Source organism: Desulfurispirillum alkaliphilum, assembly GCF_055378285.1.
On record NZ_AP042405.1, the window covers coordinates 515,485 to 571,300 of the forward strand.

The following is a 55,816-nucleotide window of genomic DNA, read 5'->3' on the forward strand; positions in this document are numbered from 1 at the left end:
CGCGCGCTTCATTATCCTCAACCCCATTTACAACCTCTTTCAGGCAGCCAATCGCATCACCCATACCAAAGACTTCTCAACGCGCATTCCCTGCCGCTCCAGGCGCGGCCGCGAAGGGCAGCTCCCCCAGGACGAAATCACGGCCCTTGGGCAGTCGTTCAATCGCATGATCGATGAAATCAATATTTCCTACCGCAAACTGGAGCGTTCCCAGCTCAACATCATTGAAATCCTCGGCTATGTGGCGGAATTCCGCGACAAGGAAACCGGCAACCATATCCGCCGCGTCAGCGAATATGCCACCACCCTGGCCCGCCACGCCGGACTGAGCGACGAAGAGTGCACCCTGATCCGCCATGCATCCCCCATGCACGACATCGGCAAAGTGGGTATCTCCGACGAAATACTCAACAAGAAGGGCAAGCTCAACCACGAAGAGTTCGAGCTGGTCAAACAGCACACCACCCTTGGCGGCAACATCCTGCGCGCCCAGGAAGGCACCGAGGAAATTATTCTCGTAGCGCGCATTATCGCCCTGGAACACCACGAGTGGTGGAATGGTCACGGCTATCCCCACGGCAAGAAGGGCGAGGAAATCAGCTTCTATGGACGCATCGTCGCCATAGCCGACGTCTTTGACGCCCTCACCAGCCGCCGGCCGTACAAAGACGAATGGGACATCGCAGAAAGCGTCAACTACATCCGGGAAATGAAAGGCATCCAATTCGACCCCGACCTGGTGGATCTCCTGCTGGAAAACCTCAGCGACATGCTGGAAATCAAGCGCATCTACAGCGACACCGCACCCGAAACCGGAACCGGACGCTGAAGCTGGCCCCTGCATTTTCACACCCGCGCATTCCAGAATTCCAGACTACCCTCACTTCCCGCGATCCTGTATACTCCCCGGAAAAACCCCGAGGAGCAAGCGCCATGACTGACAAGATCAACCACATCGGCATTGCCGTCAAAAACCTGGATACTTCAATCCCCTTCTATCGTGACATCCTGAAAATGCAGCTGGAAACCGTGGAAGAAGTCGCCGATCAGAAAGTGCGCGTCGCCATGTTCATCTGTGGCGAAAGCCGTATCGAACTGCTGGAAGCCACTGCCGAAGACTCCCCCATCGCCAGGTTCCTCGAAAAAAATGGCGAAGGCATCCACCACATTGCCTATCAGGTAACAGGCCTTGATACAAAACTGAAGGAACTCAAAGAGAGCGGCGTACGCCTGGTTGACGAAACACCCCGCCCCGGCGCCCACGGAACCCGCATCGCCTTCCTGCACCCTAAATCCAGCGGCAGCGTGCTGACCGAGCTCTGCGAAGAAGGGCACTGAGCCTCGTCACCCTTGATTCCTGACTTCATTACGTGCAATCATTCCTGGCAGAATACCTGACAGGCTGGCATTTGCGTCATGCCGGATCGATGTGGTCCGCACCTGCAGGCCACCCATGGGGCCCTCTATGAAGAACAGCATTAAAACAGTACGAAAACGTGGCCGCAAAGATGCACTTGAGGAGAATAGATCCTTGATGCAGATCGCTCGTGAAGCTTCAAGGCATGCCATTGAAACAGGCCTGTCGGCTGGCATACCTGTCGTCTATGAACACGATGGCTATCTTGTCAGAGAGATGCCGGACAAGCAGGTGATTAAAGTGCGTAAACTCCAGCCCAAAAAACCATTCGACCTGCGGGAGTATCTGGGCAAGCAATGACATCACCAAGAATCAGACTCATCGCAGGCCCCAAATGTCAAAACATCATCGCCTGGAAAAAGCTCCGCTTTTGCGTCATTTGACTTCTTGCTTGTGCCGAAAAAGCCGAATTCTGAGAACACATATCTGGCATTACCATTCCTTTTCACGCTTCATGTTCCGGGAAAGGGAAGCCTCATATTCCGCAACCATGGATTCAAAATACGCGTAAAGCTCTGTGACCTCGGTATCCAAGCCAATACCTTCGAAACCTTCGTCATTCGCATCAAGTGCGACCAAACCCGTCAGAACCGATTTGCACCGCTCAAAATCACGGTTGCTTGCTGGAAGATATTGCGTAGCGGCGCGCTCCATTTCGGCCATGCCATAACCATGCTCACGCATAAGCACCGCCAAATCGAAAATATCCCTGGATCTGGCCCGATCGAAAAGCACCAGCGTTTTCATAACGAACAAACCATCCAGGCCCATGATGGCAAACCCGGCGCCTTGCGACCAGTCTACTCGACTCGTCGTTTCGAGAAACTCAATTTGCCTGTTGGGGTAGTCCACACCATATCGGGCGTGGAATGTGACTTTGGAGCCAGCGATGACGTAATCCTGAATAGCGTCGTCCAGATGTTCCCCAGTATTGATGCGGAACTGAACTTTGTGTTCGTGAGGAATAAGGCTGTTCACCGTCATGCCCTCGCTTTCCAGCTTTTCGAGCAGCCGAGCCAATTGGTTGCGAGGCAATTTTTCACCAAACACGTTAAAGTCAAGGTCTTCGCTGATTCTGTGACCTATCTGCAAAGCCAGAGCAGAACCGCCCACCAAGGTGAACTGTTTCAATAAGGCATCGCCACGCAGCCGCTCGAACACCGCGCGCGTGCTGGCGGGCAGAAACTCTGTTTTAAGCATGCGTCTCGCCAATCCCGCGTTTGATGTTGCGGAGCATACGCGTCAGAATCGCCACCGTAAGCGCGTTGTCGGAACGACTCGCAATTCTGTCCATGAAAACCCTATTCACACGCTCCAACCCGAAATGCACGCATAGCTTGGCGACATCCTGAAAATAGTGACGCTCCAGCGCCTTTTCGATCAGGACATCATCGGAGATATTGGAGTTTGACCAGTCATAGGGAATCGACAAATCAAGTTGTTCGGATTTCCTCATGGTGCGAACCTCTTGGGAGACCAATGATACAGCTTCATTACTCTGAAGATATACAGGAGTATGCGAGCACGATGCAATAGCGTAACACTTCACGGTGTACGGACAGGCACATACATGGCAGCGCGGGAGAGCAGCACTCCGCCAGTGCTCCTGCTGAAAAAATCCACGATGCCGCCGTGAAGAGTTACCCATCGCCACACATATTCGTATGGTTCCGTGAAAAGCCTAACTGAAGTTTCGCATCCCCGAAACGACAGGTTGTCAGCGCTGACCCTGATGTCACGCTGCAATGGCCAAAATGGTTCTACACAGACAGCGTCGCTTGACATTATCCTCACCATATACACGAGTTTCTTTTGCCACTTTTTACCCGCAAAAAGTGGCGCAAAAGCGGCCCCAGCGCTGTCCTTATCAGCCGTCCGCTTGCCTGGAACTGGGGACCGCAAACAACCGCCTTCCCTGGCTTTTGGTTTGCGGTTGCCGCCCTCGTGGCGGCAACCCTGCGGGTCCATAGCGTTCCAGTCTTCGCGTCCTGGCTGGGCCAGCACACGGGGGAGGGACAGAAGCAGGCCGCTCCCCCCTGAGCCCGTCCGGTGAGTGCGACGCCTGGCTGGCAAGACCCGAAGGGACACTCACAGGAAGTGAGTGGTCCGGCAGCACTGCAGGGAGGCAGGGGTCAGGCAACGCAAAGAGACCCAGGTGCAAGGCGCGGGCAAAGCGAGAAGGGAGGCGTACTCCCTGTACGTCGCAGTGACGAGCGATGCCCGGCAACGCAGCAGATGGGCCTCTTTGGGCAGCCTGCTGCCGGATATCCAGAACAGGCGAGCAAACGATCCGGAAAAACGGGCGTTCGGGGGGGGGGCGCGTTTTTGTGTCCTTTTTGCGCGGCCAAAAAGGACAATATCCGGAAACAAAAAGTAGAATACCAGATAAGTCAAGCATTCAAAATCAATACGGTTTCCGCGAGATAAACGCCAATATAATAATAGCTTAACTCAAGGCAACAAGGTGCGAAAGTTGAAGCCTAAGTGACTTGGCGCGTCACCTACCGCTGGGTTTTTTCCAGCAGCCAGGCCATATTTTCGCCCAGGATATGCATGGTCTCCATGCCCTCGGCATCGTGTTCCACTTCTCCGATCTCTCGTCCAATCCCCATATTCCAGTAACTGGACCCCGGCACCACCATCTGACTGATCAGGAAGAAGTGGTTCATGGAGTCAAAGGCGTGGATAGCTCCTCCACGGCGTACCGCCACGATGGCCGCGCCCGCCTTGCGACGGAACATGTGCCCGTTGGCACGGGCCACCATGCCGGCACGGTCAATCAAAGCCTTCATCTCGGCTGTCACATCGGCAAAATAGGTGGGCGACGCCAGGAAAATCCCCTGGGCAAGCTGCATCTGGGCAATGCAGTCGTTCACGATATCGTTTTTAATGGCGCAGCGTCCGTCCTTGCGCTGCCAGCACTGGTAGCAGGCCGTACAGCCACGAATCACCTCACCTGCCAGCTGAATCATTTCCGTGTGGATTCCCGCTGTCTGCAAAGGGTCAAAAGCCTGCCGGATCATCAGGGCCGTATTGCCATCCCGGCGGGCACTGCCGTTGATTGCCAGAACTCTCATGAAAGCCTCCTTGTAAGTGTACTGTCGCCGCCAAGCAACTGTTCATAGAGACACCTGTACTGCTGCGCGATATGTGCCGGAGAGAATTTCCCGCCAAACTCCTTGCCATTCAGGGCAAGCTGTCTGGCCAGGTCAGCGTCGGTTATCATTTTCTCAAGGGCCCCCGCAAGAGCGCTCGCATCACCCGGTGGCACCAGCAGACCATTGTACCCATCCTTGATAATATCGGGAATGCCACCCGCGTTACTGGCGACAATGGGCAAACAGAAGTCCATGGCGTCCAGGAGAATTGATCCCAGCCCCTCCTGCAGTGAAGGAAAAGCAAAGAGGTCAAACGCGGCCAGATAGTCTCCGACATTGGCGCGAAAACCCTCGAAGGTGATATTGGTGAGCCCCTCAGCCTGTCGGCGAAACCGTGCTTCGTCCTCTCCTTCCCCCAGGAGGAGAAAATGCGCCTGAGGAAGACTCCCCTGCAGCATACGCGCCGCCTCAATCAGAAAGCTTTGCCCCTTATGGCGCTGCACGAGAGCACCGATGTGTCCAACAACCACCTTGCCCATAAAACGCTGGCGGATCTCCGAGACAGCCACGGCATCGCTGGGCAGGTGAGCCAACATGCTCGGAATAATCACGGTACGGGCATCGGCCAGGTAATCGCGTATGCTTGTCTCTATGGCATGGGAAAGCGCAACGACTTTCCTGCTGTTGCGGTATACTGCTCGAGTCAGCCGGTTCTCTTTCAAAGGATTTGGCACCCTGCGCGTTATCATGTAAGGCGTGCGCCGCAGGCGAAATTCCCAGTATGCCCAGTGAGCCGCTTTGGCATCATGGGCATGCACCAGACTGACTCCGGGAAGCGCTGTTGTGTGCCCGAGAAGAAAATGGTTCACCAGGTGAAACCGCAGACCCGGCACATCCGCAAGGTGCTCACGCATGGGGGAATCTTCCCGGCAGACAAAGTGCTGCCGCAGACCTGCTCTGGCAAGCTCGGTAACCAGAAGCTCTGTCTGACGCTCTCCACCACGGAAGCCCCGAGCCAGGTTAACATGGCAGATATGCATGGTGTTCCCCCCGTAACGCTCTTTTTATTACCATTCACGGCCCGCTTGTCACAGAAGCCATTTTCACATACAATTCACAGGTTTCTGCACTTTTACCCTGGGATGGTGCTCTATGACCCGCCTGCGCATCTCACTGGAGCTGCTGTTCATCGGCCTTCTCGTATCCTGGTCTTTCCGCGCACTCCTCTACCTCGACTACCAGGAGTACTTTACCGATATCACCCCTGCGCAGGTATGGATGTCCTTTGCCCATGGGCTGGCATTCGATCTGGCGGCAATCGCGGTACTGCTTTTCTTCCCGCTGTGGCTGTTGAATGTACCATGGAAAAAAGCGGACTCAAAGCGCTGGATTGTAACCTGGCGCCTGACTGGCTATGCCCTGCTCCTGGCATACGCCCTGCTTCTGTTGGGCAATCACCTGTACTTTGCCCACACCAAAAGGCACATGGGAAGAGAGCTCTCCCTGCTTTCCAACGATTTCGGCCTCATCTTCGATATACTTTCCAGCAGCTACCTGTGGCAAAGCGCCCTGGCTTTCCTTCTCCTGGGCATTGCCTTGGGGATCGTCATCAAAACCACGCCCACGACCATTACCTCCAGCCACGCTGCCATACGTATAGCCGCCTTTGTGCTGATTCCCCTGATGGTCGCCATTACCGTGCGTGGTGGTGTTTCCCGAGGCAGACCTATGGGCGTCGTGAACGCCTTTGAACACGGCGACTATCGCTACGGAAACCTGGTTTTGAATGGGGCTTACAGCGCTCTGCGCTCCGGCAGGGAACACCATGTGCAAAGGCACAAACCCGACGAAATGCTCCTTCACAGAGCAAAAGAGGAGTGGGGGCTCTACTCCGTTGACGAACAGCACCCCTTTGCCCAGCGCATAGAAAACCCCCGCCATGAAAATATGAACGTCGTCCTCATCCTGCTGGAAAGCTGGAGCTTCAAGTACATTGACGGGCTTTCAGGAGCAGGCTATGGCGTTACGCCCAATCTTGACGCCATCATCACAGACTCCCTGGTGTATCCACAAGCCTATGCCGTTGCCCAGCGCAGCATAGAGGGCATCCAGGGCATCCTGGCCTCCATAGCACCCCTGCCCGGAATGTCCGTTCTTGGAAACGGACTGGAGCGACACCAGCTTGAGGGAATCGGCAACATCGCCAGCCGTGCTGGATATGAAACCCTTTTCGTTCAAAGCTCAACCCGGCAGTCCTTCCGCATGGAATCCATCGCCCGCATGCTGGGATTCCGGCACTACTACGGCATGGAAGACATGAGGATAACCCTTGACTACCCCAAGAAGGAGTTTCCTCGCTTTGGCTGGGATTATGAATCCCTGATGCTCTTCCGTGAAAAGATTGATCAGATAAGCGATAAACCCTTTCTTGCCGTCGTTTTCACCGGCAGCACCCATGTCCCTTATCCTGAGCTGCCGGAGCGATTTTACCGCTACCCCCACGGCGAGCGCACCGAACACGGCCTGCTGAACACCATATATTACTCCGACTGGGCTCTGGGCGAGTTCATGAAGTGGGGCAGACAACAGCCGTGGTTTGACAGCACCCTGTTCATCATCACCGCAGACCACCCCCTGGGAGCCTACACCATGGGCAAGAAGCGTCACGAAGCCCTTGACGACGCCCTACGCATCCCCATGGTGCTCTACGCACCCTCTCTTCTGCCAGCCGGGCAGAATGCCGTTGTTGCCTCCCAGCTTGACATTCTGCCTACGGCTGTTGATGTCATCGGCTACCGGGATACCTTCTCCGCCATGGGCACATCCCTGCTTCGCAAGCAGAACTCCTTCGCCCTGGGAACCGAAGGCAATATTCTCGTGGGCATCAACGAACATGGCTACCTGTACCATTCCATTGCAAATCGCCTTGATTCTGGCCTCTGGCAAGACAAACAACATGAAGAGCAGTTGCGAAACCTGGAGCAGCGCCTGCTCTTTATGGATTACACCGCCCACGCCGCGCTGAAGTCCAATAACTGGATAACCGCAAAAAGCCATGGGGGAGGAAACAGTGAAAATCGCTAAACGAAATGCAGAGGTGCTGCACGGCAGAAACTGGTCACTCTTCCAGCCAAGTCGCCAGCGGGCTGCCCTTTTACGGCAGCTTCGTCATGATCTGCAACATGGCACACTGATGCACCGTGACCAGGAAACAATTACCACTGGCCGGGCAAACCACGGGCTGCTTGTCCTGGAGCACCACAAGCATTCGTACATTCTGAAGCTGTTCTCCATAGGCAAATCATTGCGCTGGAATCGCAAACTGGAGCTGACTCTCAAAGAAACATTTGCACCAGGAGCAAAGCGCAGCTATCAGGGAGCAGTGTACCTCTGGAATTCAGGCATCCCCACAGCTCGCCCCCTTGGCTACATATCCGAAGGGCCCTGGCCCTGGCAGAGGGTCAGCGTCTTTGTCAGTGAAAAAATTGACGCTGACGGGAATATCCAGGACATTATCGCCACAGAAAAAAAATTAAGCCGCTTACGAAAAAAATGCTTGCGCTCATGGCAACAATAACCCGGCGCATGCACGATCAGGGGTATCGCCACACCGACATTGTACCTCACAATTTTCTGGTGAAGGATCCCCAAAGCGAGAGACCGGAAGTCTTCCTCATTGACACCGACAAGGTTCACCCCACCCGCTTCACTCGCCCCATCCGTATCCTGAAACACTTTTGGGATCTGCGCTGCCTGCGCAGGCTGAAAAACTCAAGGGAAGAACTGGAATGGATATTGCAAAAATACTTTGGCAGACAATACAGGCCAGCCTGGCTGACAGCGCTTGTTTTCTGGTGCCGCGGAGGATTCAATCTTTTTCGACACCATAAACTCGCGTTGAAACAACGCAAACAGGCACTTATTACTCCGTTGACATTGCTTGATGATATTGCGATGCTTGCCGACGATATTCCTGCGCTCATCCGACTTGCGGGGATATAGGAAAGGGGCAGGCATGACTCAAAGTGATCTCGACAGGGTGCATATTCTCGCGGCAACAGACAACAATTACGCCCAGCATCTGTCCGTGATGGCAGTATCTCTCCTGGAAAACACCAGCAATCCTGAGTTGATAACACTGCACATTCTTGACTGCGGAATTACTTCCGAAGAAAAAGCTAAAATGCTATCAAGCTTGAACCGATATTCAGCGAAAATCAATTTCATCCATGTCCCTGAGTCAATTCTTGATGGTTTACCTTTACGCCGACATGGCCTTGCGGCTTACGCAAGACTTTTTGCAGCAGATCTATGCGACCCGAGCATTGAAAAAATCCTCTACCTGGATTGCGACATTATCGTCAATGAAGACGTCAGAGCACTCTACGCCACTCAACTTAACGAGCATATCATCGCAGCAGTAAAAGACTTTTCATTCACCGCTCCAAAGCGCCTTGAACTACCCCTGACAAACTATTTCAGCTCAGGTGTTTTACTTATCAACTTAAGAAAATGGGCAGAAGAAGACATCGCAAAAAAAACGATCGCATTCCTCATAAATAATGCGCACTTAGGACTTATCCATAAATTACGCCGATTTTCCTGTATGTGATTATCGCCGCCGCGAGACACGTCAATCCGTAGTGAGTGACCTCAAGCTTCTCAAAGCGCACATGAATCTTCCTGAAACGGTTGAACCAGGAAATAGATGCTTCCACTATCCAGCGCCTCGCCTTCTTTGATGGGTCACGCTTCTTGTCCTCGATCTCTTCTTTTCGCTGCTTTACATGGGGTATGTATCCGCGCTGAAGAATGCTGCTGAGCGCCGGCTTTCCCTTGTAGCCACAATCTGCGCAAAGATGCTGCTCCTGCTCTGCAGGCTTCTCGAAGACTACGCCATCAAGAACGGCTTCAAGCTGGCTCACATCATGCCGGTTCGCTCCGGTTACGACGATGGACAACGGGACGCCACGACCGTCCACCAGGACATGACGCTTGCTCCCGTTTTTTTCCCCGATCCGTCGGGTTCTTCCCTACGGTTTCAAGAGCCATTGGAGCTTTGTACATTCCGCCATCTATGCTTTGCCACTCCCAAGCTATCCCCTCCATCTCGTCATACTCAGCCAGCCCCTGACGCCAAATAGCTTCGAATACACCGGCCTTACTCCATTCAATGAAGTACTTGTGCACTGCACTGGCGCAACCAAACTGCTCCTTGGGTATCGCTTTCCACTGACAACCGGTGCGCAGCACATAGACAATGCCGGAAAACGCCTTCCTGGGGTCAAGTCGCTTGCGCCCACCACCAGGCTTGCGCTTGTAGATCTTGTCAGGATCTCTTTGCTGGATTGGCAGTAAAGGCTCAACTCTTTGCCAGAAGGCATCTGAAACTTCCCATGATTGCACTTTAGACATAAATCACCGCCATGAATGATCTTTTGTGGATCATTCTACAGCGAAACATTGCTCGGGTCAATGATTATTTATGGACAAGTTCTTAGTCAAACACTCGGATCAGGATGGCCTGAATGTTCTTCTTCATGAGCGCTGGAAGCGCCTTCCACTCCGCTGGAATGTTCAAATGGGTGTTTACAAGTCAAGCTGGAGAAAATGGCACGAACTTGGATTTACTCAAGAAGAGTTACATGAGGCTTTAACGCAGCCTGCGATAATCCACTATATCAACAATTCTAAACCATGGTTTTACACGTCAAACCACCCACTTAAGCACCTGTACTGGCATTATCTGGCCATGACAGCGTGGGCCGAATACCGGTACCCTGACAAGAATATAAAAAATATTCTTCGCAAAATCACTCAGCCCCGAAAACTCCTCAAGGCGTATGGGTGCCGAAAAAAACTCCAAGGGAAAAAATGACAACAGCACCAATTATTCTCAGCGCAGATGACCGCTACGCCCAACACCTCGCGGTCACCATCATATCCATACTGACAAATTGCCAGCACCCCACAACACTGCGCTTCTTTATACTTGACGGCGGCATAGCGGATGATAATAAAGAGAAAATCCAGCATATGGTCGCGAACTACCAAAGCGAAGTCACTTTCATTACCTCTATAAAGCAGACGTACACAGAATTCCCGGTAAATTCAGAGCGAATGAGCATAGCCGCGTATTTTCGCATTTCCATACCTGAGCTCTTTGACGACAATATCACGCAGGCACTCTACCTTGACTGCGACCTTGTGGTGGAAGACGATATCCTCAATCTGCTTCATAGGAAAGTCGCGAAAGACAAAGCCGTAGGAGCGGTAGAGGATATTTCGCGAACCATTGCATATCAACGCCTGCAAATTCCACCTCACCATTACTTTAACTCAGGAGTACTTTTGCTGAATCTGAGTTACTGGCGTAACCACAATATCTCTGCAAAAATTCGGGAGTTTAAGCTTCAGAACGCACATAGAATGACAACTAATGACCAGTGCGCATTTAATGGCATTCTTTGGAGTGACTGGGAGCGCCTACCACTGCGGTGGAATCAGCAATCTGGAATATATCGCAAACGATTGCGAAGACAAGGCGCAACTGGCTACTCACCGCAGGAACACTGGGATGCCATAAAAAATCCAGCCATCATTCATTATGTTGGTCACAGAAAACCGTGGAACCCCGGCTGCCTCCATCCGCTCCAGCATCGTTACTGGAAGTACCTGGCAATGACGCCCTGGGCAGCTGATTCTTCCCCCAGAAGATTCAGCCTCCATAACATAAAGTCCTTTTTCAGGAAGCCGCATCGACATATAACAGCATACTTTTACAGAAAAATCTCAGCTATACCTGACGTGAAATAACGCTGTTCACTACCTGCCGAAACTGCTCCATCTGCTTCTCGCGAGTGTAGAGCCTGGCGACATCTGCACTCTGAGCAGAAACCCTTTCGCGCAGCTCTGGATTCTCCAGCAGATTCACGATCGCATCCACCCATGTTTCTGCCTCATAGCCAGCAATCACGTGGGGTAAACCATGCTCCACCATTATTTCTGACGCGCCCACCTGATCGCTGACAACGGCGGGAGTCCCGCATGCCAGCGCCTCCAGAACCACGCGCCCGAATTCCTCGAATTTCGCTGGCAGAACAAAGACATCCAGTGCATGGTAGAGCAGGTGAACATCTGCCATTGGCTTGGCAAACGACACTTGCTGAGCAATTCCAAGATCAGCAGCAAGCCTCCTGTAATCATGAAGAGATCGATCAGCGCCTACCACCAGAAAGTGAAGCTGATGACCTGTTACTTTCCCTGCCGCTGCAGCAACCTTCAGAAAGAAACCTACATTTCGTTTTGTAAAATCGCCAGATGTCACCAGGCCTACCAGGCTCGTGGACTCTGACACACCAAGCTTTTTACGTCCTTCCCGCCGCATTTCCAGTGAATCTGAGACGCTGAACATCTCAGGGGCATAGCCAGGGTAGATAGTGACTATTCTCTTGATGTCAACCCCATAGCGGTGAACGAGATCATCACGCATCATGTTTGAATTCGCGATGATGGTTGCAGCACCACTGGTTTCCAATACACGATCGTGGAATCGTGCAACATCATTGCGTTCATCAACAGGGCATCCCTGGATTTTTTCGTGTGCCAGGCGAATACAATTGTGCAGTGCTATAATGTCTTTTGACTGCGTATCACCATGACTGATCTGCATGTCAGGCTTGTTCTTTCGCACCCAGCGCTGCACCAGATAATCAAACCACTTTCTTCTGAAGTATCCTTTAATTGGCCAGCGAACAGTTTTCACCACTTCATCGAAGTATGATGCATAATTTTCATGAAACTTCTCTGTCATAAGAACAACACGAAAACCATTTTCGCGCAGTACCTGCGCCTGTTCGATAGTATTTCGAACAGTACCGTTATTCCGCTGGACTTGGCGCGTGGCAATTACAACTGTATAAGACATAACCCACTCTCACTAACTCTTTTTCTTCCATGGAACAGTCATCAGCGACATCATCAAAACTACCATATACCATCCATGGGACGGCAGGTTATATGACTCAAAAAAAAGCGCAAAGAGAAACATGATATACATTCCAAGCAGGGAACTCAGCCCCAGGATACTCAGATACCCGGACGCATAGTTTTTCACTGCCTGCCAAAGGGCAAGTATCCAAAGACAGAGATAGGCAAACAAACCCACCAGACCAAAGCGCAAAGTTATATCAAGATACGTGTTATGCGCATGGTTAAAGTGGTAAATACCAAGCTCCCGGTGCTTTGCAAAAAGTGCCTCAACGCTGTTGATTCCATGGCCAAATAACGGCGCTTCAGGAATCGCCAGCAAGCTGACTCCCCACATCTTCAGTCGATACCCGGAACTACTGTCGGGGATAGTTTTCAGCGAATCAATGTCAAGGCTTTGCAAAGGCTGCAGCATATGCAAGACATTATCATCTGCAAATCTCTCCACCGAACTGCTTTGGTTGCCGAAAAACAAGTACCCCGCTGCTATAACAGCTGCGAAAAAAAGCACGCCGGAGAACATCAGCACGCTTTTCCCTTCTCTTTTTGAAGTAAAACCCAAAAAAATCGCGACAGCAAAAGCCACCATGGCGCCAAGCGCCAACGCGCCGACTGCGGCGCGTGGTTGAATGGCCAGCATGGCCAAAAACCAATACACATTTACGATCAACACAAGGCTGCCAGCGGAAAGCTTTTGCACCGTGGAAAGCGCCCTGGTGACCATCAGACTGCTGACAAACCAGACTGAAGCGAGCATGAGAGTTGCCAGGGTTAAACCCATCCACTGCTGGTTGATGGACAGGTAGATTCGGTTGCCGGGATCAAGCAACTGAGTCAGTCCACCAATTTGCTGCAAATCGTAAAAGGTCAGGGCGGTCACCGAAAATGCCACCAGCAGATAGACGTGGTATAAACGCACTTGCTGCAGAAAAAATGGCAAAACGGCAAGCAGCAGAATGCGTGAGTGACGCCAGAATCGATCCCATTCCCGCGCAACTTCGACCCCCTCTCCCGAGGCGGAAATAATGGTCCTTATCAGGAAATATGCAAACAGCAGGAGCGCGATCTGAGCAAGCCGCGATGACTTCATGTAATCTACGGCATGCCTACCATGGGCCCAGAAGAGACAAAACAGCAGAATTGCTCCACCATCCTTGAGGGGCTTTGCTCCGCCCATACCCAGCAGAAAAAGAATGAGCGCCACAAGTGAAGCGTAGCGCAGAATCAGCAGGGAGCGGTTTTCATATTTTTCGGTGAAGAAAGGAGCAGGTTGCGAAAAGCTCAATGCCTGGTCCTTCCCTTCTGCTCATACATATAGGCATATTTTAAAAACGCACTCATGGCGCTGGAAAAGGTAATAATCATGCCTCGCCAGCCATCGCGCCAGGCTTGGCGCAAAACGAGCATTTTCAGCGCACGCCCCAGGGGAGAAAGCAGCAGTTTCCGTCCACTGAAGGTCTCCCCGCGTTCAAGAGCCGCCTGGGCACCAATGCGGGCATACTTGACCGTCTGCTCCATATGGTGGCTGAAATCCCGATAGGTGTAATGAAGGAAATCGCCACCCTTGAGCCTGACGCTTGTGCCAGCCACGGTCAGCTTGTCATGCGGATCGCGTCCCTGCCACTCGGCCTTTTCCCGCCGCACCAGGCGCAACCTCCACTCAGGGTACCAGGCGTGCCAGATCCATTCACCGAGATACTCGGTTCGGCGATTGAGCTGGTAGCCATCTTCCGCTGGTTCACCATTTCGGAAAAGATTCGCTATCGCTTGTGTCAGCTCTGGAGTCAGGCATTCATCAGCGTCCAGGGAGAGCACCCAAGGCTTTGTGCATTGTTGTAGGGCAAAATTCTTCTGTCTGACGTGCCCTGGCCACTGATTGTGCATAAAATTCGCACCGTATGACCGGGCTATCTCTTCGGTTTTATCGCGTGACCCAGAGTCAACGACCACGATTTCTGCGGCAATGTCTTTGACGCTTTCCAGGCAGCGGCCAATGTTCGCCTCTTCATTCAGGGTTATCACAGCAACAGAGAGGGGGAGTTTCATGGAGGGGCCTCTGTGGTGTTATCGCGAAGATTTCAGGAGATTATCAAAGTAGGTGATGGTGGATGCCAACCCGTCGCGCAGCTTGATCTGCGGCTCCCATCCAAGTTCTTTGCGCGCCAGTGCAATATCGGGCTGACGCTGCTTGGGGTCGTCGGCAGGCAATGGTTTGAAGACTATCTCCGACCGCGATCCGGTCAGGTCAATAACCTGCTGCGCCAGTTCCAGCATGGTAAACTCACCGGGATTCCCCAGGTTTACCGGGCCGGTAAAGTCGTCAGGCGTCTTCTCCATCAGGCGTACAAACCCTTCAACCAGGTCATCCACATAGCAGAAGCTCCGGGTCTGCGTGCCATCTCCATAAACTGTGATGGGGTGATTCTGCAGTGCCTGCACGATAAAATTACTCACAACGCGACCATCGTTGGGGTGCATGCGGGGGCCGTAGGTATTGAAAATACGAGCCACCTTGATTTTCAGGCTATGCTGACGGTAGTAGTCAAAGAAGAGGGTTTCCGCGCAACGCTTGCCTTCGTCATAGCAGGCGCGTGGACCGATGGGGTTGACACTGCCTCGATAGGATTCGGGCTGGGGATGCACTTCGGGATCACCATATACTTCGCTGGTGCTGGCCTGGAATATCTTGATCTTGAGGCGTTTCGCCAGGCCCAGCATGTTGATGGCACCCATCACCGAGGTCTTGGTGGTCTGCACCGGATCGAACTGATAGTGCACCGGGCTGGCAGGGCATGCCAGGTTGTATATTTCATCCACCTCCACATAGAGGGGAAAGGTGATATCGTGGCGCAGGAGCTCAAAGTACGGTTCATTCAGCAGATGAGCGATATTGTGCTTGCTGCCGGTAAAAAAATTGTCCACGCACAGGACTTCATGACCATCCTGTAACAATCTCTCACAAAGGTGCGAGCCCACAAAACCAGAGCCACCGGTTACCAGAACACGTTTTTTTATCATCACTCCTCCTCCAATACTTCTTGATACAGTTTCAATGTCTGCAGCACTGTCTGCTCAGGAGAGAAGTGCTCCTCTATCCGCTGCTTTGCCTTGGCACCCATGTTTATACGTTTTGCATGATTTTCTATCAAGGAGTTAATCGCCTCGGTCAGTGCCGCAACGCTCCGGGGAGGTACGACAATGCCACTGATACCATCCTCGATCAACTCAGGAGAACCACCGGAATCGGCGACGACTGGTGGAACTCCCTGGCACATCGCCTCAATGACCGTCTTTGGCAGGCCCTCTTTTTTATACGCGCACAGCGCGTACACATCACAGGCACCAACCAGCGCGGCAGCGTCAGGGCGCGAACCGGCAAAGTGAATGCGGGTATGGGCCGCACTCTGAAGGGCCATACCCTGAAGGGGAGAACCTTCCATATTGCCAATAAGAAGCAAGTGGACATGGGCAGGCCAGTGGGAAGCGCTCTCTACCAACAACTCAAGCCCTTTATGCTTGCGGTAGTTCGCCACGCTGGCAACAACAAGTGCATTATCCGGTATGCCAAATTCCTCTTGAAGCGCCTGCCTGGAGGCAGGCGCATACCAGTCTGTCTTATGGCCTTTGTAGATAGTCACAAACCTGCTGGTTCGCGGATACCCCAAAAGGCGATGCTGAACAAACCACTGGCGTATAGCGTCAGCCACACAGACCACACGACTGACACGCGGGTGAAGGTATGTCATCCATGAAGATGGGTCAAAAAAACTCACTCCGCCCACAACTCCGCGATAGGCAACTATCCGCACAGGCAAGCCATGGGATGCGGCAATACCATTGGAGATAGCTTTGCTGTTCAGGAGGTGGAGAATGTCCGGCTGGAAATCGTGCAGGCGCTGTCGGATAAGTGCACGTATTTCCTTGTCAAATCGGCTGCGCGACTCACCGGAAAACACCGGGATTCCTGCCTCCTTGAACCGGGAAACTCCCCGTGCCTTTTCCGGGCAGATAATTTCCAGTTCAACTCCTTTCTGCGCCAGCCCCAGAAAGAGCTGTGTTTCCGGAGCATCACTAAATCCCGTAACAATAAGTACCTTCATATGTCTCTCAATTCACCCGCCAGGGGAAAACTTTTAACAGGCTGCTGAAAAACCCCCATCTGTGGCGTTGCCCGCTACTTTCTTGCACTCTCCCCGCAAACACCAATCTGGTAGTACTCAAAACCCATTTCGCTGAGACGACCTGCGTTATACTGATTGCGACCATCGAAAATAATGGGGTTCTTCAGGCGCATTTTCATTTCGTCAAAATCGGGGCTGCGGAATTCTTTCCATTCCGTTACCAGCACCAAGGCATCGGCATCCTTCACAGCGCTGTACTTGCTGTCGCAATAGGTAACAGGAACCCCTTTCAGATAAACTTCCTGTGCTTCATGAGCAGCTTTCGGGTCGTAAGCCTGAACCGTTGCCCCTCTTTTGACAAGAGCATTAATGAGCACAATACTGGGGGCCTCGCGCATATCATCGGTTTCAGGTTTAAAGCTGAGCCCCCAGATGCCGAACGTCATGCCGCTGAGATTATCGCCAAACCGTTGGACAATTTTGCGTTCCAGGGTAGTCTTCTGATGCTGGTTCACTGCCTCTACGGCCTGAATAATCCGGGGCTGCACTCCGGATTCCAGGGCAATCTTCTCCAGCGCTTTTACGTCTTTCGGAAAGCAGCTCCCCCCATAGCCACAACCGGGGTAGATAAAGCTGTAGCCAATACGTCGATCACTGCCTATGCCAATGCGCACCTTATTCACATCGGCCCCGACATTTTCACAGATGGCGGCAATTTCATTAATAAAGCTGATTTTAGTAGCGAGCATGGCGTTCGCGGCGTATTTTGTCATCTCGGCACTGCGCACATCCATACCGATGAATCGATCATGGTTGAGCGTAAAAGGGGCGTAGAGCTCTTTCATCTTTTCCATGGCAACGGGATGGTCGCTGCCGATTACCACGCGATCCGGCTTCATGAAGTCATCGATAGCCGCACCCTCTTTCAGGAACTCCGGATTTGATACCACGTGAAAGTCAATATCCGCTTTACGGGTCTGCAGTTCCGCTGCTATAGCAGCACGGACTTTATCGGCGGTTCCCACTGGCACTGTCGATTTATCCACAATAATGAGAGGCTGCTGCATAAGCTGACCAATAGACTTGGCAACAGCAAGAACATACTGCAGGTCGGCGCTGCCATCCTCACCCTGGGGAGTGCCCACTGCGATAAAAACGATTTCGCATTTTTCCAGGGCTTCTTTGAGGTCTGTGGTAAAGTGCAGGGTTCCTTTTCCCATATTCTCTTTCACCATGGTGTCAAGGCCCGGCTCATAGATGGGAATAATACCCTGATGCAAACCATTGATTTTCTTTTCGTCTATGTCTACGCAGGTAACATTGTTACCCATTTCGGCAAAGCAGGCGCCGCTTACCAGACCAACGTAACCGGTTCCTATCATAACAAGTCGCATATATCCTCCGGAAAAAGTGAGTAGTACCTTCAGGCCAAGACACGGTCTTTACCTGCAGGAGCAATTGCCCGTATTCATTACAGCTGAAGAGCCCTTTGCACAGCGGCCCACACTTCGTCCACACTGATGCCCCGCAGGCAGTCCATGTGGCCCAGCGCACAGGTGCGTTCAAAGCAGGGAGCGCAGTCGAGTTCCCTGCGCAGGATACTCTTTTTATCGGTCAGTGGTGGGGTTTTATCGGGGCTGGATGAGCCGTAAATGGCAACAACGGGAGTGTCCAGGGCGGCTGCCACGTGCATGAGCCCTGAATCGTTCGTAACGGCCGCCTCGGCCATGGCAATAACGTCTATTGCTTCTTCAAGGCTGGTCTGTCCGCAGAGGTTGAAGGTGAAATCCGCTGCCTGGCAGATATGATCACCTGCTTCGCGATCCTTGGCGGAACCGATGACCCACACCTGCTTCCCTTCGCCCGCCAGCCGCGCTGCCAGTTGAGCAAAGTACTCCAGGGGCCACTGCTTGGCAGGGCCATATTCGGCACCGGGGAAAAAGGCAACAGCGGGTCGTGCAGGGTCGAGGCAAAACCTCTTGCGAAGTTCAGCGCCTTTTTCCCGGTTGCTCACAAGCCGGGGGAAGGGAATATGCTGCGGGGGAAGGGAGGCGTCAGGCTTCTCTCCCAGGGCCAGGTAGCGCTGAACCGTCATGGAAAGCTTGCCTTCATCAAGAGTCCTGATGTCCGTCAGCAAGCCATAACGCATTTCGCCGCGAAACCCCGTACGCTTGGGAATGCGGGCGACACAAGGCACCAGGGCAGACTTCCAGGTAGTAGGCAACACAATGGCCCAGTCATATTTTCCACGCAGCTGCCGGCCAAGTTTCCAGCGTATGCCCAAGTCAAGCCTTCCGTGTACCGTGGGGAGACTCAGGGCCTGCCGCACCTGGGGCATACGGGCAAGCAACCCCGCAGACCATGCAGGCGCAACCACGTCAATGCTGCACTCAGGATAACGATTTTTCAGGGAAAGAAAGAGACTCTGGGCCATGACCATGTCGCCCACCCAGGAGGGGCCAATAATCAATATGTTCATGAAGTAACGCCAACTTTTTCAAGATACTTTCTGCCTGCATTTGCCCCACGAAGAATCTGCAGCAAAAGAGGTTTTACGCAAACACTTAAGGTTACCTTACCGTCCTTCGCTGGTCAACCGGGAAAAGGCTGCATGCCGACGCAGGCGACATGCCCTGCAGCAAGGGCACGATTACAACCTCCCAACCTCGGCTGCAGGGGGCAGTATCCCCTTGAACCCCATGCGAAAACGGTGTATGTTCTTGTCCACGTTACTTTATTTTGCTTTGCGCGGCGAACGCAACTCGGGGGTGTGTATGAGTAAAAATATCAACCTGCAGGACGCTTTTTTATTTGTGGCGAGGAAAGACCGGGTTCCGGTGACGGTCTACCTGACCAATGGTGTGCGCATGATGGGCACGGTGGATTCCTACGACAGCTATATTATCATCATGAAGTGCGATGAGGGCATCCGCATGGTCTACAAACATGCCATCAGCACAATCCAGCCCAATGTCCCAATGTCCATCCAGAAAGAGCCGCAATAGGTATGTGTGCAGCACCTGGCTCCCTGTGGTCGGGCTCCGGGGGCGAGATGCGCCTGACGGTTCTTGCCAGCGGTTCCAAGGGGAACGCGGCCCTGGTAGAGACGCCGAAGACGCGCTTTCTGATTGACGCGGGGCTCAACTGCAAATCCCTGGTTCAGCGGCTGAACTCCATCGGCGTTGACGAACACTCCATTGACGCCATTTTGCTTTCCCACGAACATTCCGACCACGTCTGCGGCGCGGGGGTCTTTTCCCGCCGTTTCCGCGTTCCGGTGTACGCCACCCAACTCACGGGTGAGTGCACCGTAAACTCCGTGGGCGATTTTCACCAGTTTGTCCCCCTGCACAACAGCACGTCCTTTTCCCTTGGTGACGCGGGTGTGGAGGTTTTCAGTGTTTCCCACGATGCCGCCGATCCGGTGGGTTTTCGCATCAGTTCCCTGCAGAACCGTCACCTGTGCTATGTGACCGATACGGGCATTTACACCAGCCTGATCAAACAGTACGCCATCGGGTGCCACACACTGGTGATGGAGTCCAACCATGACGAGATCATGCTGATGGAGGGCAAGTACCCCTGGCCCCTGAAACAGCGGGTGCGCTCCCGCACCGGCCACGCATCCAACCGCGAAGCCTCGGCGTTTCTGCAGGAGGTATGGTGGGATGGCATGCAGAACGTTATCCTCTCCCACCTGAGTGCCGAAAACAATATCCCGGCCCTGGCCTACCAGGAGAGCAAACGGGCACTGGAAAGCATGGAAGCGAGCAATACCCAGCTGTACGGTACACGGCAGCATATGGTCGGCTCCACGATTGCGGTGTAGCAGGCATCACAAGTGACCTCAACAGGAAAGGTTACGCTATAGTCACCTTTCACAGCTACCCTGCGTTTTTCAGCAGGAGCGCCAGTATTCCGAGAGCGAGCCCGGATGGCGAGCGGCAGAGACGGAGGTCCTCGGACGAAAGTGAGCGTCTCTGGGAGGAATGCTGGCGCGAGTACCAACACACCGTAAAGAGTTACACGCTATATTGGCAAGGCAGTTGGAGGATGAAATTATGACCACCAATATTGAAGTACTGAAAAAACAGATAGTCGAACGGCTCCAACCCCTCGAACCAGAAAGCATTATTCTTTTTGGCAGCCATGCCTGGGGAAAACCTGATGATGAGAGTGATATTGACCTGTATGTGGTGACCAAGGACGAATTCATTCCACAGGATTTTGAACAAAAAATGGCAGTCAAGCTTCGCATTTCCTCTGCTTTACGCGACCTGAAACGCATATATGACTTCGATCTGCTTGTCCATACGAAAGCCATGAATCAAAAATTCGTGCAACGTAATTCCAGTTTTGCCCGCAAGATCTGCAGCGAAGGAGTGAGGTTGTATGGACAGTAATGCCCTGCATTGGCTTCGCGCAGCAAAAGATGACCTTGACGCAATTGACGAGCTGCTGCGTAACCCCAACTTGACAAATATCGCGGCTTTTCACGCGCAGCAGGCGATAGAGAAAACGTTTAAAGCACTCCTTGAGTATGAACAAAAAGATGTACCAAAATCGCACAATCTGGAGAAACTCTACGGTTATGTGCAGCATTTAATTTGCGTTGATGATTTCAGTACCCTGGAAATGATTAACGAAATCTACATCGATAGCCGTTATCCCGGCGACCTCGGAATATTACCCGCAGGCAAACCCTCTCTGCAAATTACTCAAAAGTTCAGGCGCATGGCCCAGGATATTTTCCACCAGGCAGGTTCAATACTTCAAGATACCACTTCAGAGCAAACCCCATGACACACTTCGCCGACGAAATTTCCGCACAAAAAAACCTTGCATACATCGCCAGCCACCTGGACCTTGACGTGGATCATGCCTGGTGCCAGCGCCTGTGGCACCAGGCAACGGAGTCCTATGATGCCGATCTGTTCCTCAACCATCTGGAGCGGGTGGTGGCAAGCAACCGTGAAGAGTTTGCCCGGCAATGGGATGACGACTCCCTGGAGCGCCTGGCAGCGCTTCTCTCTTCCAGCGCTTTCATCGCCAAGCTGATGCAGCGGGATGCGAATCTGCTGCGCCTGTGCCACCGGCGTCCCGAGGCGTATCCGCCGGCCTACCGCTATCAACAGCCGGATTTTCTGCGCCTGGAGGCGCAGATGATGGAGATGGAGGAAAAGGATTTCATCCGCGCCCTGCGCTCCTACCGTAACGGCAAGATGATTGAGTTCGCCCTGCGCGATCTGCTGGGGCTTGATTCCCTGGAAGTGCTGCTGGGAGACCTGTCCATGCTGGCCGAGATCACCCTGGAATTGTCCTATCGCTATGCCTGGCAGCGCCTGGTGCAGCGCTTTGGCGAGCCCATGTACGAGGATTACGACACCGGCCAGCACAAGCGGGCTCACTTCGCCATTATCGGCCTTGGCAAGCTGGGCGGCGGCGACCTGAACTTCTGCTCCGATGTGGATATCATGTACCTGTACGACTCGGCCTATCGGGGCATGACCACCGGTGGCAGCCGCAGCGCCATCGAGACCCACCAGTTCTTTGTGGAGCTCAGTAAGCTGATTACCCGCTCTATGTCCGAAAACACCGAGGATGGCTTTGTCTTCCGCGTTGATCTGCGCCTGCGCCCCGATGGCGATACCGGCGAAATCTGCCTGGCCCTGCAGGGTTACGAAAACTACTACAGCACCATGGGCCAGACCTGGGAGCGCAGCATGCTGATCAAGGCGCGCCCGGTGGGCGGCCACGATGAGCTGGTGCGCCAGTTTCAGGCCATGGTACGGCCATTCATCTACCGCAAATACATGGACGAGAACACCGTGCTCTCCATCCGCGAGCTCAAGGACAAGATCGACGTCAAGGTGCGCAAGAACATTCACAGCAACGTAAAGCTTGGCCGTGGTGGTATTCGCGAAATCGAATTCTTTATCTCCATCATCCAGCTGCTCTACGGCGGCAAGGACACCTCCCTGCGCCAGTTTTCCACCGTACGCGCCCTGGATGTGCTGCGCGATCAGAAGTATATCGACCGCTGCGAATCCGAGGAGCTGTGGCAGTGCTACCAGTTCCTGCGCCGGGTGGAGCACCGGGTGCAGATGTTTGACCAGCGCCAGAGCCATACGATCCCCGATGACGAATCCTTCCAGCTGCGCATGGCCCGTCAAATGGGCTTTGACAACACAGAGGCGTTCTGGAGCGAACTGCGCGCCACCATGGATCTGGTGCATGAGTACTTCAGCACCCTCTTTGTGGAGGAACACCAGGAAAGCGCGGTGCCAACGGAAATATTCTCCGGCAACTACAGCCGCGAAGAGCTGGTGCCCATGCTCTCCCAATACTCCTTCGCCAACCCCCGCAAGGCGGCGGTGAATATCTACACCATCCTGGAACAGGCGTTGCACCACGAAGAGGAACACCGCAAGCTGCGCTCCGTGGCAGAGGCTCTGCTGAATCACATTGACCAGAGCCCCGACCCCGACATGGCCCTCAACAACTTCGAACGCTTCTACACCGCTGCTGCCCGCAAAGGTCGCGTAATGAAGCTCTTCTACTCCAACCCGGAAGCCATCGGCACTTTTATTACTGTCTTTGCCAGCAGCGCCTACCTCTCCAACCTCATCAACAGCTACCCCGAAACCACCGATATCCTGCTCTCACCACCCTGGACCGAGGAGGACATCCCCGACGCCACCACCTATCAGCAGCTTCTCATGGAGCAGGTTCAGCCTTTCAGGAAGGATACGGAAGCCTTCCTGGATCACCTGCGCTACTTCAAGGCCATGGAGTTTCTGCACATCGGCTTTCGCGAACTGCGAGGCAAGCTGGACGTCTCTTCCTCCACCGCCGTGCTCAGCAATCTGGCCGATGCCATGGTGCGCGTGGTGTACGACTATGTCTGCGCCGAACTTACCGAGCGATACGGGCAGCCCATGTGCGAAGACCGCCACTGCGGTTTCACCATCGTCGGCCTGGGGAAATTCGGCGGACGGGAGCTGAACTACTCCAGCGACCTGGACCTGATCTTCCTCTATGACGGCGCCGGGGAGACAACTGGCGGCAGTGGCGGAACCCTGCGCAACAACGAGTACTTCGTGCGCCTGGTGCAGCGCCTCATCAACCGCCTCAGCGTTGCCACCAGCCGGGGCATCTGCTACAAGGTCGACGCCCGCCTGCGACCCAACGGCGATGCTGGAACCCTGGTCACCCCCCTGCAGGGTTTTGTGGAGTACCACGAAAACCAGCACGCCATGACCTGGGAAAAGCAGATGCTCCTCAAGGCCCGCTACGTCTGTGGCGATGAAAGCCTCTACCAGCGCTTCCGCAGCTATGTGAACGAAGCCGTATTCGGCCAGCCCTTTACGCCCGAGCAGTTCACCGAAATCCACGACATGCGCCTGCGCATCGAAAAGGAAAAAGGCGGCAGCACCGGAAAGCACCACGACTACAAGGCCGGAACGGGGGGATTGCTGGACATTGAGTTTCTCAGCCAGGCCATGCAGATATACCATGCGAAGTCTTTCCCTGAACTGCTGGATGCCAACCGCACCTTCGACCTGCTGGACCAGCTGCAGGCCATGGGAGCCTGGGAAAACACGGATGGCGAAACACTGCGCCAGGGGTATTTGTTCTACCGGCACCTGGAAAATATGGTAAAAATATACCAGGACAATGCCAGCAGCCGCATAAATCTGAACGCCCAGGAGCTGAATCCCTTGGCATTTCGCATGGGATATGGCAAAACAGCCGGTGCCGCACTGCTGGAGTGCTACACCAGAACCAGCCGTGACGTGCGGGAGCTTTTTGCAAAGTACTTTGGCAAGCTACGGGAGGGATAAAACCATATCTCACACAAAGTTCACCAAGGCACCAAGGGAAACCTGGAGTTGCAATGACAGAAGATGCTGCTGCCTCTATTGTTGTTGATGCTTGCTACAAAATACATACAGAGCTTGGTCCAGGTTTGCTGGAATCTGCCTATGAGGCTGTCCTGGCCTATGAGTTGGAAAACCGGGGGCTGAAAGTTCACCGTCAGTTTCCAGTCCCGGTGACCTATGGCAAGTTACATCTGGAGGAAGGGTATCGGGCTGACCTTCTCATCGAGAATGTATTAATCGTAGAGTTAAAGTCAGTTGAAAAGATTCAACCCGTGCATAAAAAGCAACTTCTGACGTACCTCAGACTTTCTGGAAAGAAACTGGGGCTCTTGATAAACTTCAGTGAACTGCTCATAAAAAATGGTATATCCAGAGTCATTAATTGACAAACACCCCCTGCTTCGCAGACCACCTCTTCTTGGTGTCTTTGTGGCCTTGGTGTGAAAACCTCTTATAAACTAACGTTAGGACTTCAATCTTCATGGACAAATTCATCATTCACGGCGGTGTACCGCTACAGGGTCATGTGAATATCAGCGGAGCCAAAAACGCCGCCCTTCCCATCATTGCCGCTTCCGTACTCACGGAACAGCCCATGAAAATCAACAACGTGCCCCGTTTGCGGGATATCTACACCATCAGCAAAATCCTGCAGCACATGGGCGCCACCTGCGAGCTTGATGAAGCGACCAACTGCTTCCACGTTCACCGCAACGGCATGAATCGCCTGGAAGCCCCCTACGAGCTGGTGAAGACCATGCGCGCCAGCATTCTCTTCCTCGGCCCCATGGTGGCCCGCTACCACGAAGCCAGGGTGAGCCTGCCCGGTGGCTGCGCCATTGGCGCCCGTCCGGTCAACCTGCACCTGGACGCTCTGCGCAAGATGGGGGTGGAGCTGGATATTGTGGATGGCTACATCATCGCCCGCTGCGAAGAACTGCGGGGAGCGGCCATTTATTTTGACACGGTAACGGTTACGGGCACCGAAAATATCATGATGGCCGCCACCCTGGCCAAGGGCAAAACCGTGCTGAAAAACGCCGCCAAGGAGCCGGAAGTGGTGGATCTGGCCCGCTGCCTGACCTCCATGGGAGCCCATATTGAAGGCGCCGGAACCGACACCATCACCATCCACGGCGTTGACGAGCTGCGCGGCACCGAGTACAGCGTCATGCCCGACCGCATTGAGGCGGGAACCTTCATGGCGGCGGCGGCCATCACGGCCGGGCACGTCACCCTGCCCATCGAAGTGGCCCAGTATCTGGAAAGCGTTATCATCAAGCTGCGCGACTGCGACATCCGCATTGAGTGTGACGATGAACTCATACATATTTACGGCAACGGCATCACCTGCCGCGACATGGCCACCAGTCCCTACCCCGGCTTCCCCACCGACATGCAGGCCCAGTACATGGCCCTGATGTGCCGTGGTACGGGGGTCAGCGTTATCGAGGAAACCATCTTTGAAAACCGCTTCATGCACGTGGCAGAACTGCGCCGCATGGGCTGCGATATCGAAGTGCAGGGCTCACGGGCCATTGTCAAGGGCAAACCAAGTCTCAAGGGTGCTCCGGTCATGGCAACAGATCTGCGGGCCAGCGCGTCCCTGGTGATTGCCGCCCTGGCCGCCAGCGGAGCCAGTGAAATCAGCCGCATTTACCACCTGGATCGCGGTTACGACCACATTGAAGAAAAACTCTCCCGCCTGGGAGCCAAAATAGAAAGGGTACGGGAATGAAGAAAAACCTGGTGATCGCGCTGCCCAAGGGGCGCATTCAGGAAGAGTCCATGAAAATATTCGAGAAGATCGGCTTTGGCTGCCGCGACATGTTCAGCGGTTCGCGCAAGCTGATCTTCCCCCTGCAGGAGCAACCCGTCACCTTCATGATCGTGCGCGCCCAGGACGTTCCCACCTATGTACACCACGGCGCTGCCGATGTGGGTATCTGCGGCAAGGACACTATCGAGGAATCCACCTGCGACCTCTACGAACCCCTGGACCTGGGATTTGGTGGCTGCGATGTAGTGGTGGCGGAGCCCAAGGGCTACTCTGCCGAGAACCCCGGCTATAACGGCACCATCGTGGGCACCAAGATGGTGAACGTGGCCGAGCGATTCTTCGCCTCCAAAGGCGTCGATGTGGAAATCATCAAACTCTACGGCTCCATCGAGCTGGCACCGCTGGTGGGGCTGGCCCACCGGGTGGTGGATATTGTGGAAACCGGCGAAACCCTGCGCCAGAACGGCCTGGAAGTCAAAGAGATCATCTTCCGCTCCACCTGCCGGGTCATCACCAACCGCAACAGCATGAAAAACCGCCACGCCCAGATTGAAAAGCTGTTGGCGGACATGGCCGGGCAGCTCTGACAGGCTTCTGAAAAACGTCACCTGAACAGCAAAAGGCCACTCTTCTCCAGAGTGGCCTTTGTTCGTAGAGGGCTTTGTGTGAAACCTTTGCGCTTATGGAAAGCGCCACGCAGAGTTCAGGTCAATCTACTTCTTCGGGCTGCTCACAAAAAAGAGCAGCATCTTAAAGCGCTCTTTGGCCTTCAGGCCGTGGGGGATGTCGGCGGGCATGACCACCACTTCGCCAGTCTTCACCACCACCGTGGTTTCGCCAATGGTGATCTCGGCGCTGCCATCCAGGATCTGCACCATGGCATCGCCGGGGGCGCTGTGGGTACTGATGCCTTCACCGGCATCGAAGGCAAACAGGGTCAGGCCCACATGGGGCGTCTGGGTCAGGGTGCGGCTGACCACCTTGCCTTCGCCGTATTCGACCAGTCCAGCCAGTTGATGCACTTCGGTGTGGGTGATATTCTTGATCAAGCTCATGGGAACCTCCAGAAATCGGATATTTCCGCAGACTATAACCCCTTTACCACCAAGCGCCTTTGACAAAAGTCAAGAAAGCAGAATTTTTATGAAACACCAGCAATCCGGGGAGTCCATCGCCCTGACCATTGAAAAATATGCTCCGCCGGGAATTGGCCTGGGGTACGCCCGGGATAAGGCCGTTTTCGTGCCCGCCACCTCCCCCGGCGACCAGGTACAGGCGCGTGTCACCCAGGAAAAAAAACGCCACATGCGTGCTGAGGTGACAGCGATACTCGAACCCTCGCCCCAGCGCGTCGAAACCTTCTGCCCCCACTACCTGCAGTGCGGCGGATGCGATCTGATGCATATCACTTACCCCGACCAGGTCAGCCTTAAACAGCGCATGGCCCAGGAGACCCTGGCCGGACAGTCCATGATCCGGGAAATCCCGCTGGTTCCCTCGCCCGAACCTGTGGCCTATCGCCACCGCGCCCAGCTCAAGGTGTGCCAGGGCCAGGTCGGTTTTTTTGCCCGTGGCACCAATCAGATCGTGTCCATCGCCAACTGCCCGGTGCTGGCACCACCCCTGCAGCAGGTGGTACAGGACATGGCCGCGCGACCTCCCAGGGACGGCGATTACCTGCTGCTGGCTTCCGCCCGTCAGGCCAGCGCCGCCGTCAGCTTCCGCGATCACCGCGCCTGCGAACCTGTTGAAGGCTTCCCCCCAATGGTTCAGGAAGACTATGGCTTTGGTCCCATGCTCCTTGACAGCGCCGGATTTGCCCAGGCAAACCCCTTTGTCACTGTCCTTATGGCCAGCCACGTTGCCAGCGCCTGCGCCGGACAGCATGTCTTTGAAGGCTACTGCGGCAGCGGAACCTTCTCGCGGGCCATCGCCTCAGGTGCTGCCTCCCTGGAGGCCTGGGAGATATCTGCTCCAGCGGTGAAACTGGCACGGCGCAACTGCCGCGACCTTGCCAACACCCGCTTCCAGGCAGGCGACGCAGAAAAATCCGCCATCGGCAGCGATCGTCAAATCGTTGTGGTCGATCCGCCCCGCACCGGCCTCGGCCGGGGCATGACCAGCAGAATTCTCGCAAGCCACGCCAAAAAGCTGATCTACATCAGCTGCAATCCTGCCACCATGGCCCGCGACCTGCGCTTCCTTCAGGAAAACTCTGCCTTTACCCTTACCCACCTGGAGGGTTTTGACATGTACCCGCACACCACCCACCTGGAAATGCTGGCTATGCTGGAGCGTTGAAGCTCTGCCAGATTACGAAAAAAGCCCCGACTCCAGGGAGTCGGGGCTTTCGTATGTGTGAAAATTTCGTGTGCTCAGAAGTTGCGGGGACGAGCCTCGTTCACACGCAGTTTGCGTCCGCCGAACTCAAAGCCGTCAAGGGCTTCGATAGCCGCCAGGCTCTCGTTGTCTTCCATTTCAACAAAGGCAAAACCGCGCAGTTTGCCGGTTTCACGGTCAGCGATCAGCTTGATGGAGTACACGTCACCATACTCTGCAAAGAGGTTGCCCAGTTCGTCTTCAGTGGTGCTGAATGGCAGGTTGCCAACATAGATAGACTTCATAATCTCTCAATCCTTCAAAAAAAATGTCGTGCTTTCTTGGGACAAGCTTGACCAGAACCCGGCAATCCTGTGCGAATAAGAAGCAACGTTAAAACCACCATATAGCAAATATTTTTTTACTTGTCAGCAAAAAACGCTCTTCGCAACAAAATCCACGCGACACTCAAGCAATGGCACAAGCAGCTCTTATGGCATTGAAACGCCGTTCAATTCCCGGAATCGGCAAAGCGCTCCCCGATTATCGCCACCAGCTTTTCCCCCTCACCGGTCAGCTCTTCCAGGCTGGCGAAACCAAATTTCTGCACATTGCGCAGGCTGCGATGCAACAAGATTCGCTCTTCGTGGAAAATCAACGCGCGACCAAACCCCTCAAAGTTGATATCAAGGGCCACCACCATCATGGCACCCGTCCGCTTCTCGGCTGCCAGGGCCACCGCCTCGAAGAACATACGCACAAACCACAAATGCCGCTGATCCGGTGCCGTGTTGGTGTCGATCTGCTTCTTGTCTTCTTTGGTTTTTATGAGGGGATGCACAATCTGCGCATCGGTTTTGTTCTTCCAGCTGCCATAGCTGTCATAACTGCGTAGCTTTTCAACCAAACTGGTGAAGAAAGGGACAGAACTTGTCATGTTCACTCCAGTACTCGCGAAAATTTGCCCATACAGAAGGCTGGCACTGAAGTCTGCAGGGAACATGCCAACAGGATGACGATGTCAGAGTTCCCTGCCCATGGCCCGCATGTCGTAGCCTGTTGGTGCCTGGTGCACCCGCAGATTGAACTCAGGCAGAACCGCCAGAATATGGTCAAAGATATCCGACTGGATACTCTCGTACTCAACCCAGCGCGTGGTATTGGTAAAGCAGTAGAGCTCAATGGGAATACCGCTTGATCCTGGCTGCAGCTGGCGAACCATCAGGGTCATCCCCTTGTGAATCTGCGGATGGTTGGTCAGGTACTCCTGCAGATAGGCGCGCAGGGTACCCAGGTTGGTCAGACGACGCCCATTCACCAGGGATGAGAGGTCGGCCTGCAGCTCCCGATTATATTCATTGATCTCATTGATTTTCTTATCAAGATAGGGCCCCAGCAGTTTCGCCTTGTGCAGACGCTCCAGCTCGCTTTCATCCAGGAAGTGCACCGTGCTGGCATCAATGAAAAAGCTGCGTTTGATGCGCCTGCCACCGGAATCGGTCATACCCCGCCAGTTGACAAAGGAGTCGGAAATCAGCGCCGAAGTGGGAATAGCGGTAATGGTATTATCCCAATTGCGAACCTTGACCGTCGTCAATCCTATATCAATAACATCGCCATCGGCCCCGTACTTGGGCATCTCCAGCCAGTCGCCCACCGAGAGCATGTTATTGGCAGAAAGCTGAATACCCGCCACCAGACCCATGATGGGATCCTTGAACACCAACATGGTAATGGCGGTCATGGCACCCAAACCGCTGAAGAGGATAACCGGCGACTTGCCGATAAGGGCAGCAATAATCAGGATGCCAATCAGAATTGAGCCTACCAGCTTGATCCCCTGGGAGATGCCCCGCAGCGGCAGCGCACGGGACAGCGCCGTATCGCGTGTCAGATCCAGCAGAGTATCCAGCAGTGAGAACAGCGAAAGCAATGCGAAGAAGAGAACCCACAGGTGCGCAAGGGTCTGCAGCAGAGGCTGGACAAACACCTCAGGGCTGAGCCACAGATCAGCCTGAACATAGATGATAATACCCTGCAGCGCCAAAGCCAGACGATTAAAGAGACTGCGCTCGAAAAAAGCCGACTTCCAGGGAGTTGCTGACTTACGCGCCATGCGTTCAGCATTGCGAATGACCCCCCAGTGCAGAACAACGTGAATCACAAGGGATATGGTAAAAATCAGCGCCAGTGCCGAAATCACCATCACCAGCTCCGTCATTTCCACACCATACGCCGAAAGCCATTTCTTCATCGATTCATGCATATTTTCACAACTCCTTGGCTACAACTGCCAGTTTTCGCAATATTTCAGTAAAACCTGCATCAAGCCGTAGTCGCAAGCTTCAGGCCGATGATACCGGCAATAATCAGGGCCACGCTGATAAGACGAGCCACATTGACCGGCTCCCCAAACAGCACAATACCCAGTATCACAGTTCCCACCGCGCCCACGCCCACCCAGATGGCATAGGCCGTACCCACCGGCAGCGACTTCATCGCCACACCCAGCAGCCAGAGACTGACCGCCATGGCCAATACCGTCCCGACCGTCGGCCACAGCCGGCTGAAGCCCTCAGTGTACTTCAGCCCAATCGCCCAAGCCACCTCAAACAACCCTGCAATGGCAAGAATAATCCAGGCCATGAAACGTCCTTTCAACGTGCGGGGTCGTCCCCGGAGTGTATTGGAGCGGTGGGGTCGTCCCCACTTCCGAAGGGCAGAGGCTGCCGAAAAAATCCCATCGGCGATGTTGATCGCGTGACTTGGGATTTCCCTGCAAATTGCAGAAAAACCAGTGGATTGCACCTTGCCTAGTTGCATAGTGTGGTGCAAAGCTGCTATGAAAAATGCGTTGCCGTGACAGCGATTATAGAAGTGCTATTTCCACTTATATCTAATTCTATGGTGGTGCTGTGAATGGCTGAGGTACTTATCGTGTTGAAGTCTTCCTGTAACGATACCTGGATGTATGCCTATAGACTCAGCGAATGCAGAGATAGAAGCAGGACTAAAATCAAGCCTAGATAAAAATTCATCATACGAAAACTTTGGGATTAAAACTTCTTTTGAAAAATCATCAGCTTCTTCTTCCTGGGTTTTATATTGATCGCTACTGCTATTGCCACCTTCAATGAAAGTGATTCTTTTGTCATGTAATAGTATATGGGCTAGTTCGTGCATTAAACTAAACCAAAATATATCACTCCAGCTCCCTCTCATAGACATCATTACTACTGCCTTGTTCTTGCCATGCCAAAACGTAGCCCCAGTAACATAAGTCCTAGGATAGTGAGGAATAACTACTAATGCTACACCGCAGGTAGCTAGCAGTGACCCTAAAGAAGCAAGCATTTTGTTTGGATCAGGTTCTAAGCTCAGAGATCTTATGTCCTCTATGCTGCTTTTAAGAGCACTTTTATCGAAACTACAAACCTCTTGCTCAGATGCAATCAAATTTCCTGTTCTCAACCAAGCAGCAATTGCTTCTCTGCTAATTGCCCTTTTCTCACATAGTCTAAACGCAGGAGAGTATTCTCTGACATTTTCGATATTGGATAAAGAAGATACTCCAAAAAACTTTTTTAGTTCTCTTACTTTCTCGATAGCATCACGAGTTGTCTTTACTAGACCGAGTTTACTCATTTCAAGATATGGAAATTTTGAAACCGATTCAGTTTCCTCTTGAGCCTTAAGTAACTCCTGTTCCTTTGCGAGAACCAAACGGTACTCGGATTCTAAATTATTCCAAAACTCAGCCGGCACACCTACAACTTGCTCAAGTTGAATAGCCGTATCAGATGTAATTGCTTTCTCTCCCTTGATTATTTCATTAATAGCCTGAGGAGGTCTTCCCATTCTGCGAGCTAATTCAGCCTGACTAAGCTCTAGACTATCAAGCACCTCCTCCAGATACTCACCTGGAGGGATGGCTAAATCAGAAATATGGTTTTGATCAGTCATCATAATGTTTACTCACTTCTTCAATCATTGCGATATTTAACCTATCACCCTCTACCGTAAATATTAACCTATAAAAACCTGTAAGGGTTACTGCGTACTGCCCCTTGCGATCGCCTTTTAGGGGGTGGCAACGTAAGCCTGGCAGCTTATTCACTGCATCTAGGTCTTTAGCTGCTTTAATCAAATTGATACGCTGAATGTATTTACGACCAACCTGAGCACCAAATTCTTTATTCGCTTGATTGCTGTCTTTGAAGCACTTCTCAAGCTTATTTGTTCTAAAATCAATTTCCAAAACGGATACCTTTGGTGCGACTCTTTTTTGCGGCATTCACCTATGGGGTGAATAGTATACGCAAAGCACAAGGAAGTCGAGATATAATTAGGAGTCAAAAGTGGTGCTATGAAATTACTGGTGTTTTATCAAGGGTGTTTATATTGCGCGGCTGCATAGTCTTGACTACGCCAGCTGCTTTACACTTCAAGCCATTGAATTTCATTGGCTTTAGCTCTAGAAAGCAGAAAGCTATTTTCGCGTGGTGGATGCGATTTGACTTATCTGCCATGCATGTTGATTGCACCGTTCTTCCATGAAGTCTTCGCAGGTATTTTCCGAATCCATGAAAAAAGAGCCCCAGGCTGCATTCTTGGGGCTGAGAATGCGTTCGTTGCCATGTGCGCGAATGTGTACTCATAGGTAATATTACTTGGGATACTGCAACGAAAAGTGGGGAGATAATGCGCAAGAGCGCATTATCTCCCCTTGTTTACTTGATCATATTGTCTGGTGTTCATGTCCTGCCTTTTTCTGTGGCAAAAAAAGAAGTTGCTACCCGCTTTGGACGACCACCCCGGCGCTTCGCGCCACCCCTCCAGTGGAGGGGAATGGCTGACGCTTATTCGCGTGTATTTGCGCCCATGCGCGGTTCTTCCTTTATCCCTCCTGCTGCATGATTTTGCGCAACCAGGGTGGCGGCGATCCGGCCAGCACTTTCTGCAGTGATGCCAGGATGTCATCGATAGGCTGGGGCGCGGGAACTTTCACGGGGTGAATTTTTGAACGCACGACGGTTGCGGCTGCGGGGCCACCGATTTCGGTCATGTACACGATGGCGCAGTCTTTGATGCGTTGCACTTTGCGTTCGATGCTGCTGGCGTGGGCGTCCTGGGCGCTGTCCACGGCGCCCATTTCCCGTACTTCCACAAACTCATACCCTTCGGGTTTCACGCTGTAGATGGCCATCTGGTGGGAGCGGCCAAAGTGTTCGTCCACTTCCTTGAGGCTGTTGGTGCAGAATGCGACTTTCATGCCGGTACTCCTCGAATGTTCTTGTAATGAAATGATGCTTCTTCGTCCTGTTCCAGAAAGATATTGCCAAGTTCGTAGACCAGATTGCGGCTGCCCCGGTAGCCGATAAAGACTTTCAGCTGTTCGCCGAGGCGATCCTTGATGGGATAGCCTACCCGCAGCAGGGGGATGTTTTTCCTGGTGGAGGCCAGGATGCCGTTGCTGTTGGTGATGATGGCGCTGCAGCCGTTGGCCAGGTCTTCCAGGTCGCCCAGGTCGCCGGTGAGTATGGGGTACTGGGGGTCGGATTCGCCTGGCAGGCGGTGGCTGACGATGGCGCAGGCGATGTCCAGGCCAGTTTCGTGGTGCAGAAAGTCGGCCATGCTGAGTGCCAGGTCCGACTCGGCGGCGATGATGACGCTTTTGCCGTTATAGAAGAAGTGGCTGTCCAGCATGGCGTCCAGCAGCTGGCGACGCTGGCGGCTGTATTTTAGCGGCACGGGCTTTGCGCTGATGCGGCTGAGGGCCATAATGAAGTTGTCGCTGTTGTGAACTCCGATCAGGGAAGGAAGCAGGCTGATGGAGGTACCAAAGCGCTCTTGCAGGCTGCGGGCGACTTCCTCCATGCTGGCGCCGATGGCAATGGTGTGGGCCGACGCCCCCACCTGCAGCAGTTTTTCCAGGGGGTAGTCGCCTTCGGGCACCTTGATGTAATGATCCACGCCGCCGCCCATGGTGGCCCCCAGGTCGGGCAGGACGATGGCCTCCAGGTCGAAGTCGGCGATGATTTCCTTCAGTTCTTCCACATCTCCCGGCGTCAGGGCCATGCTGGCCAGCACGGTGATCTGACGGGGGTTGACGGGCTGCTTCGCGATGGGCAGCTGGTCAAGCAGGGCCTGCACGGCCTGCACATAGCCCCACTGGGCGTCGCCCTGGTAGTCGGGGGTGTTGATGGTGATGACGGGTACCCCTGCGTGCTGGGGATATTTTTCGTAGAAACGCCTGACACCGCCTTCCACATCGTCGCCTTTGGTTTCGCTGACGCCGGTGGTGATCAGGCCCACCAGGCGCGGCTGGGCTTTGGTGATGATGGTATTCAGCCCCTCGTGCAGATTGACGTCGTCGCCCATGATGGTGGCAATATCGCACAGGGCCGTGGTCTGCATGGGGGTGATTTCGCGGAAGTGCTGGGTGAGGATATTCTTGGTGAAGGCCGTGCAGCCCTGGGAACCGTGATGCAGCGCCAGCGCCTGGTCTATACCCAGCATGGCCAGGGTGGCACCGAAGACGGAGCTTTTTTTCAGTGGATTGACGTGCAGGTTGCGATGGCTCATTTATAGGCTCCTTTGAAGTAACGGTTCATGGTTACCGCGTGACAAAATACAGAAAAGGCAGAGTTTTCTCGCCAAGACGCAAAGGCGCAAAGATATGTTGGTAAAAGCCTTGCTGTGCTTGTGTTCTTCTTGGCGTTCCTGGCGACTTGAGTGAGCGCAGCGAACGGGCGAGAGCAATTGCCTTTTATGGTAGCTTCCTGGCTTTGCATGAGTTCACTTACGGGTTTTCCCAGGGCGCGGTGGTGCGCGCCACGTCAAATACGGGCGAGGTCATGGTGTGGTAGAGCTGGCGGGCCAGTTCCACCAGGCCGTCATAGCCGGCATAGGAGAAGATGCGTTCCTGGTTGACGTCCACATAGGGGTAGCGCCCTTTCATGGCGGTGAACATATTGCGGCTGCCGGCGATGAAGACGTCGGCGCCTTCGCGTTCCAGCAGTTCCAGCATCATGGCGCCATCGCCCTTTTCCAGCATGATCTTCTGGGTTCCTTCAAAATGAATGCGCAGGCGTTCGATGTCTTCTTCCGAGGATTTGCGAATACCGCTGCCGACCACTTCCATCCCCAGCTCTTCCAGCTGAAAGACCATGGACCAGCTCTTGACGCCACCGGAGTAGACGAAGACCTTCTTGTCTTTCAGAAAAGGCAGGTAGGGGGCCAGAGCGGCGCGGGTGCGGGCTTCCTCGCTGGCAATCACCGCTTCCACCTGCTGCTGTATTTCCGGCACTTTCAGCATGCGCGCCATGGTGCGCAGGGCGTCACTGGTGGCCTGCATGCCGTAGAATGAGCCTTCAAAGTAGGGAATGCCGTGTTTTGCCTCCAGCTGGCGGGCCATGTCCACCAGGGCGCGGCTGCACACTACCATATTGGCACGGGCGTAGTGAGCCCAGGCCACTTCAGCGTAGGTGGCGTCGCCGGTAATGCGGCTGAGCAGGCGTATGCCCGCGCGCTCCAGCAGAGGCTCGATGCGCCACAACTCTCCGGCGATATTGTAGTCGGCGATGATGGCGACGTCGGTATCCGTGGTGTGGGGGGGCGTGGCCGTGCCAATGACATGTTCCAGCAGAACCTGCCCCGCGATCTTGTTGCCGTAGTTTTTGCTGCCCACAAAGCCGGGGCTGTCCACCGGGATGACGGGGATGCCGGTCTGACGGCCAACTTCAGCGGCCACGGCACCAATGTCCTCGCCCGTCATGGCGCTGACACAGGTGGAATAGATGAAGATAGCCGGGGGCGCGAAGCGCTGGGCCAGTTCCAGGGCCGCCTGCAGCAGTTTCTGCTCGGCTCCCATGATGATGTCCATTTCAGTCAGATCCGTGGTGAAGCCCTGACGATACATGGCACTGTGGCTGGAGCGGGTTCCCCGGTTATTCCAGCTGTTGCCCACGCAGGTGGCGGGGGAGTGGATAAGGTGTGCCGCGTCAGCAATGGGCAGCAGGACAATCTGGGCACCGTCAAAGGCGCAGCCGCCCAATGCTCCGCCGGGTGTGGGCTTGGCGCACTTGGGCTTTTTCTCGTGCTGATGCTGCCCGCCCTGATGGTGCTCACAGGTGGTATCGGGTGGGGGGAGGGTGGTTCTGTGCATGGTGCGCTCCTTCCTACGATGAGCCGTTTTTCAACAAGCTACAAAAGCAATCCCTTTGCCACTTCATGAATCCCTGTGAATTTCGTGAGTTAGCAACGTCACCACTGGTGCGAACCTGACATTTTGTCGGAAACCCGACAAGGTTCTCCTGTCAGGTTCGGGTGGGTGCAATCAGTAACCCATTGCACGCAAAAGGCTGGTCGTGATGGCACAGGCATTGCTTACCTGCCATGGACAGGTGGCAGAGGATTTTCAGCCACCCGCCAGAAGGCTCTTTCTGGAAATTCGCAAAACCCGCGACGATGCTGCGCAGGAGGCAGTACATGAAGCACCACCCTGCGTCCGTCGCCGATATTCAAATGGAGGTTCCCATGGCATTTGTGGAAGGCAAGCGCAAGGACGGCAGCAGCTGGATTCCCGAATTTATTGTTTCCCTGGCATCGGATGTGTGCATTGGCTGCGGACGCTGTTTCAAGGCATGCACCCAGGGGGTGCTGAATCTGGTGGAAGAGGAAGATGATGATGACAACACCCGCATGTTCATGGCAGTGGCCAAAGAAGGCCAGTGCATTGGCTGCAAGGCGTGCGCGGCGGCGTGTCCCAAGGGGTGTTTTGAGCATGCAGCCCTAAGCTGCTGAAAAAGCCATCTGCGGCGTTGCCTGTGTGTTTAACCTATATCAAGAAGCCACTGACAGGCTGTGAAGGGAAGTATCATGGAATTTCGAGTCAATCAGCGAGTTCGCGTCAATAAGGATGTGCGCAACGATGGCACCTGTGGTTCCTGCAAAAGCGGCTGCGTCGTGGCCCACGAAGGAGATGAAGGTTTTGTGCGGGAGGTGACGGAGTTTCTCTTCCGCCCAGCCGTTGTGGTGCACTTCCTGGAAAAGAACAAAGTCATCGGCTTTCGTCCGGAAGAGTTGGAACTGGTGGAGGACTACAACCCCGATACGGGGGAGTGGGAAGACGTGAGCAGCGGATAGTTTTTGCCACTTTTGGGTCGCCAAAAGTGGCGCAAAAGCGACCCCCAGTGCTGTCCTCTTCAGCTGTCCGCTTGCCTGGAACTGGGGACCGCAAACAACCGCCTTCCCTGGCTTGTGTTTGCGGTTGCCGCCCTCGTGGCGGCAACCCTTCGGGTCTACCGCGTTCCAGTCAGCGCGTCCTGGCTGGAACAGCACACGGGGGAGAGGCAAGGCAAAAGATAATCCCCCCTGAGCCCGTCCGGTGAGTGTGAAGCCTGGCTGGCAAGACCCGCACGGGACACCTGCAGGAAGCAGGTGGTCCGGCAGAGCTGCAGGGATGCAGGGGTCAGGCAACGCAAAGAGGCCCAGGTGCAAGGCGCGGGCAAAGCGAGAAGGGAGGCGTACTCCCTGTACGTCGCAGTGACGAGCGATGCCCGGCAACGCAGCAGATGGGCCTCTTTGAGCAGCCTGCTGCCGGATCTCCAGAACAGGCGAGCAAACGAACCGGAGAAACGGGCGTCGGGGGGCGGCTTTTTTGGTCCTTTTTTGGCCGCACCAAAAAAGGACAATGGAAATTGCTTTATGGATGTGTTGAGGCAAAGGTGCGCAGCCTCAGTTTCCCCTGAGCTTTGTTGAAAAGCTCAGAAATACGAAAACCGCGTATCATACTTCCCCCCAATCACCAGAAACTCCATCTCGCCGGCAAAGCCCTGACGGTGGATGATGCCGGAGAAGAAGAGGATTTTGGTGAAGGGGACGTCCACTTCCATCACATGGTCGCCGAACTGCTGGGCGATTTCCTTTTCGGCGCTGAAGGAGACCAGGTTGTTGTGTTCGATACAGGCGTGGTTTTTGCCATAGCGCTCGATGATGAGGTGGTCGTTGATGTCGTTAACGCCCCGGTAGAGTTTGATGCGCGGCAGGTAGTCGGGAAAGAAGCGGCGAATGATGGTCTGAGTGTAGGTGTAGAGCAGATCCAGCTGGTAGTAAACCATGTTGCGGTTCAGGCGCGGGTGCATGCGTTCACGGGTGTATTCGTGATAAGCGGTAGTGTGGATGCTGGAGATGACCTGGCGGTGGTAGAAGGGCACGATGCCGAAGCGGCTTTCCACCCAGCCCTTGAGCACCGCACCTTCGGAGCTGTTGGCGTCAAAGAGCCAGCCGCGCAGCAGGCGCAGGTAGCTGGATACTTTCTTGCCGCGCACTTTTTCGTCCAGGTTGAACAGCACTTCCAGGTAGCCCTGGAAGATACGGGATGACTCCTCAATGCTTTCGGCAGCGTGGATGGCGCGAAAGAGCTCGGAGTGGTATTCGTAGACACCGCTGATGCGCACCTCCGACTCGGGGGTGACACTGAGGCTGTATTCCTTGCTGGCAAAGAGAGGCGCGGGCAGGTGAATCCAGTTGGTGGCATGGTAGTAAGGGGCTAACAATGTACTGAGATACCTCGTTGGCAAGTTGTTGAAAAATGTTCAGGTGCTAGACGCCTGCAGAGCGAGGAATGAAGCGTACTCCCCGTACGTTGCAATGACGAGCGACCGCAGGCAACGCCGCAGATGGGCGTTTTTCAGCGGGCTTGAGGTCTGAATTAACATGGAAGGGATGGCGTGTAAATGGGAAAAATGGTACATACCCGTGCCCTCGGGGCTTATCTGGGTTTTGCCATCGGCGATGCCATGGGGGCCACCACCGAATTCATGACGCCACGGGAGATCGAATCCAGGTACGGCACCCTGAAGCAGATTGTGGGTGGAGGCTGGCTGGGGGTGAAGCCGGGGCAGGTTACGGACGATACCCAGATGTCGCTCAGCCTGGGGCAGAGCATCATCGACGGCGGCGGATTCAGCCTGCCCAGGGTGGCCGATGGTTTTGTGCAGTGGATGCGCTCCAAGCCCATCGACATCGGCAGCACGGTGCGCCGGGGAATTCGGGAGTACATGCTGCAGGGGCAGCTGGAGTCGGCGGAATCGGAGTTTTCGGCGGGCAATGGCGGGCTGATGCGCAACTTTCCCATCGTGCTCTACTGCCTGAAGGACTGGCAGCACTTTGAACCCGTGACCCTGCGCCAGTGCCACTTTACCCACAACAATCCCATTGCCGATGAAATCACGCTGATTGTTGGCGAAGTCACCCGCTGTCTGCTGGAGACAGGGGACAAGCTGGCAGCGCTGAAGCTGGTCTCCCGCTTTATCATCGAACACCCCCAATACTCCTACTCCCGTTACAAGGGCGAAAACAGCGGCTATATCGTGCACACTTTCAAGTGCATCATGCACCACTTCTTCGACAGCACTTCCTTTGAGGAGACCATTATCCGGGTGGTCAACCAGGGGGGCGATGCCGACACCAACGCGGCCATTGCGGGTATTCTGGCCGGTGCCCTCTACGGAGTGGACAGCATTCCCCGGCGCTGGCGCAAAAAGCTGGATCGGGCTATTGCCCATGAAATTCACCTGCAGACTGACGCTCTACTGGAGCTTCCCTGTGTGATGCTGGACGATGCCAGGACTGCAGACAGGGCTTCTGGGTAAGACCAGTCCTTCCCATAGAAAAAAAAAGCGGCACCCCTGCAGGGATGCCGCTTTGTCAGTGTCTGCTCGCAAGCCATTCAGGCTTCGTCGCGTTCCATCAGCTCCAGCTCAAAGTGGAGGCTTTTGCCAGCCAGGGGGTGGTTGGCGTCCAGGGTCACGGTGTCCTCGGTAACGTCAGTGATCTGCACATCGGTCACCTGGCCATTCTGAAAGGACGCCTGCAGCACCATGCCCACCTGGGGCTCGATCTCACCCGGCAACGCATTGCGATCCATGGTATAGATCATCTCGTCAGAACGCTCGCCATAGGCCTGGTCGGCACTCAGCTCAAACTTCTTCTTTTCACCAGTGCTCATCCCCACAACAGCCTCTTCAAAACCTGCGATAATCGTCTTATCGCCCACGGTGAACTCCAGGGGAGTGCGGTCATAGGAAGTGTCGAACACGGTTCCGTCCGCCAGGCTTCCGGTATAGTGAACGCGTACGGTATCGCCGATTTTTACGTGTGCCATGTGTTTTTGCTCCTCAATGTTCATGGATAAAATAGCTTCAGGGTAAACCTGGCAAACCCTAACACGGGAAAGGCCCATTGACCAGTATTTCCCCCAAAAACCTACCGGGGTGCCAGCATTTTCTGCTGGGAACGGTCATCCACGATAAAACCTCCCAGATGGCGCTGCACTTCGCCAGCAAGACGGGCCAGATCGCTGGCAGCCAGGGCCACTTCCTCGGAAACCTTGGCGGACTCTTCCGTGGAAGAAGAGATGGACTGAATGTCATCGCTGACCTGCTCCGAGGTGCGGAACATCTCTTCCATGGCCCCCACATTGTGCTCAATGAGCTGCTGCAGTGTCTGGATATTCTCCAGGATGACCACGAAGGACTTGTCGGCGTCCCGCGAGAGCTGAGAGCCCTGGTTGACCTTTTCATTCACCAGACCCATAGCGGATGTCATCTGGTTGATCCCCCCCTGGATACTCTTGACAATGTCGATGATTTCACTGGTGGATTGAGTGCTGCGTTCGGCCAGCTTACGCACTTCATCGGCAACCACGGCAAATCCGCGGCCGGCGTCGCCGGCACGGGCAGCTTCGATAGCCGCGTTGAGAGCCAGCAGGTTGGTCTGATCAGCAATATCGTTGATGACCTGAATCACCTGTTCTACCCGCGAAGCGTTTTCCTCCAGGGTTGTGGCAAAGTCAGCAGCAGTATTCACCTGCTCCACAATGCTCTCCATCTCCCCGGCCGACCTGCGGATAACGGCCCCACCTTCATGGGCAGCCTGCAGAGCCAGGCTGGCGTTCTCCTTGATTTCACCGGCATTGGTTGTCATGCCATTGACCGTCTGGGACATTTCCAGAGATGCCGAAGCAATCTTGGAGACGTTTTCCGCCTGCATGTTCATGGCAGCTGACATCTGGGATGAGGAGCTGCTGAGCTGCTCGCTGGCGGAAGCAACACCGTGGGAGACCTCGCGCACATCAATGATAATGGCCTGAACTTTGTCCAGAAAACGGTTCACAAATTTTGCCGCCTGGGAAAGCTCGTCCTCGCCGGTAATGGGGATTCGCTTGGTGAGGTCACCCTCACCGCTGGCCAGATCTTCGGCAACGCGGGCAATGGAAGAAGACGAAAGAATGATGGAGCGCAGGATAAAGAACATGGGCACCATCAGGATAAGAATCAGCACCCCCACTGTTACCGCGATATTGCGCACCTGCGCCCAGAAGAGCCCCTGAATGTCATCGATATACACGCCGGTGCCGATAATCCAGCCCCAGGGCTCAAATCCCATAACATAGGACGTCTTCTGCACCGGGTTGGTAAAACCGGGCTTCGGCCACAGATAGTTCACATGCCCCTTGCCGTTTTCTCGCACCGTGCGTACAAACTCCACAAACAGGCGCTTGCCGTTGGGATCTTCAAAACCACTCAGATCCTGTCCATCCAGTTTGGGATTGGTAGGATGCATGATCATGCGCGGCTGCATGTCGTTGACCCAGAAGTAGTCGTTATCGCCGTAGCGCACAGCCTTCAGGGCACGCAGGGCAGAGGCGCGCGCCTGCTCGTCGCTGATCAGTCCTTCGCGGGACATCTGCCAGAAGTCAGCCACAACGCTGTGCAGCGACTCCGTGATCTCCTGCACTGCCGCTTCCTTGGCATTGTGCAGACTGGTGTAGAGTGCGTTCAGCGCAATGGCAACCAGTATGGCAGTACCCATCGCCGCCAGACCGAGAAAGAGAATCAATCGACCTTTGATCGTCCGTGTGAATTTCATAGTTTGCCTCAAACAGATTCATTAGTTCTGTATAGTTTCATTGTTGCAAATCGTAACAACGGCGGAGATATAACACAGTTTCACTGTCATGTAAAATATTTTTCACAAGTAGGTTAGAACCAAATTTCATCATGGTTTCCCGCCACGCAAACCCCGTGACGCAAAAGCGTTTTGGCATCACAGGGATTCTGTCGACCAGAGATTGCAGGAAGCGACAGGAGCGTGTACATTCGGCAGAAAAGTGCAACAACAGACAAGGAGAAGAGCATGCACAATCTGCAGGACTCTGCCCTGGGTGGATTCGCCCATGAAATCACAACTGAAATGACGCTACCCGCCCCACTACCCACCGTCTGGCAGGCTATCACGGACTTCGCGGCCTACAGCCGCTGGAATCCCTTTATCACCGAAATCCAGGGCGTGCCCACAACAGGGGCACGCCTGCGTATTACGCTCCAACAGCCCAACGGCACCTCTCCCATGCGCTTCTCTCCCCGCATTCTCCTCTGCGAAAGGGAGCAGGAGCTCACCTGGCAGGGGCGCTTCCTGCTGCCCGGCATCCTGACCGGCGTCCATTCCTTCAGGCTGGAGCGCGATTCAGATGGCCAGACCCGCCTGGTTCACCGTGAAGTCTTCACGGGCATTCTGGTGCCCTTTTTCAAGCGGGCCATGGCCGAGTCCACCCGCACCGGGTTCGAACTGATGAACGACGCGCTGGCACAAGAAGTACAGCGCCGCTGCCAGCAGCAGTAGCGGGCAGCGGCATGGGTACCCTCAAAGCCAGCCGCCCGAATACATGGCTCAAAGGCTTGCGCCGCAACCTGCGCCAGGCCTTTGGGTTTTTCGACGCCGAGCTGGGCTACTCCGCTGCCAGTCTCAGCTTCTACACCATTTTCGCCTTCATCCCCCTGTTACTGATCGCCCTCTCCGTCACCACGCGCCTGCCAGGCTTCAGCGACCAGCTGGCCGACCTGCGGGAATTCCTCATGGGTTACCTGCTGCCCACCAATGTGGACGCGGCTGCGCACTTCTTTGAAAGTTTCCTGGGGGATATCTCCCGCCTTGGCATCATGGGAGCTCTGTACGTGATTGCCACATCCATTCTCTTTTTCAAGAACTACCAGCACATCGCCAGCCGGATATTCCGCAGCGAAACCCGCAGCTTCTGGGAGTCCCTGACCACCTACTGGACCCTCATGACCCTGATGCCCATCGGCCTGGCCCTCTCCCTCTACTTCACCACCACCGCCCAGGTCACCCTGGCGCGCAACCCTTTCCTGCAGGGGCTGGATCTTGCCATTGTCGCACCCTATGCCATCGCCTGGGCCGCTTTCATCATCGTCTTCAGGATCTCCGCCAACAAGCCGATCCAGTTGAAAAACGCCGCCATCAGCGCCCTGGTCACCTCCCTGGCGTGGAATATCACCAAGGAGCTCTTCGTGGCCTACGCGGTCATAAACAAAGCGTACACCACCATCTACGGCTCCTTCAGCATTCTGCTGCTCCTGCTGCTGTGGGTCTATGTCTCCTGGGTAATCGTGCTGTACGGCATGCGCCTGTGTGAGGGGCTCAACAGTCTTCTTGGTCAAGGTGAAGGGGAGGAGTGACGAGCTGACAAAAAGGCCACGGCAGATGATTTCCTGCCGCCTGTCAGTGGGTGTCGCTTCCATAGGAGAGGGCTATTCCCAGCGCCTTCGCCGCTTCAAGAACAGGCTGGGCGGGGTAGATTTCCCGGCACGGCTTTTTCAGACCGCCAGTGTTCACTTCTATACCCATGCCGCCTGCGGCAATGTCAGGCAGAATGGCGATGGCCAGCGCATTGGCTTTGTCTGACTCCAGGGGAAACTGATCGCGGAATTTTTTCACCAGATCCAGGTGCCCGAAACGCCGGGGCTTATGCGCTCCGCCATCCCAGCGGGCAGCGCGGGCCACCACGCGGTAGTAGTCGCGGTACAGGGCTTCCAGGTCGCCCTGATACTGCTCGCTAAGCAAGCGCTCGAACTCCTCGGGGGAGAAGTCCACACAGGAGCCGTGGAGAAAGTGCACCGAAAGCAGGCTATCCTCGAAGAGCTCCCCATACTGGTCGAGAAACTGGCGGATCGGCTCTTCATAGCCTTCTATGTAATCCACTTCCAGTCCGCAGCGCACGTCGCATTTTCCGGCGTAGCGGGCCCTGAGCTCAAGGATTTCCGCACGATACTCCATGAGCTTCTCCATGGCCATGGAGGAGTCCCGCAGGGGTGAAGGGTCGTCAAAGCCCGGAGGCAGGGGAGCGTGCTCGGTGAAGGTGACACGGCTGGCGCCAGCCTCTATGCGCTCAAGCAGAATATCTTCCGTTCGACGTCCACTGCCGTGGAGGCAGAAGACGCTATGGACATGGCGATCGTGCATGGTTTCCTCGTTTTCCCACAGGTTTTTACGCAGCCTGCTGCAGTGTTCACTCTACTGCAATCCGCAACGGGGGAAAAGTCCTTTTCCCTTGCCAGTGCCCCGATTGTCTACTAATCTCCTCATTCAGGCCTCACCTGCGAGAAAATCACTTCACGGTACGGGGGAATATGCGCCTGATCACATCCCACCAGAATCCCGACTTCGACGCCTTCGCCTCCATGGTGGCAGCGGCATGCCTGCATCCCGGTGCCACCATCGTCATAATAGGCTCCCTGTCTCAGAATATTCAGGATTATCTGGAGCTGTACCCTTTACCCGCTGGCATTTCCCTGTACAAGGAGTCGGAAGTGAACATCGCCGACATCAGCCACATGGTGGTCGTTGACGCCAGCGATGGACGACGCCTTGGCAAGCTGCGCAAAGCATTCGGCAAAGTTCCCACCATTGTCTACGACCACCACCAGGACGGCGTGGATGAAGAGGTGGCCGACCGGGATATCGAACACCACTACTGTAACTGTGGCGCGAACTCCAGCTTCATGGTGCGCCTGCTGCAGAAGCAGCATATCGCCCTGGAAGGCTGGCTGGCCACGCTGCTGCTGTGCGGTATCTACGAAGACACTGGCCACCTGAGCTATTCCTCCACCCGGCCCCTGGACTGTTACTGCGCCGGAGACCTGATTGCGGCGGGAGCAGACCTGAAACAGGTTCACCAGATTCTCTCCCGCGACTGGAAGGACGCCGATATCCATATCCTCAGCGACCTGCTGAAGAATTTTGAGACCTTCAGTATCATGGGAGTCAGCGTCGGCATAAGCCACGCCGACTTCCACATTTATGTCCCCGACGTTTCCGAAATGCTCTCCAATGTCATGGGCGTGCGTCGCTGCACCCTGCTGATCGTCTTTCTACGCATGGAAGGCCGCATCTACTGTATCGTGCGCAGCACCAGCATGGTGGGTGCCAATGACGTGGCGGCCCTCTTTGAGGGCGGCGGACACCACGAAGCCGCCAGTGCTACCGTCAAGGAGATGACCCTGGTGCAGGCCATGGATTTTACCCGCGCCTCCCTCAAGGAGATCATCTCGCGCTCCAAGCGCACCCGCACCATCATGAGTTCGCCCGCTATCACCATCGAAAGCCATAAATCCACTCAGGAGGCCTATGAGCAGTTCTCCCGTGACGGTGTCAACTGCCTGCCAGTGGTGGAGCCCGACGGCAGCCTCTATGGCATCCTCTCGAAAAATCAGTGCATGAAGGCCCTCTTCCATGGCCTTGGCGGGCGCAGCGTCACTTCCATCACCGATACCGATATCCAGCACATCGAAGCCGACGAACCCTTCTCCCGGGCAGAGCACATCCTGCTCAGCGGACGTCAGGCCATGGTGCCTGTGGTGGAGGCAAAGCGCGTGGTAGGGGTCATCACCCGCACCGATCTTTTGCGTGAGTACCGCCACGACACCGACGAGACCCTGCCGGCCCAGGAGCGCGCCCGCTCGGCCCACCGCCCCCGCCATGTGCGCAAGATGCTGGTGGAGGTCATGGGCCGCCAGGCCTTTGCCTACCTGGAAGAGGCCTCCCAGCTGGCCAATGAGATGGATATACAGGTGTACCTGGTGGGGGGGATCGTGCGCGACCTGGTACTGCGCGTGAAGAACCAGGATATGGACTTTGTGGTGGCCGGTGACGGCATCAGCTTCGGCAATCGTCTGGCGGAGCGCCTGGGCGGACGTATTCGCGTCCACGAGCGATTCAACACCGGTGTCATCATCCTGCCCGGCGACGATTTCCGCATTGACGTAGCCTCCAGCCGCAATGAGTACTACGACCACCCCGGCGCCCTGCCCAACGTCTCCCCGGGTTCCATCAAGCGCGATCTCTACCGCCGCGACTTCAGCATCAACGCCATGGCGGTCTCCCTGAACACCTTTGAGCTCATCGACTACTTCGGTGGCGTACAGGATATCCGTGACAAGAAGATCCGCGTGCTGCACAACCTGTCGTTTATTGAAGATCCCACCCGCATCTTCCGCGCCGTACGCTTTGAGCAGCGCTACAGCTTTCAGATCGGAGAGCAGACCATCAAGCTGCTGCGCTCCGCCCGTGACCTGGACCTGATCCAGCATATCAGCGGCCATCGCATTTACGAAGAACTGCGCCACATGTTCCTGGAACAGGAGCCTGCCAAACACATGGCGCGCCTGTTCGAACTGGATCTGATGCGCAGCATTCATCCCGCCCTGGGCTACGACCAGAAGACCATGAAGCTGGTGGAATCCATGGAAGATCTGCTGGTGGTGTCGGACTTTTTGCGTCTGGAGGATGTGCGGCGCGACGCCCTCTACTGCGCCCTCATTCTGCGCACCATCAAAGCCGAGCAGATCATGGCGCTGCCCATTCTGCAGGAGCTTCCCCAGCGCGACCGCGAAATCATCGCCTTCGGCTGCTCCAAAGCCGGCATGCTGCTGCATGAACTGGGCAGAACCGGCAAGCTCTGGCAGAAACTGCGTCTGGTCAAGCGTCACGAGGAGGAAGTGCTGCTGCTGGCCATCGTCTACGGGAACCAGCAGGCCTCGGCACATTTCCTGCGGGAGTACCTGCGCTCCTACCGCACCATTCACCCCATTCTTCGTGGCGACGAACTGATGGCCCTGGGTGTCCCCAAAGGGCACCAGGTAGGCGATGCCCTGCTGATGCTCACCGCCTACATCATCGCCCGGGATGCCAATCGACCCGACCGCAGCGAGGAGGAAAACTTCGTGCGACGCATTGTGCTGCGGGCAGTGGAGCAATAGCCATGCGCGATTACTTCACCTGCTTTGCCCTCCGGGAGCACCTGGGGAGTACAATATACCGCCAGGAGACTCCGGCGGGCTCCCTGGATCTCACCGCCCTGGCCCGGGAAGTGCTTTCCCCGTCAGTACGCGCCCGCCTGCAAAAGGACTATGAAGCCGAGCGCGAGCTGCTCGGCCGCGTCGCAGACGCCTGGGTGGTGAGCCTGAGCGATGACGACTACCCCAGGCACCTGCGCCATATCCCCGATCCGCCCCTGATTCTCTATGGGCGCGGCACGCTGCCGCCCACACCGGCCCTGGCTGTGGTGGGCTCCCGTGGCCCCACAACCTACGGCAAGGAGGTCACCCGCTTCATCGCCAGCGATCTGGCCCGTAACGGCATGTGCATCGTCAGCGGTCTGGCGCGGGGCATTGATGCCATCGCCCATGAGGCGGCCCTGGGTACAGCGGGCAATACCGTAGCGGTCATGGGCTGCGGTATCGAGCGGATCTATCCCGCGGGGAACCGCCGCCTGGCACAGCAGATCGTCAATCAGGGTGGAGCGGTGATAACCGAATTCGCACCCGGGTCAGCAGTTCAACCCTTTAACTTTCCCCGCCGCAATCGCATCATCAGTGGTATGAGCCTGGGAGTGCTGGTGGTGGAAGCCGCCCTGAAGAGCGGCACCATGATCACCGCCCGTCTGGCCCTCAACCAGGGTCGGGAGGTCTTTGCCGTTCCAGGCAGCATCTTTTCGACCAAATCGGCCGGCTCACACTGGCTTCTTCAGCAGGGAGCCCATCTGGCTGCTTCGGCCCTGGATATTGCCAATGAGCTCTCCCTGCCTTCGCTGGCTGCTCTTTTCGCTCCAGAAAATACCAGCCATATCGAAGATCAGACCACCAGCGCGGAACAACGGAAAATTTTATCTCTGCTACGGGATCAGGGGGCCATGGGTGCGGAAGAGCTGCGACAGGGCAGTGGGCTGGAAGGCCCTTTTTTTCTGGAAGTTCTTGCGGAACTGGAGCTGTTGGGCTATATATCTCACAACTCAGGGAGGTATTATCTTGAGAGGGGGACCACATGAGCACAAGTAACAAGCACACCCAACTGGCACAGACCATCGTCAATATGCTGATGATTGAAGAGCGCAGCCTGAGCGATGTCGATGCGATATATGATGTGATGGAGACCCTGGGACACCGTGAAGAGGATATCGGAGCCGCAGTGAGCTTCCTGGAATCCATCCCCAGCCACTCAGCCGGTCTGATTTACCGCTCTGGACAGGGGATTACCTATCCCAGCAAAAGTATCGGCAAGATTCTCAATGCCGAAGCCAAGAACATCCTCTCGCTCATGGAGCAGTTCAATGTTCTGGACAACCACACCATCGAGGACATTCTCGACCGCGTGGAAATGGCCTCCTTTGAAAAGGGCGATGCCCTGGATCTGGACGAAATGAAGGGCATCATCAATCATGTGATTCTCGACAATATCACCCTGGGGGTGGAGGACATGGTACGCATGGCCAATGAACCCTGGGGCACTGCCTTACACTGACCACCTGAGAGCAAAGAAAAAGCCGGATCGCTTCTGCGATCCGGCTTTTTTTCTTTCCACAGCTCACCGTCACTCGGCAAACCACTTATTGGCGGCTGCCTCGTCCAGGGCGCGACGCACCGCACTCACCGGACACTTGAAACCGGTAAAGAGCTCAAAGGCGATCAGGGCCTGCCACAGCAGCATGCCCTTGCCGTTGCAGCAAGGCACATTGGCCTTCCAGGAAATTTCCATATGAATGGTGCGCGCCGGCGCGTAGACAATATCATAAAAATAGGCTGCCCCTTTCAGCTGCTGCGCGCTGAAGAGCTGCGTGCGATCGTCCTTCATGCCAGCGCTGGTGGTATTGACCACGATGCTTCCTTCCATGGAAGGAAGCTCGCTGACGGCACTGACCCGAGCATCAGCGGCATCATGGGTTAATCGACGTGCCTTCTCAGGGGAGCGATTATACACCAGCACCGAGTGGACGGCGTTTTGCAGCAGCGCGTGCACAATGCCCCGTGCCGCGCCCCCGGCACCCAGGATCACCACCCGGGCACCCTCCAGGATCATGCCGCTCTCTTCCACCAGGCTGCGGCAGAAGCCATTGCCATCGGTATTGTAGCCCCACAGGCCGTTCTCCCGGCAGACAACCGTATTGACCGCTCCACAGCTGCGGGCGGTGGGGTCCAGAAAGTCCACCAGGGCGGCTGCCGACTCTTTCCATGGAACGGTGATATTCAAGCCACGCACAGCACCGCCACGGCAGGCCGCCAGCAGACCACGCAGCGTGGCCTCGTCACGGGCGGGCAGCGCCACATAGGTACCACCGTAGCCGCTGTGGCGAAACATGGCATTGTGGAGCACCGGGCTGAGGGAATAGGAAGTGTCCTTGCCCACGATGCCAAAAACCTGCATCTGGGGAGATGTCTTCAGCACGGCGGACCCTCGCTGCTGTTTGTGCCCACCACATCTTCAATGCTGGCCATGAAATACACCGGGTCAAAGGAAGGGGGCAGACTGTCGTGGATGATAAAATACATATACACCGCATGCAGAGCGCCAAAGCGATAGAACAGATCGCTGAAGAGGCGCTGAAACCATGAAGGCTGATGACGTCGCAGCCCCAGCTTGCTCTTGGCGGCTCCGAAAAGATAGCCATAGGTGGCGCCCACGATAAGTTGCTCTTTTTTCAGGCGACCTTTTTCCACCAGGTCACGGGAGAGGCGCACGGCATCGCGAATGGAGCGTCCAAGAGAAATGGCCAGCTGACGACTGATCTGGCTGGTGCCCTGGGGAGCGGCACACAGCAGGCGGTATTTTTCGTCGAGAATCGCGTGGGCCTTGGCCAGATGCAGGGAGATATGCCCGCTGACCGTCGGGCGATAAAACACGTGATCACTGAGGTGCACAAAAAGCCGACGGCGAGTGACCAGGTTGACAAAGCGATCGATGACATCCTTGAAGGAGAAGAAGGGCATGGTGATCAGGGGAACCGTTACCAGCAGTGTCACCAGGGTACCAAGGCTCAGCATCATGGTACGGCGACGCAGCACCATGCCCTCAAAGAGGCCGAAGAGCAGAGCGGAGAAGCCCAGCAGAACCACCAGCGCCAGCACCAGAATATTCAGCAGGTATACGGCAATAAACCCACGCCCGGTGCGGCTGCTGAAAAGCGCCACCAGGAAACGCAGTGTTTCGCGCAGACGGAAAAGAATATGGGATGCCATGGCTTTGATCCTTCCGTATTTTTCCAGGGGATTCTTGCTTCAGAGAAAAGCACCAGGAAAGAAACCTGGTTATGCTAGCACCACAAGACACTTTGCGCAACCGAAAGCGACTGTTGGCAAGATTGCTGCGCCCATGCAACCTGAGATCAGCTCAGCGTTCTGGGGCTCCATAGGCAGGGAACAGGGCCCGCAGACGCCTGGCGGCTTCAGCAGAGTCCATGGCCGGTTCGGTGTCCTGCATCTCCAGAAGGGCCTGCAACACCTCTCCCACCCAGGGGCCCGCCGTGCTGTTGCCAAACACCTCCATGATCTGGCGCCCATTGAGCACCGGGCGCCCGATGGGCGTGCCAAGGGACGCGGCCTGGGCTTCAAGACCCTCCAGACGTTGTTCCAGGCTCGCCAGCTGACTCAGAACAGGTGCCAGCTGTTCATCGGCCTGCCCCTTGGCCAGGATATCGCAGTGGCTGAGGGCAAAAACCGACCGCCACTGGACGCCTTCTTCAGCCATGCGGCGCAGAAAGCGACGCAATGCCGGATCCTTGGCATCCTTCAGCCCCGAAGGCAGCATATGGGCACGCACCAGGGCACAGAGTGATTCGCAGAAACGCCTTCCAAGACACAGCCAGATACACAGGCTTTGCACCATGTGGGCACTGGTGTGCTCGTGAGCGTGATAGGTGCGACCCACCCCTTCCTTTTCGCCCCACAGGGGGCGGTAGCGCTTGCCCACATCGTGCAGCAAAGCAGCCGCCTGCAGCAAGGCCAGGGTTTGTCCATCGGCATCGGCCTGCTGCCCACCCATGCACGCCATGGCGGCAATACTGTGCTGCCACAGGTTCAGCGCGTGGTGTCCATTGCCCTGATCCATATCCCAGGAGGCCAGCTGCTCCACCAGCTCTCCCTCACCTTGGGATGCCAGCAGCAGCGCGTCCAGAACACCACAGTCATGCAGCAGCTCCATGGCCAGGCTCCCCCGGGGATGCGACCACATGGCCAGCAGCTCCTGGCCGATTCTCTCGGGGCTGGTGCACCGGACAAGCCGCTGCTGCAACTGCCGATCATCCATCAGACACCTGGTTTGTGCTTCGACAGCAAAGCCGGTGGTAACATGGAAGCGGGCAATGCGCAGCAGGCGCAGGGGATCGTCCCACAGGTTACAGCGACGGGCACCGGGCACCCGCAGCAGGCCCCTGCGCAGGTCATCGAGCCCCTGGCCGGTGCGATCTTCCACCGTCGCAGTGGCCGGATCGTAAAAGAGGGCGTTAATGGTCAGATCGCGCCCCGCAGCATCCTGGCGCAAAGCTTCAACGAGACTTTCCCCATCGCCAGTGGCCAGGGTTCCCAGATCGACTTCAAAGCGCTCCCCCGAAGGCAGTGACAGGCAGACCCTGACCGTGCGCGCCATCCGGGCCTGAGCCGGCTTTGGCTCGATGATATGCCGGGAACCGTACCCCTGCTGCTGCAGCCGTTCAGCGAACGCCTCGGCATCCATGTTCAGCAGCAGGACGTCCATATCACTGGTGACGATCCCCCGCAGGTGGTCGCGTACCCAGCCACCGGCTATGCGCACACCATGGCCACCAAGGGAGGTGCCGATCTCCTGCAGGGTCTGCAAAAGCCACTGTTCGTCATGGGAGGGGGAAAGGGAACATGTTTTCACGTCTACCTCCTGGCAGGCTATCAGGGGATGACCACCCGGAAGCGTCTTCCCGGCTTGACCCGTTTTGCTGCCTGGAATATAACAGTTTACTGAAAAGGCCTCATCTGAAGTGTTGCCGCGTAATATTGCGTAATTTGTTATTTTAGCATAGACAAGGGGGTCACATCCATGTTTGAAATCCTCGGCCGCGCCCTGGCTGCCTTTAACTCCAAAGCCCGCCCCTGGCAGATCAGCCTGGCGGTTGCCCTGGCTCTCATTCCCGGCCTCTCGCCCTTCTTCACCCTTCATAACCTGTTTGTCTTCTTCCTCGCCTTTTTCCTCAATATCAACATCGGTGTCTTTTTCGTGGCCGTGGCTGTCTTCTCCGGCATCGCCTACCTCCTTGATCCGCTCATGGAAATGGCTGGCTACAGCATTCTGACCCTCCCCGCCCTGGAAGCAACCTGGACGGCCTGGTACAACAACCCCTGGATGGGCCTGACCCGCTTCAACAACTCCCTGGTCATCGGCTCCCTGGCTCTTGCCATGGCCCTTTTCCTTCCCGCCTGGCTGATCTTTCACGCCATCGTCAAACTCTACCGTGGCCCCATCTCGCGATTCACGGAGAAGATTCCCGTGGTGCGCCTCTTTCTGGCTTACGACACCAGTTTTGACCAGCTGAAAAAGCCGCTGCCCATCCGCTGGATCGGAGCCCTGGTCTATGTGGTCATCATCGGTGGCATCAGCCTGTTTATACTGGTCTTTATGGATCCCCTGGTAAAAAAGGGCCTGGAAATTGGCCTGAGCCGCGCCGCCGGAGCCTCCGTGGAAATTGATTCCCTGGATACTTCCCTGAACCCCCTGGCCCTGGAGATCCGCGGCCTCCAGGTTCCCGACAAAACCGACGCCATGCGCAATCTGGCCCAGGCGGAGCGCATCGCCCTGCGCATAGACTCGGGACATCTGCTGCAGCGGCGCTTCCTGCTGGACGAAGTGGTGGCCAGCGGCGTCGCCCTGGACCAGCCCCGCCAGTCTCCCGCCCGCATCCTGGAGCCAGCGCCAAAGCCCCCCGCGACAGAACCATCGGCAGCGCAGACCTTCGTGGCCGATGTATCCCAACGCCTGCCCGAGCCACGGGATGTGGTGCGTCAGGAGACCCTGCACACCCGCACGGAAGGGCAGCGCATCGAACAGCGCCTGGAGGAGATTGAAAACAAATGGCAGGATCTGCCCCTGGGCCGCCCCGATATGCAGCCCTACCAGGAGCGCTTCCGGGAACTCGAACAACAGGCCCGAACCATCCGCAGCGAGAGCGAGCTGCGCCAGCTGCTGGAGGAGGCACGCACCCTGCAACGGGAAATGCGCGCTGAGGTCGACCAGTACGAAGCCCTCCTGCGCGACCTGGCCCGCGACCGCGACGAGGCCCGCCAGCTCATCAGAGCGTTGCAGGCACTCCCCGGCGATGATTTTGACGCCCTGCGCGAGAAGTACTCCTTTGACGCCGATGGCGCCTTTGAACTGGCGGGAACCCTCCTGGGCGAAGACGTACAGGAGAACCTGGAAAACCTGCGGGAGTGGTACTATCGCCTTTCCCCCTATGTGGAAAAGCTGCGCCAGCGCTCCGCCCAGCGCGAAGAGCAGGCCGGCAGCAAGCCTTCGCGCGGTGAAGGGCGCATTGTCCACTTCACCCTGTACGACCCCAAACCCGGCTGGCTCATCGCCAACGCAGCGCTGGATATCACCACCGGCAGCGGCAACCAGTTTGCCGGAAGACTGCAGGGCATGACCGACAACCAGCGCGTCACCGGCAGACCCATGGAGGCCTTCCTGCAGTCCAGCCGTGTCAGCGGCTACGACTCCCTGCGCATCGATTGGGTCAGCGAGCGCCGTCAGGCTGAGCCCCTGGATACCCTGAATATTGCCCTGCGTGGCTATGAAAAGAGCGGTTCCCGGGTTGACCGCCTCTTCATGAGCCCCAGCCGCCTGCAGACCGATATGCGCATCGACATCACCAGCGGCGGCACTCTCAGCGGACGCGGCGTACTGCACTTTCTGGACGCCAGGCTCGGCCTGGAAAACCCCGGCAATGAACTGGAACGCATCATCCACCGCACCCTGGACAGCGTCAGCCAGTTCGACGTGGATATGCGCCTCTCGGGGCGCTTCACCAGCCCGAGGGTCAGCCTCTCCACCGACCTGGACCGCCAGCTGAGCAACCGTTTCCGCGCCGAACTTGACGAACAGCGACGCCTGTTTGAACAGCGCCTGAAAGCGGAGCTGGAGCAGCTGGCCACGGAGATGATCCGCAATTCCGGCATCAGCGAAAAAGAGCTTGAAGAGCTGCAGGCGGTGCTGCGCGGCGACATCTCCACTCTGCAGGCCCTGGAGCAGCGAGTGGGTACGGACCTCTCTGAAAAGGCGTTAAAGGCCCGCCTGGATGCAGAACTACAGCGCCTTTCCGATGAACAGAGGCGACAGCTGGAAGAGGAAAAGAAAAAACTGGAGCAGGAACTGCGGGATCAGATCAGGGATGAGGGGCAGCGCCTGCTGCGGGGCCTGCAGCGGTAACAGAAATTTCAGCAGGGCTACGCGAACACCAGATTATAGGACTTCAGATAGGCCCGGGCTTCTTCCACCCGGGAGCTGTGGCGCTGAACCAGGGCCCAGAATTCGGCGCCGTGGTTGAGGTGTCTGCGGTGGGCCAGTTCGTGGACGACCACGTAATCCAGCACAAAAGGCGGCATGGTGACCAGCTTCCAGTTGAAGTTCAGGTTGCCCCGCGAGGAGCAGCTGCCCCAGCGGGTGGACTGGTCCTTGACCCGGATGGCTTCATAGCTCACGCCCATTTCACGGGCGTAGTGGCTGCAGCGCCCGAATATATGGCTTTTGGCCTGCTGGCGATACCAGGCGGCCACCTGCTCTCCCAGGCTCCGGTTCCCACCGAGGGCGGGAATCACCACCAGTTTCTCCGCGCGAATCCCCACGCTGCCACGCAGGCAGGCGCCGCAAGAGCGTTCCAGCTCGTACCACTGTCCAAGATAGGGCACCTGGGAGCCGGGCTCCCAGGTGATGTGACGCATATGGCGGCTGAGTTCTTCGAAGGTTTGCTGCAAGTGGTTCCAGTGGGTCTGCACGAAGAGATCAATGGCGGCGGCTGGCGTCCGCACGGGCGCGGTAACGCGAATGCCCTCGGGGGA

Annotated in this window: 57 protein-coding genes (2 of these 57 running past the window's edge); 27 read left to right on the top strand and 30 right to left on the bottom strand. The window is 55.6% G+C overall.

All coding sequences use genetic code 11. The annotated features are described in order from the left end of the window. The 3 genes from ACZ46I_RS02555 to ACZ46I_RS02565 all read left to right on the top strand — a co-directional run. Positions 1-829: the 3' portion of an HD-GYP domain-containing protein gene (locus ACZ46I_RS02555; protein WP_464281323.1), read on the top strand. Its footprint begins 575 nt before the window's first position; 829 of the gene's 1,404 nt are visible here — the last part of the coding sequence; its start codon lies off the left edge, out of view; it ends in the stop codon at positions 827-829. A 104-nt stretch (positions 830-933) separates the two neighbouring features. Further along, positions 934-1,338, top strand: a complete 405-nt coding sequence (mce, locus tag ACZ46I_RS02560) for a methylmalonyl-CoA epimerase (RefSeq protein ID WP_464281324.1) — start codon at positions 934-936, stop codon at positions 1,336-1,338. Between the two features lie 127 nt (positions 1,339-1,465). Beyond that, complete coding sequence (locus tag ACZ46I_RS02565; protein ID WP_464281325.1) at positions 1,466-1,717, top strand: hypothetical protein; 252 nt, start codon at positions 1,466-1,468, stop codon at positions 1,715-1,717. Positions 1,718-1,849: 132 nt separating this feature from the next. On the opposite strand, the gene ACZ46I_RS02570 is transcribed toward ACZ46I_RS02565, so the two are convergent. From ACZ46I_RS02570 to ACZ46I_RS02585, 4 genes are all read right to left on the bottom strand, one after another. Continuing rightward, complete coding sequence (locus ACZ46I_RS02570; protein WP_464281326.1) at positions 1,850-2,617, bottom strand: nucleotidyl transferase AbiEii/AbiGii toxin family protein; 768 nt, start codon at positions 2,615-2,617, stop codon at positions 1,850-1,852. Then, positions 2,610-2,873: a hypothetical protein gene (locus ACZ46I_RS02575; RefSeq protein ID WP_464281327.1), complete on the bottom strand. Its 264-nt coding sequence runs from the start codon at positions 2,871-2,873 to the stop codon at positions 2,610-2,612. The genes ACZ46I_RS02570 and ACZ46I_RS02575 overlap by 8 nt, the downstream gene beginning before the upstream one ends. Positions 2,874-3,918: 1,045 nt before the next feature. Beyond that, positions 3,919-4,494: a flavodoxin family protein gene (locus ACZ46I_RS02580; protein ID WP_464281328.1), complete on the bottom strand. Its 576-nt coding sequence runs from the start codon at positions 4,492-4,494 to the stop codon at positions 3,919-3,921. Next, positions 4,491-5,555: a glycosyltransferase family 4 protein gene (locus ACZ46I_RS02585; RefSeq protein ID WP_464281329.1), complete on the bottom strand. Its 1,065-nt coding sequence runs from the start codon at positions 5,553-5,555 to the stop codon at positions 4,491-4,493. The genes ACZ46I_RS02580 and ACZ46I_RS02585 overlap by 4 nt, the downstream gene beginning before the upstream one ends. Before the next feature lie 112 nt (positions 5,556-5,667). Here ACZ46I_RS02585 and ACZ46I_RS02590 point away from each other — a divergent pair, with 112 nt between their 5' ends. From ACZ46I_RS02590 to ACZ46I_RS02605, 4 genes are read left to right on the top strand one after another with little or no spacing between them, the layout of a single operon-like run. Then, positions 5,668-7,599 (top strand): LTA synthase family protein, encoded by a 1,932-nt coding sequence (locus ACZ46I_RS02590; protein WP_464281330.1) that lies wholly within the window; start codon positions 5,668-5,670, stop codon positions 7,597-7,599. Further along, positions 7,586-8,092 (top strand): hypothetical protein, encoded by a 507-nt coding sequence (locus tag ACZ46I_RS02595; RefSeq protein ID WP_464281331.1) that lies wholly within the window; start codon positions 7,586-7,588, stop codon positions 8,090-8,092. The genes ACZ46I_RS02590 and ACZ46I_RS02595 overlap by 14 nt, the downstream gene beginning before the upstream one ends. Further along, positions 8,080-8,517, top strand: a complete 438-nt coding sequence (locus tag ACZ46I_RS02600; protein ID WP_464281332.1) for a lipopolysaccharide kinase InaA family protein — start codon at positions 8,080-8,082, stop codon at positions 8,515-8,517. The genes ACZ46I_RS02595 and ACZ46I_RS02600 overlap by 13 nt, the downstream gene beginning before the upstream one ends. Positions 8,518-8,530: 13 nt before the next feature. Beyond that, positions 8,531-9,127 carry a glycosyltransferase family 8 protein gene (locus ACZ46I_RS02605; protein ID WP_464281333.1) on the top strand — a complete coding sequence of 199 codons (597 nt, stop codon included), beginning with the start codon at positions 8,531-8,533 and terminating at the stop codon, positions 9,125-9,127. Here ACZ46I_RS02605 and ACZ46I_RS02610 read toward each other — a convergent pair. Then, positions 9,093-9,930, bottom strand: a protein-coding gene (locus ACZ46I_RS02610) for an IS5 family transposase (RefSeq protein ID WP_464280308.1) whose coding sequence is annotated in 2 segments (ribosomal slippage) — positions 9,093-9,524 and positions 9,526-9,930 — 837 coding nt in all. Because the reading frame shifts where the segments join, the coding sequence is not laid out codon by codon here. The genes ACZ46I_RS02605 and ACZ46I_RS02610 overlap by 35 nt on opposite strands. Before the next feature lie 70 nt (positions 9,931-10,000). Between ACZ46I_RS02610 and ACZ46I_RS02615 the strand changes: the two genes are divergently transcribed. Together ACZ46I_RS02615 and ACZ46I_RS02620 are read left to right on the top strand one after the other, a co-directional pair. Then, positions 10,001-10,393, top strand: a complete 393-nt coding sequence (locus ACZ46I_RS02615) for a glycosyltransferase family 8 protein (protein ID WP_464281334.1) — start codon at positions 10,001-10,003, stop codon at positions 10,391-10,393. Then, positions 10,363-11,331 carry a glycosyltransferase family 8 protein gene (locus tag ACZ46I_RS02620; RefSeq protein ID WP_464281335.1) on the top strand — a complete coding sequence of 323 codons (969 nt, stop codon included), beginning with the start codon at positions 10,363-10,365 and terminating at the stop codon, positions 11,329-11,331. Before ACZ46I_RS02615 ends, ACZ46I_RS02620 begins: the two co-directional genes overlap by 31 nt. Here the strand turns inward: ACZ46I_RS02620 and ACZ46I_RS02625 are convergent. The 7 genes from ACZ46I_RS02625 to waaF all read right to left on the bottom strand — a co-directional run bounded on the left by ACZ46I_RS02625 (position 11,312) and on the right by waaF (position 19,104). Further along, positions 11,312-12,442 carry a glycosyltransferase family 4 protein gene (locus tag ACZ46I_RS02625; RefSeq protein WP_464281336.1) on the bottom strand — a complete coding sequence of 377 codons (1,131 nt, stop codon included), beginning with the start codon at positions 12,440-12,442 and terminating at the stop codon, positions 11,312-11,314. The genes ACZ46I_RS02620 and ACZ46I_RS02625 overlap by 20 nt on opposite strands. Positions 12,443-12,454: 12 nt before the next feature. Beyond that, a complete protein-coding gene (locus ACZ46I_RS02630; RefSeq protein ID WP_464281337.1) occupies positions 12,455-13,789 on the bottom strand; it encodes an O-antigen ligase family protein in 1,335 nt (444 codons plus the stop codon). Continuing rightward, positions 13,786-14,550 carry a glycosyltransferase family 2 protein gene (locus tag ACZ46I_RS02635; RefSeq protein ID WP_464281338.1) on the bottom strand — a complete coding sequence of 255 codons (765 nt, stop codon included), beginning with the start codon at positions 14,548-14,550 and terminating at the stop codon, positions 13,786-13,788. Before ACZ46I_RS02635 ends, ACZ46I_RS02630 begins: the two co-directional genes overlap by 4 nt. 18 nt (positions 14,551-14,568) lie before the next feature. Beyond that, positions 14,569-15,522 (bottom strand): UDP-glucuronic acid decarboxylase family protein, encoded by a 954-nt coding sequence (locus tag ACZ46I_RS02640; RefSeq protein ID WP_464281339.1) that lies wholly within the window; start codon positions 15,520-15,522, stop codon positions 14,569-14,571. Further along, the gene (locus ACZ46I_RS02645) at positions 15,522-16,604 is read right to left on the bottom strand and encodes a glycosyltransferase family 4 protein (RefSeq protein ID WP_464281340.1); all 1,083 of its coding nucleotides are present in this window, start codon (positions 16,602-16,604) and stop codon (positions 15,522-15,524) included. The genes ACZ46I_RS02640 and ACZ46I_RS02645 overlap by 1 nt, the downstream gene beginning before the upstream one ends. Before the next feature lie 74 nt (positions 16,605-16,678). Beyond that, positions 16,679-18,019, bottom strand: a complete 1,341-nt coding sequence (locus ACZ46I_RS02650) for a UDP-glucose dehydrogenase family protein (protein ID WP_464281341.1) — start codon at positions 18,017-18,019, stop codon at positions 16,679-16,681. 77 nt (positions 18,020-18,096) lie between these two features. Beyond that, positions 18,097-19,104 carry a lipopolysaccharide heptosyltransferase II gene (gene waaF / locus ACZ46I_RS02655; RefSeq protein WP_464281342.1) on the bottom strand — a complete coding sequence of 336 codons (1,008 nt, stop codon included), beginning with the start codon at positions 19,102-19,104 and terminating at the stop codon, positions 18,097-18,099. 295 nt (positions 19,105-19,399) lie between these two features. Between waaF and hfq the strand changes: the two genes are divergently transcribed. The 8 genes from hfq (at position 19,400) to hisG (ending at position 26,875) form a co-directional block, all read left to right on the top strand. Further along, the gene (gene hfq / locus ACZ46I_RS02660) at positions 19,400-19,630 is read left to right on the top strand and encodes an RNA chaperone Hfq (protein ID WP_013504925.1); all 231 of its coding nucleotides are present in this window, start codon (positions 19,400-19,402) and stop codon (positions 19,628-19,630) included. Positions 19,631-19,632: 2 nt separating this feature from the next. Further along, complete coding sequence (locus ACZ46I_RS02665) at positions 19,633-20,454, top strand: MBL fold metallo-hydrolase (RefSeq protein ID WP_464281343.1); 822 nt, start codon at positions 19,633-19,635, stop codon at positions 20,452-20,454. Positions 20,455-20,686: 232 nt separating this feature from the next. Further along, a complete protein-coding gene (locus ACZ46I_RS02670; protein WP_226508438.1) occupies positions 20,687-21,028 on the top strand; it encodes a nucleotidyltransferase domain-containing protein in 342 nt (113 codons plus the stop codon). Continuing rightward, positions 21,018-21,428 carry a HEPN domain-containing protein gene (locus tag ACZ46I_RS02675; RefSeq protein WP_226508437.1) on the top strand — a complete coding sequence of 137 codons (411 nt, stop codon included), beginning with the start codon at positions 21,018-21,020 and terminating at the stop codon, positions 21,426-21,428. The genes ACZ46I_RS02670 and ACZ46I_RS02675 overlap by 11 nt, the downstream gene beginning before the upstream one ends. Beyond that, positions 21,425-24,469: a bifunctional [glutamate--ammonia ligase]-adenylyl-L-tyrosine phosphorylase/[glutamate--ammonia-ligase] adenylyltransferase gene (gene glnE / locus ACZ46I_RS02680; RefSeq protein ID WP_464281344.1), complete on the top strand. Its 3,045-nt coding sequence runs from the start codon at positions 21,425-21,427 to the stop codon at positions 24,467-24,469. The genes ACZ46I_RS02675 and glnE overlap by 4 nt, the downstream gene beginning before the upstream one ends. A gap of 53 nt (positions 24,470-24,522) precedes the next feature. Then, positions 24,523-24,894 (top strand): GxxExxY protein, encoded by a 372-nt coding sequence (locus ACZ46I_RS02685; protein WP_464281345.1) that lies wholly within the window; start codon positions 24,523-24,525, stop codon positions 24,892-24,894. Between the two features lie 95 nt (positions 24,895-24,989). After that, positions 24,990-26,246 carry a UDP-N-acetylglucosamine 1-carboxyvinyltransferase gene (gene murA / locus ACZ46I_RS02690; protein ID WP_464281346.1) on the top strand — a complete coding sequence of 419 codons (1,257 nt, stop codon included), beginning with the start codon at positions 24,990-24,992 and terminating at the stop codon, positions 26,244-26,246. After that, positions 26,243-26,875, top strand: a complete 633-nt coding sequence (gene hisG / locus ACZ46I_RS02695; RefSeq protein ID WP_464281347.1) for an ATP phosphoribosyltransferase — start codon at positions 26,243-26,245, stop codon at positions 26,873-26,875. Before murA ends, hisG begins: the two co-directional genes overlap by 4 nt. A 126-nt stretch (positions 26,876-27,001) precedes the next feature. Here the strand turns inward: hisG and ACZ46I_RS02700 are convergent, their stop codons facing one another. Beyond that, a complete protein-coding gene (locus ACZ46I_RS02700; RefSeq protein ID WP_013504919.1) occupies positions 27,002-27,343 on the bottom strand; it encodes a cupin domain-containing protein in 342 nt (113 codons plus the stop codon). 88 nt (positions 27,344-27,431) lie between these two features. On the opposite strand from ACZ46I_RS02700, the gene ACZ46I_RS02705 reads away from it, so the two are divergent. After that, complete coding sequence (locus ACZ46I_RS02705; protein ID WP_464281348.1) at positions 27,432-28,589, top strand: class I SAM-dependent RNA methyltransferase; 1,158 nt, start codon at positions 27,432-27,434, stop codon at positions 28,587-28,589. A 74-nt stretch (positions 28,590-28,663) separates the two neighbouring features. Here ACZ46I_RS02705 and ACZ46I_RS02710 read toward each other — a convergent pair whose 3' ends face one another. The 9 genes from ACZ46I_RS02710 to nifE all read right to left on the bottom strand — a co-directional run bounded on the left by ACZ46I_RS02710 (position 28,664) and on the right by nifE (position 36,774). Continuing rightward, positions 28,664-28,912, bottom strand: coding sequence for an RNA recognition motif domain-containing protein (locus ACZ46I_RS02710; RefSeq protein WP_013504915.1), 249 nt, complete (start codon positions 28,910-28,912; stop codon positions 28,664-28,666). A 206-nt stretch (positions 28,913-29,118) separates the two neighbouring features. Next, complete coding sequence (locus ACZ46I_RS02715) at positions 29,119-29,544, bottom strand: DUF269 domain-containing protein (protein WP_464281349.1); 426 nt, start codon at positions 29,542-29,544, stop codon at positions 29,119-29,121. An 84-nt stretch (positions 29,545-29,628) separates the two neighbouring features. After that, positions 29,629-30,873, bottom strand: a complete 1,245-nt coding sequence (locus ACZ46I_RS02720; protein ID WP_013504913.1) for a mechanosensitive ion channel family protein — start codon at positions 30,871-30,873, stop codon at positions 29,629-29,631. Between the two features lie 59 nt (positions 30,874-30,932). Beyond that, entirely contained in the window at positions 30,933-31,253 is a 321-nt protein-coding gene (sugE, locus tag ACZ46I_RS02725) for a quaternary ammonium compound efflux SMR transporter SugE (RefSeq protein ID WP_013504912.1), read from the bottom strand. A 234-nt stretch (positions 31,254-31,487) separates the two neighbouring features. After that, positions 31,488-32,573, bottom strand: coding sequence for a HigA family addiction module antitoxin (locus tag ACZ46I_RS02730; RefSeq protein WP_464281350.1), 1,086 nt, complete (start codon positions 32,571-32,573; stop codon positions 31,488-31,490). After that, positions 32,563-32,865 carry a type II toxin-antitoxin system RelE/ParE family toxin gene (locus ACZ46I_RS02735; protein ID WP_464281351.1) on the bottom strand — a complete coding sequence of 101 codons (303 nt, stop codon included), beginning with the start codon at positions 32,863-32,865 and terminating at the stop codon, positions 32,563-32,565. Before ACZ46I_RS02735 ends, ACZ46I_RS02730 begins: the two co-directional genes overlap by 11 nt. Positions 32,866-33,504: 639 nt before the next feature. Then, positions 33,505-33,879 carry a nitrogen fixation protein NifX gene (nifX, locus tag ACZ46I_RS02740; protein WP_226508428.1) on the bottom strand — a complete coding sequence of 125 codons (375 nt, stop codon included), beginning with the start codon at positions 33,877-33,879 and terminating at the stop codon, positions 33,505-33,507. Continuing rightward, complete coding sequence (gene nifN, locus ACZ46I_RS02745; protein WP_464281352.1) at positions 33,876-35,192, bottom strand: nitrogenase iron-molybdenum cofactor biosynthesis protein NifN; 1,317 nt, start codon at positions 35,190-35,192, stop codon at positions 33,876-33,878. The genes nifX and nifN overlap by 4 nt, the downstream gene beginning before the upstream one ends. A 217-nt stretch (positions 35,193-35,409) precedes the next feature. After that, positions 35,410-36,774 (bottom strand): nitrogenase iron-molybdenum cofactor biosynthesis protein NifE, encoded by a 1,365-nt coding sequence (gene nifE, locus ACZ46I_RS02750; protein ID WP_464281353.1) that lies wholly within the window; start codon positions 36,772-36,774, stop codon positions 35,410-35,412. A 323-nt stretch (positions 36,775-37,097) separates the two neighbouring features. On the opposite strand from nifE, the gene fdxB reads away from it, so the two are divergent. After that, positions 37,098-37,412 (top strand): ferredoxin III, nif-specific, encoded by a 315-nt coding sequence (gene fdxB / locus ACZ46I_RS02755; protein WP_013504906.1) that lies wholly within the window; start codon positions 37,098-37,100, stop codon positions 37,410-37,412. A gap of 75 nt (positions 37,413-37,487) precedes the next feature. Next, complete coding sequence (locus ACZ46I_RS02760) at positions 37,488-37,754, top strand: nitrogen fixation protein NifZ (RefSeq protein WP_013504905.1); 267 nt, start codon at positions 37,488-37,490, stop codon at positions 37,752-37,754. A 620-nt stretch (positions 37,755-38,374) separates the two neighbouring features. On the opposite strand, the gene ACZ46I_RS02765 is transcribed toward ACZ46I_RS02760, so the two are convergent. After that, on the bottom strand, positions 38,375-39,166 hold the full coding sequence (locus ACZ46I_RS02765) for an NAD(+)--dinitrogen-reductase ADP-D-ribosyltransferase (RefSeq protein WP_464281354.1): 792 nt from the start codon (positions 39,164-39,166) through the stop codon (positions 38,375-38,377). Positions 39,167-39,346: 180 nt separating this feature from the next. On the opposite strand from ACZ46I_RS02765, the gene draG reads away from it, so the two are divergent. Beyond that, entirely contained in the window at positions 39,347-40,264 is a 918-nt protein-coding gene (draG, locus tag ACZ46I_RS02770) for an ADP-ribosyl-[dinitrogen reductase] hydrolase (RefSeq protein ID WP_464281355.1), read from the top strand. A gap of 77 nt (positions 40,265-40,341) precedes the next feature. Here the strand turns inward: draG and ACZ46I_RS02775 are convergent, their stop codons facing one another. Both ACZ46I_RS02775 and ACZ46I_RS02780 read right to left on the bottom strand, forming a co-directional pair. Further along, positions 40,342-40,776 carry an FKBP-type peptidyl-prolyl cis-trans isomerase gene (locus ACZ46I_RS02775; protein WP_013504902.1) on the bottom strand — a complete coding sequence of 145 codons (435 nt, stop codon included), beginning with the start codon at positions 40,774-40,776 and terminating at the stop codon, positions 40,342-40,344. Between the two features lie 101 nt (positions 40,777-40,877). Next, positions 40,878-42,542 carry a methyl-accepting chemotaxis protein gene (locus tag ACZ46I_RS02780; RefSeq protein ID WP_464281356.1) on the bottom strand — a complete coding sequence of 555 codons (1,665 nt, stop codon included), beginning with the start codon at positions 42,540-42,542 and terminating at the stop codon, positions 40,878-40,880. Between the two features lie 267 nt (positions 42,543-42,809). On the opposite strand from ACZ46I_RS02780, the gene ACZ46I_RS02785 reads away from it, so the two are divergent. Next, positions 42,810-43,295 (top strand): SRPBCC family protein, encoded by a 486-nt coding sequence (locus tag ACZ46I_RS02785; RefSeq protein WP_464281357.1) that lies wholly within the window; start codon positions 42,810-42,812, stop codon positions 43,293-43,295. Positions 43,296-43,306: 11 nt separating this feature from the next. Then, positions 43,307-44,149 carry a YihY family inner membrane protein gene (locus ACZ46I_RS02790; RefSeq protein ID WP_013504899.1) on the top strand — a complete coding sequence of 281 codons (843 nt, stop codon included), beginning with the start codon at positions 43,307-43,309 and terminating at the stop codon, positions 44,147-44,149. A 43-nt stretch (positions 44,150-44,192) separates the two neighbouring features. Here ACZ46I_RS02790 and hisJ read toward each other — a convergent pair whose 3' ends face one another. After that, on the bottom strand, positions 44,193-44,933 hold the full coding sequence (gene hisJ, locus ACZ46I_RS02795; protein ID WP_464281358.1) for a histidinol-phosphatase HisJ: 741 nt from the start codon (positions 44,931-44,933) through the stop codon (positions 44,193-44,195). A gap of 167 nt (positions 44,934-45,100) precedes the next feature. Between hisJ and ACZ46I_RS02800 the strand changes: the two genes are divergently transcribed. From ACZ46I_RS02800 to ACZ46I_RS02810, 3 genes are read left to right on the top strand one after another with little or no spacing between them, the layout of a single operon-like run. Next, positions 45,101-47,728, top strand: coding sequence for a CBS domain-containing protein (locus ACZ46I_RS02800; RefSeq protein ID WP_464281359.1), 2,628 nt, complete (start codon positions 45,101-45,103; stop codon positions 47,726-47,728). A 2-nt stretch (positions 47,729-47,730) separates the two neighbouring features. Further along, a complete protein-coding gene (dprA, locus tag ACZ46I_RS02805; protein WP_464281360.1) occupies positions 47,731-48,795 on the top strand; it encodes a DNA-processing protein DprA in 1,065 nt (354 codons plus the stop codon). Continuing rightward, positions 48,792-49,268 carry a DUF494 family protein gene (locus tag ACZ46I_RS02810; protein WP_013504895.1) on the top strand — a complete coding sequence of 159 codons (477 nt, stop codon included), beginning with the start codon at positions 48,792-48,794 and terminating at the stop codon, positions 49,266-49,268. Before dprA ends, ACZ46I_RS02810 begins: the two co-directional genes overlap by 4 nt. A gap of 69 nt (positions 49,269-49,337) precedes the next feature. Here the strand turns inward: ACZ46I_RS02810 and aroE are convergent, their stop codons facing one another. From aroE to ACZ46I_RS02825, 3 genes are all read right to left on the bottom strand, one after another. Beyond that, entirely contained in the window at positions 49,338-50,189 is an 852-nt protein-coding gene (aroE, locus tag ACZ46I_RS02815; protein ID WP_464281361.1) for a shikimate dehydrogenase, read from the bottom strand. After that, on the bottom strand, positions 50,183-50,980 hold the full coding sequence (locus ACZ46I_RS02820; protein ID WP_013504893.1) for a hypothetical protein: 798 nt from the start codon (positions 50,978-50,980) through the stop codon (positions 50,183-50,185). The genes aroE and ACZ46I_RS02820 overlap by 7 nt, the downstream gene beginning before the upstream one ends. 151 nt (positions 50,981-51,131) lie before the next feature. Further along, entirely contained in the window at positions 51,132-52,640 is a 1,509-nt protein-coding gene (locus tag ACZ46I_RS02825) for an HD domain-containing protein (protein WP_464281362.1), read from the bottom strand. A 168-nt stretch (positions 52,641-52,808) separates the two neighbouring features. Between ACZ46I_RS02825 and ACZ46I_RS02830 the strand changes: the two genes are divergently transcribed. Beyond that, positions 52,809-55,187, top strand: coding sequence for a TIGR03545 family protein (locus ACZ46I_RS02830; RefSeq protein ID WP_464281363.1), 2,379 nt, complete (start codon positions 52,809-52,811; stop codon positions 55,185-55,187). Between the two features lie 17 nt (positions 55,188-55,204). On the opposite strand, the gene ACZ46I_RS02835 is transcribed toward ACZ46I_RS02830, so the two are convergent. Then, positions 55,205-55,816: the 3' portion of a M48 family metallopeptidase gene (locus ACZ46I_RS02835; protein WP_464281364.1), read on the bottom strand. Its footprint extends 63 nt past the window's final position; the window shows 612 of its 675 coding nt (coding positions 64-675); the start codon falls outside the window, past its right edge — the gene reads right to left on this strand; its stop codon occupies positions 55,205-55,207.

What these genes read in the sequence shown, in the direction of transcription:
- mce (WP_464281324.1), top strand. Translation starts at nt 934, where the DNA reads ATGACTGACAAGATCAACCACATCGGCATTGCCGTCAAAAACCTGGAT.
- ACZ46I_RS02565 (WP_464281325.1), top strand. Translation starts at nt 1,466, where the DNA reads ATGAAGAACAGCATTAAAACAGTACGAAAACGTGGCCGCAAAGATGCA.
- ACZ46I_RS02570 (WP_464281326.1), bottom strand. Translation starts at nt 2,617, where the DNA reads ATGCTTAAAACAGAGTTTCTGCCCGCCAGCACGCGCGCGGTGTTCGAG.
- ACZ46I_RS02575 (WP_464281327.1), bottom strand. Translation starts at nt 2,873, where the DNA reads ATGAGGAAATCCGAACAACTTGATTTGTCGATTCCCTATGACTGGTCA.
- ACZ46I_RS02580 (WP_464281328.1), bottom strand. Translation starts at nt 4,494, where the DNA reads ATGAGAGTTCTGGCAATCAACGGCAGTGCCCGCCGGGATGGCAATACG.
- ACZ46I_RS02585 (WP_464281329.1), bottom strand. Translation starts at nt 5,555, where the DNA reads ATGCATATCTGCCATGTTAACCTGGCTCGGGGCTTCCGTGGTGGAGAG.
- ACZ46I_RS02590 (WP_464281330.1), top strand. Translation starts at nt 5,668, where the DNA reads ATGACCCGCCTGCGCATCTCACTGGAGCTGCTGTTCATCGGCCTTCTC.
- ACZ46I_RS02600 (WP_464281332.1), top strand. Translation starts at nt 8,080, where the DNA reads ATGGCAACAATAACCCGGCGCATGCACGATCAGGGGTATCGCCACACC.
- ACZ46I_RS02605 (WP_464281333.1), top strand. Translation starts at nt 8,531, where the DNA reads ATGACTCAAAGTGATCTCGACAGGGTGCATATTCTCGCGGCAACAGAC.
- ACZ46I_RS02615 (WP_464281334.1), top strand. Translation starts at nt 10,001, where the DNA reads ATGGACAAGTTCTTAGTCAAACACTCGGATCAGGATGGCCTGAATGTT.
- ACZ46I_RS02625 (WP_464281336.1), bottom strand. Translation starts at nt 12,442, where the DNA reads ATGTCTTATACAGTTGTAATTGCCACGCGCCAAGTCCAGCGGAATAAC.
- ACZ46I_RS02635 (WP_464281338.1), bottom strand. Translation starts at nt 14,550, where the DNA reads ATGAAACTCCCCCTCTCTGTTGCTGTGATAACCCTGAATGAAGAGGCG.
- ACZ46I_RS02640 (WP_464281339.1), bottom strand. Translation starts at nt 15,522, where the DNA reads ATGATAAAAAAACGTGTTCTGGTAACCGGTGGCTCTGGTTTTGTGGGC.
- ACZ46I_RS02645 (WP_464281340.1), bottom strand. Translation starts at nt 16,604, where the DNA reads ATGAAGGTACTTATTGTTACGGGATTTAGTGATGCTCCGGAAACACAG.
- ACZ46I_RS02650 (WP_464281341.1), bottom strand. Translation starts at nt 18,019, where the DNA reads ATGCGACTTGTTATGATAGGAACCGGTTACGTTGGTCTGGTAAGCGGC.
- waaF (WP_464281342.1), bottom strand. Translation starts at nt 19,104, where the DNA reads ATGAACATATTGATTATTGGCCCCTCCTGGGTGGGCGACATGGTCATG.
- hfq (WP_013504925.1), top strand. Translation starts at nt 19,400, where the DNA reads ATGAGTAAAAATATCAACCTGCAGGACGCTTTTTTATTTGTGGCGAGG.
- ACZ46I_RS02665 (WP_464281343.1), top strand. Translation starts at nt 19,633, where the DNA reads ATGTGTGCAGCACCTGGCTCCCTGTGGTCGGGCTCCGGGGGCGAGATG.
- ACZ46I_RS02670 (WP_226508438.1), top strand. Translation starts at nt 20,687, where the DNA reads ATGACCACCAATATTGAAGTACTGAAAAAACAGATAGTCGAACGGCTC.
- ACZ46I_RS02675 (WP_226508437.1), top strand. Translation starts at nt 21,018, where the DNA reads ATGGACAGTAATGCCCTGCATTGGCTTCGCGCAGCAAAAGATGACCTT.
- glnE (WP_464281344.1), top strand. Translation starts at nt 21,425, where the DNA reads ATGACACACTTCGCCGACGAAATTTCCGCACAAAAAAACCTTGCATAC.
- ACZ46I_RS02685 (WP_464281345.1), top strand. Translation starts at nt 24,523, where the DNA reads ATGACAGAAGATGCTGCTGCCTCTATTGTTGTTGATGCTTGCTACAAA.
- murA (WP_464281346.1), top strand. Translation starts at nt 24,990, where the DNA reads ATGGACAAATTCATCATTCACGGCGGTGTACCGCTACAGGGTCATGTG.
- hisG (WP_464281347.1), top strand. Translation starts at nt 26,243, where the DNA reads ATGAAGAAAAACCTGGTGATCGCGCTGCCCAAGGGGCGCATTCAGGAA.
- ACZ46I_RS02700 (WP_013504919.1), bottom strand. Translation starts at nt 27,343, where the DNA reads ATGAGCTTGATCAAGAATATCACCCACACCGAAGTGCATCAACTGGCT.
- ACZ46I_RS02705 (WP_464281348.1), top strand. Translation starts at nt 27,432, where the DNA reads ATGAAACACCAGCAATCCGGGGAGTCCATCGCCCTGACCATTGAAAAA.
- ACZ46I_RS02710 (WP_013504915.1), bottom strand. Translation starts at nt 28,912, where the DNA reads ATGAAGTCTATCTATGTTGGCAACCTGCCATTCAGCACCACTGAAGAC.
- ACZ46I_RS02715 (WP_464281349.1), bottom strand. Translation starts at nt 29,544, where the DNA reads ATGACAAGTTCTGTCCCTTTCTTCACCAGTTTGGTTGAAAAGCTACGC.
- ACZ46I_RS02720 (WP_013504913.1), bottom strand. Translation starts at nt 30,873, where the DNA reads ATGCATGAATCGATGAAGAAATGGCTTTCGGCGTATGGTGTGGAAATG.
- sugE (WP_013504912.1), bottom strand. Translation starts at nt 31,253, where the DNA reads ATGGCCTGGATTATTCTTGCCATTGCAGGGTTGTTTGAGGTGGCTTGG.
- ACZ46I_RS02730 (WP_464281350.1), bottom strand. Translation starts at nt 32,573, where the DNA reads ATGATGACTGATCAAAACCATATTTCTGATTTAGCCATCCCTCCAGGT.
- nifX (WP_226508428.1), bottom strand. Translation starts at nt 33,879, where the DNA reads ATGAAAGTCGCATTCTGCACCAACAGCCTCAAGGAAGTGGACGAACAC.
- nifN (WP_464281352.1), bottom strand. Translation starts at nt 35,192, where the DNA reads ATGAGCCATCGCAACCTGCACGTCAATCCACTGAAAAAAAGCTCCGTC.
- nifE (WP_464281353.1), bottom strand. Translation starts at nt 36,774, where the DNA reads ATGCACAGAACCACCCTCCCCCCACCCGATACCACCTGTGAGCACCAT.
- fdxB (WP_013504906.1), top strand. Translation starts at nt 37,098, where the DNA reads ATGAAGCACCACCCTGCGTCCGTCGCCGATATTCAAATGGAGGTTCCC.
- ACZ46I_RS02760 (WP_013504905.1), top strand. Translation starts at nt 37,488, where the DNA reads ATGGAATTTCGAGTCAATCAGCGAGTTCGCGTCAATAAGGATGTGCGC.
- draG (WP_464281355.1), top strand. Translation starts at nt 39,347, where the DNA reads ATGGGAAAAATGGTACATACCCGTGCCCTCGGGGCTTATCTGGGTTTT.
- ACZ46I_RS02775 (WP_013504902.1), bottom strand. Translation starts at nt 40,776, where the DNA reads ATGGCACACGTAAAAATCGGCGATACCGTACGCGTTCACTATACCGGA.
- ACZ46I_RS02780 (WP_464281356.1), bottom strand. Translation starts at nt 42,542, where the DNA reads ATGAAATTCACACGGACGATCAAAGGTCGATTGATTCTCTTTCTCGGT.
- ACZ46I_RS02785 (WP_464281357.1), top strand. Translation starts at nt 42,810, where the DNA reads ATGCACAATCTGCAGGACTCTGCCCTGGGTGGATTCGCCCATGAAATC.
- ACZ46I_RS02790 (WP_013504899.1), top strand. Translation starts at nt 43,307, where the DNA reads ATGGGTACCCTCAAAGCCAGCCGCCCGAATACATGGCTCAAAGGCTTG.
- hisJ (WP_464281358.1), bottom strand. Translation starts at nt 44,933, where the DNA reads ATGCACGATCGCCATGTCCATAGCGTCTTCTGCCTCCACGGCAGTGGA.
- ACZ46I_RS02800 (WP_464281359.1), top strand. Translation starts at nt 45,101, where the DNA reads ATGCGCCTGATCACATCCCACCAGAATCCCGACTTCGACGCCTTCGCC.
- dprA (WP_464281360.1), top strand. Translation starts at nt 47,731, where the DNA reads ATGCGCGATTACTTCACCTGCTTTGCCCTCCGGGAGCACCTGGGGAGT.
- ACZ46I_RS02810 (WP_013504895.1), top strand. Translation starts at nt 48,792, where the DNA reads ATGAGCACAAGTAACAAGCACACCCAACTGGCACAGACCATCGTCAAT.
- ACZ46I_RS02820 (WP_013504893.1), bottom strand. Translation starts at nt 50,980, where the DNA reads ATGGCATCCCATATTCTTTTCCGTCTGCGCGAAACACTGCGTTTCCTG.
- ACZ46I_RS02830 (WP_464281363.1), top strand. Translation starts at nt 52,809, where the DNA reads ATGTTTGAAATCCTCGGCCGCGCCCTGGCTGCCTTTAACTCCAAAGCC.